A 55519-nucleotide genomic window follows, 5' to 3' on the forward strand; every position below is an offset into this window, starting at 1 on the left:
ATCGTCAGTCCTTCCCGCCAAGCTCACGCTCGGCGTGTCAGACCAAGATCAGATCCACCGTTGTTCTGACAGTCCCCTTGACCACAGAAATCGTGCGTTGGTACCCGCCGTCGGAGCTCAAGACACTCCTAAACCGTAACAGCGTCGGCCCAGACCACCGTTAATCAACGAGGCCGAAGCCGCTTGGAGCTCGTGTCGGCACCCATCGGTCGCAAGTCGCTGGACCGAAACAGCGGTCACGACAAGGTGGACATCGCAAGCAGTTTGGAGCAGCCGCTGTGTGGGACTAAAGGCCGCGGTTGTAGCCCTTTCGGGGGACACATGTGTGTAGACATAGAGCTTCTGTAACGCTCACTGAGTCGCAGATCGCTTAGCCAAGGCCCGGGCACGAGCCCAGCCGGAACTATCAGCCGTTGGCTGGCTACGGCTATCTTTCGGGCTTGCGGAGATGGCGCGGAGAGAAAGTTGATGCGACTTACGTCGCCAAATCAGTTGTACGCTGTACTCCCCGCAACAGGATGTGTCGTGCTGATGATCTTGGCGATGCAGTGATCCCGGTCGAATCCTTGACTCCGACACCACGCCAACGCACCTGCGGAGTCGCCGAACGTAATGCCGGCTACGGTCACCCAGAAGTCCGGCGCGGAGAACGTCGACCAGTCACCCGACCAGAGCAACCGCGCGTCGGGGTACCGCTGCCTGAGCTGTAGGTGCTCCTGCAGCGTCATCGCGTTGTCCCACACGACGCCGTTGTCCACGACACCCGGGCGCTTCGAGCTGAGCTGGGGGACCCAGCGGTCGACAAGGTGCTCGCTGACGAAAGAGCGGTCATCACTGGCGATTTGCCGCAGCTGCTGGAAAGGATCCTGGGGAGCAGACGCCGTTGTCGTCGGCGCCCGAACCGTGTGCGTCACTGAAGGAGGCTCCGTTACGCCTGTGGTAACAGGTTCGGTGTAGGGGACAAGCGACGACGTCGAGGGCTCGGAGTTGGTGGAGTCCCGGTGAGCAAGCAGGCCGATGATGACACCGACGCCGCATACCAGTGCCACCACGACCGCGATGGCGGCCCCTACTAGAAATTGTCGTGTGGCTCCTCGCTTGGAGCCACCCACAGGTGTCGGATCCGTTGTTGGATAAGGGTATTGCGGGTTGAACGGCGGATAGCTGGGCGGCCCACTCGGGTATTGGGGTGCGGGTTGCGGCGCTGCCGGAGCCGACACGGCGGGACTAGCCGAGAGCGCACGCTTTGCGGCAAGTCCCAGAGCTCCGGCACTGGGGTAGCGGTCGGCGGGATTCTTGGCCATGCCGCGAGCGATCACTTCGTCAAAAGCCGTCGGCACTCGCGGGTTCACCGCGCTGGGCCGCGGAGGCGGTGAGTTGACGTGGGCGCCGATGGCCTGCGCCGCGCTGTGAGTGGGAAACGGTTTGTCGCCCGTGAGCGCTTGGTAGAGGACGCATGCCAGCGAGTAGACGTCGACTGCCGCAGTGGCATTGTCGTCGCCGAATCGTTCCGGGGCCATGTAGTCGAAGGTGCCCACCTGATAGCCCGCCAGGGTCAGATGCGTGTCACCGCTGGCTTCGGCGATGCCAAAGTCCACCAGGTACGCGAATTCGCTGGGGGTGACCAAAATGTTTTGCGGTTTTACGTCGCGATGGATCAGTCCTTCGGCGTGAGCGGCGTCCAACGCCGACGCGATCTGCCGAATGATGTCTGTGGCACCCTCCGGATCCAGGGGGCCTTTCTTAAGCATGTCGTGCAGTGTCTGACCATGGACCAATCGCATGTCGATGTACAGGATGCCGTTGATCTGTCCCCAGTCATGGATTGGAATGACATGCGGTTCTTGCAGGATTGCCGCAGCACGGGACTCGCGCATAAATCGCGCACGGAAGATCTCGTCTTGCGCGTACTGGTCCGCGAGCAGTTTCAAGGCGACGACCCTGCCCTTAACAGTGTCGTAGGCCTCATAGACCTCGCCCATGCCGCCTCGTCCGAGCAGCCGCCTGATGGCGTACTTGCCGAATGTCTGGCCCACCCGCGACGTCACTCTTACCTTCCCTTTCGTGGCTGCGGTCAGTATCGGCTGACTACACGCCGTTACGCAGCGGTTTACCCAGGAAAATTTGTATTTATGCCGCGCTCGAGAATGGATCCGTCAAAGGCGCCCGGTGATTCAAGGCGGTCAAAACCGCGTCGGCAAGGAGCGGCGCTGGCCGTCTACCGGTACTGAGCCACGCGGCTACTACGCAACCGCCATCATGTACGCCAGGTCGTTGATCGCCGGATATGTCGTCGCGTAGTACGACGGCGGCAGCGCGCCGAAGTCGACCAGCGCGTCGATGACGCCCTGCTGCGCCCCGAGGACCAGCTGCCCGCCGATGGTAAATGGATTGAAATTCGGCGGGGGAGACGGCGCGTACGTGGGCTGGTCGATGAGGATGTTGTAGGGCGGGGGAACCATCCGCAGCAAATCGTCCACGGGGCTGAAGCCCGGCCACAGCTGCGCTTGGGTGGGGATATTGGCGTAGCCGTTGGGGTTGTAGCCCAGGTTAACCAGCACCCGGAGATCGGGCTGCAGCAGGTCGGCCAGCGGCGTGCCGAACACGGGGATATAGCGCAGCGGCTCGACCAGCGGCAGGTTTTGTTGCGGAATCATGTAGTAGTGCGTCATCCCGCCGTTGGCGTAGTAACCCGGCGACGTCGCCAACGGCACCGCGCCGGCCAGCTGGTCGGGCGTCAGGAACGCATACGTGGGATGTGCAAAGGCGGCGCCGGCGATGGTGTTGAGGTCGGCCACGATGTTGAGCGGGTACTGCGGGAAGTTGGCCAGGCCGTCGTACTGCAGGGTGTAAATGGTTGTCGGGTACGGGGTGTCGGGCGGGGTCGGGCCCGCGGTCGAGATGTCCAGAATCGGAATGTGCACATTGAACCGCGAGAACAGGCCGCCGTTGGGCGTGTCCCCGTTGCCGATCAGCATGAACGACAGGTCGCTGGGGCTCGGCCGCGCGAAGGCGGGCAGGGCATCCAGCGCCCGCATCTCCAGGGTCGCGATCACCGCGCTCTGCGAATAGCCGAACACCAGCATCGGGTTGCCGGGCGGGTTGTTCATGATGGCGTTGTTCAGGATCATCTGCCCCTGGAACACCGACTGGTCCAGCGTCAGCGAGCCGAAGAACGGCGCGACCTGCTCGGGCGTGTACAGGCCGAACGGGTTGAACCCGGCGTACAGCGGGTTGGACTGGATGAACAGGTTGTTGATGGCGGCGACGTAGCCGGGCGTGGGCCCCGGGTTGAACGTCCCGCCCATGATCAGCGCGGTCGCGGCCGCGCTGGTGGGCGCGTTCGCGGCGCCGACGGCCCGCTGCAGCAGGGACGCGCCGGCGGCCTCGGCGCCCGCGTACGACGCCGCGCCGGCCCGAAGCGCCTGAACAAATGCCTCCTGATACGCCGCCGCCTGCGCGCCGAGCGCCTGAAACCGCTGACCGTGCGACGAGAACACAGCCGCGATGGCCGCCGACACCTCGTCCTCGGCCGCGGCCAGAACGCCGGTCGTCGGCGCCGCCGCGGCCGCGTGGGCCACGTTCAGACTCGAGCCGATGCCGGCCACCTCCGTGGCCGCCGTCGCCAGCGCCTCGGAAACCACGCTCACGAACGACATCTCAGGCCTCCTCACCCCTGCATGAGCATGTCCTTCCAGGACGTCGCCCTGGAGGAACGCGCCAGGTCACCCTGCCGAACCAGCCGCCCGTCGGGCGTGACGTACTTGCCGGTCGCCGGGTCGTAGTGGGCGGTGGCGACCGACGGCGCCACGCCGGAACCGTTGCCCCCGAACGCGCTTGGCGCCGTTGGTGGCTGGTTGAGCGAACCCGGCGCCGGCGGCCCCGGCGGTGTTCCGGCGGGCGCCGCACCCGGCGGCAGCGGCGTCCCGTCGACCGGGCCGAAGATCCGCTCGGGAACGGTGACCCGGTCATCGGGCGGGACCCCCTGCGAGAGCAAGTTCGGATCCAGCGGGTACGGCCCCAGCACGTGCTGGCGCTGCGCCAGCGGCTCGTACGGCTCGTCGCTGTTGCAGATTTCGACTGTGGGAGCGCGCTTTCCGGGATGCCCCATGCACGGATTGTTGCGGACACCGCGCACGGCGATGGGGGAGTCCTGCGGAAGCTTGCAATACAAATTGTCGGGGGTGTCGCGCTCCGACGTGTCGGCCGGCGAACGCCACTCCGACGGCGGCAAAAACCCCACCGTGCACGCCGGCGGGTCGGCGATCGTCAGCGTGAAACCGCCCACGGCCAGGCCGGTCGGGTTGTTGATGACCCCGTAGGAGCTGTACGCCGCCACGCTCGGCGGCAGCAGCACCAGCAGCTGCTCCAGCGACGGGTGATACGTCACGCCGATCTGCCCGATGGTGGTCAGGTTGGCCAGCAACACCGGCAGGGTGGGCTTCACCTGGGTCAGCAGCCGCGAAACCTCCTGCGCGAAGCCGGGTCCGGTCTGCAGCAGCTTGCGGATCTGCGGGTCGTCGGCCACCAGCTGGCCGGTGACCCCGGCGAGGCTGCGCGCCCAGCGCCGGGTGGCCTCGGTGGTCTGGGCCTGCGCGTCCAGGAACGGGACCGCGTCGTTCACCAAGGCATTGGTGTGGTCGGCGGTCTCGCGGGCGTCGTGCGAGAGCCGGCCCGACGAGTCGACCAGCGACTGAAAGTCGAAGCCCGCCCCGTTGAACGCCTTGAACGACTCGTCGAGCAGTTGGGAGAGCCGGTCTTTGGGGATGCTGCCGACCAACGCGCTGAGCCGATCCAGCATCGGCCCCACCGGCTGCGGGATGCTGGTGTCGCGCGCGTCGATCACCGACCCGTCGCGCAGATACGGCGGCGACTCCGAGCGCGGCACCAGATCCACGTACTGCTCGCCCACCGCCGACATGCTGCGCACCGCGGCGTGCACGTCGGCCGGGATCTTCGGCGACGTGTCGATCGACAGCGTGGCTTCCGCGCCCGTTGCGGTGGGGCCCACCGCGGTCACCTTGCCGACCTGCACGCCGCGGTAGGTGACGTTGCCGAACCGGTACAGCCCCCCGGTGTCCGGCAGCTCCAATTTCACCGTGACCCGGCCGATCCCGAGCAGCGTCGGCACCTGCATGTACACGAAGAACATGGCCGCCATGCCGATCACCGACGCGATCGCGAACACGGTCAGCTGGATGCGCACGAATCGGGTCAGCATCAGCCGCCGCCGTCCACGGGCGCGATGGCGCTCAGGTCGGGGGCCACCACGGCCGGCGCGGCGGCCGGCGCCGGCGCCGGGGCGGGGCCGGCTGGCGCGGGCGGATTCACGCCCACCCCCAACGGGTCCAGGGTGTGGCCGAGGTACCACGGATCCCCGGGCGCGGGCACCAGCGGCGCGTCGGGATCCCCCCAGCGGGTGCCGGCCAGCAGCGTCCGCTTCAACCGGGGCACGGTCATGTCGACGACGGCGAACACGTTGAAGTAGTCGCCGCGGATGGCCCGGTCGACGAAGTTCTGGGTGAACGGGAACGTCGGGATGTAGCCCAGCAGGATGGGCAGCTCGGGCCCCACGTCGGCCAGCGCCCGGATCGTCGGCTCGAGGTTCTGCAGGTCCTTCACCAGGTCGGCCTGCGCGTCGTTGACGAGCCGGGTCGCGGTGTCGGAGAACACGTGCAGCTTCTCCAGCGCGGCGGTGAGGCGCGGGCGCTCGCGGATCAACACGTCGATCGCGGGCGGGATCTTGCGCAGCGCATCGGCGATCACCTCGTGCTGCGACGCGAACGTGCCGGCCAGCCGGTCCAGCGCGTCGATGGAGGCGACGATCCGGTCCCGCTGATCATCGAGCACCCCGACGAAATCGTCGAGCCGCGACAGCAATTCGCGAACGTCGTTCTCGCGCCCCGACAGCGCCGCGCTGGAGTTGTGGATGATGTCACCGATCTGGCCGAGGCCGCCGGTGTTCAGCAGCACGGACAGCGCCGACAGGGTCTGCTCGGTCGACGGGTACGACGACGAGCGGTCCAGCGGGATGGTGGTCCCGGGCTCGAGGCGGCCCTGCGGCCGCTGGCCCAGCGGGGGATTGAGCTCGACGTGCATCGACCCCAACAGGCTGGTCTGCCCGACGGCGGCCACCGCGTTGGCGGGCACGACGACGTCGGGCTTGACGGAGACCTCGACGTCGGCGTGGTCGCCCTTGACCCGCATCCGGCCGACGCTGCCCACCACGACGTCGGCCATCATCACCGGCGAATTCGATTCCAGCGTGCCGACATTGGCGATCTCGATGTGATAGACGTTGGCGTGCGGGCCGCGGCCCACCGCGCCGGGCAGCGGCAGCGAGTTGACGCCCTGGAACGCGCAGCCCCCGACCGACAGCGCGCACGCGACCACACCCAGCGCCCGGAGCGCGCTCACGGCGGCGGCCCCTGCCCCGGCAGCAGCATGTCGTCCACGGTCCGGGGCGCCGTGTCGGTCAGCCCGGCGTAGGCCGACACCGCGGGCGGGATGTCGGGGGCCTGCGGGCGCGGCCCCTCGCCGCCGGGCGCCAGGCGCGGCTCGGCGTAGATGATCTTCCCGGGCGTGGCGATCTGCTGCAGAATCAGATTCGTCGGGATGGGCAGCTCGTTGAAGTTGGCGGTGCGCAACCCGGGGCCCAGGTACTCGCCGCACAGCTTGCCCGTCTCCGCGGCGGTGACGTTGGCGGCGGCCCCGATCGCGCCGCAGAGGAACTGCGTCGGGTTGGAGAAGTTGTTGATGATGAAGCTGCCCATCGCCCCCGGGGTGTTGGGGTTGTAGATGTTGTAGCCGTTGGCAAAAGCGGTGGGGGCCGCGTGCAGGATGTTCTCCACGTCGAGGCGATGGTCGACCAGCACCTGGGTGACGTCGGCCAGCCGCTGGATCTGCTCGCTGGTCTTGTCCCGCGTCCCGGCGACGAACCGCTGCACCTCGCCGACGGCGACCGACAGGTTCGACAGCGCCGCGTCGAGGTCGGAGCGGCTGTCGTTGATCACGCTGCTCAGCGTCGCCAGCCGGTTTTGGAACTGCACGATCTGCTGGTTGCTGTCGCGCAGCGTGGTGACGAAGTTCTGCAGGTTCTTGATGATGTCGACGATGTTGCCGCTGCCGTGGGCCAGGATCCGGCCGATGCCGGACAGCTGTGCGAGCGTCTGGCGCAGCTTCTCGCCGTTGCCGTCCATCGCGCCCGCGGCGCTGTCGATGAACCGGCTGACCGCCGTCGCCGACATGTCGCCGTTCGGCCCCAGATCCGTTGCCAGCCTGGTCAATTGCTTGGTGACCTCGTCCCATTCGACGGGCACCGCGGTGCGGTCGAGGCCGATGACGGCGCCGTCGCGCATCGTGGGTCCGGTCCTGCGGTAGGCGGGGGTCAGCTGCACGTAGCGCGCGGCGACCAGGTTCTGCGCGACGATGACCGCCTTGGCGTCCGCCGGGATCGGCACGCCGCGGTCGACGCGCAACGTCACCCTGGCGCGGCTGGGCTGCGGCTGCACCGAGCCCACGGTGCCGACCTTCACGCCGGACACCCGGATCTCGTCGCCGGCGTAGATGCCGGTCGCCGACGGGAAATACGCGGTGATGGCCAGCGGGTGAAAGAACGTCTCGCGCACCAGGAACGCGGTGGCGCCGGCGAGCAAAACCACCAGCAGCGCGCCCACCGCCAGGCGACCGCGGCCGCTCACCGCGAGCCCCCCGGGATGCCGTTGTGCGGCCAGGGGAACAGCGCCCGCGGCATGTTCGGGTCACCGCGGCGGAACCCGAAGTAGTAGTCGAAGAACGGCTGGGTCAGCTCGGGCATCGCGAGGTTGGGCACGTAGGCGTTGTAGTAGAAGCCGTTGGCAACGGCCTCGCCCGAGGTGAATTCGTACTTCTTGAGCCCGGGCAGCGCCTTGGCGAGGTTGTCGCGGTTCTTCTCCAGCATCGCGGCCACGGAATTGAGCCGGTCCAGCGTCGGTTCCAGCTCCTTCTCGTTGTCGGCGACCAGCCCGGACAGCTGCTTGCTCACGGCCGACACGTTGGCCAGCAGCTCGCTGATCGCGTCGCGCCGCTTGACCAGCACGTCGAGCAGCACGTTGCCGTCGAGGATCAGCGCGTTGACCTCCTGGCTGCGCGCCGAGAGGATCCCGGTGACGTTGGCGGCGCTCTTGAGCAGCGCGTCCAGCGTTTCCCCGCGGCTGTTGATCGCCCGCGACACCCGGGTCAGGCCCTCGAACGTCGGCCCCAACTGCGGGGCGATCTGGTCGATGGTGGCCGACAGCGCGTTCAGCGATTGGTTGAGGGTGTCGGTGCTCGTGGCGGCGACGTTGGTGGTCAGGTCCGAGACGGCCTCGCTCAGCGAATAGGGCGACGACGTCCTCGACACCGGGATGACGTCCCGAGGGCGCAGGGTGCCGGTTCCGGCCGGCTCCAGGGTCAGCACGCGCGCCCCCAGCAGTGTGCCGGTGCGGATGTGCGCGGTGGTCTGCGACCCCAGCCGCACCTTGGACTTGACCCCGAAGGTGACCAGCGCGTCGCCGTCGCGCAGCGAGACGTCGGAGACGGTGCCGACCTTGACCCCCGACACCAGGACCTTGTTTCCGGTGGCGAGGCCGCCCGCCTCGGAGAACAGCGCCTGGTAGTGGACCGTCGTCGCCCAGGACAGGAGCCGCTCGGGGCTCAGCCCGACGGCGATGACCAGCGCGATGAGCACCGCGCCGATGAAGCCGGCCCGGATTTGGTGGGCGCCACGGTATTTCAGCATCAGGGCTCCGCGCACCTTCCCTCGGTCTGCCGGAACCACGGGTAGACGGCGGTGCGGCCCTGCAGGTCGGTGACGCGGAAGGTCAACCCGCAGATGTAGTAGTTCACGAAGCTGCCGTAGGCGCCGGTGCGCGCGATCTTGCGGTAGTTGCTCGGCGCCCGCTGCAGGGCGTCGTCGAGGAATCCGTTGCCCTTCTCGAGCAGGGGAGCCAACCGGCTGAGCTGGTCGACGGTGCCGGCCAGCGGGGGGCGCGCCGCGCGCAGCAGGTCGGCCATCGACGCCGTGCCGTTGTCGAGCGCGGCGATGGCGTCGCCGATGGGGTCGCGGTCCTGCGACAGGTCGCTGACCAGGCGCTGCAGGCGTTCGATCGCGCCGGAGAACTGATCGCCTTGCCGGGCAAGGGTTTGCACCACCGTGTTGAGGTTGTCGATCAGCCTCTCGACGGCCTCGTTCTTGGCGGCGACGTCGTTGGAAAACGACGACGTCTTGGCCAGCAGCGACTGCAGCGTCTGCCCCTGGCCGTCGAACACCTGCAGCAGCGCGGCGGCCAGGGCGTTGACGTCGCGCGGATTGAGGCCCCGGATAACGGGTTTCAGCCCGCCGAGCAGCAGGTCGAGATCCAGCGACGGCATGGTGCGCTCGACCGGGATGCGCGTCCCCGGGGGCAGCACCCGCGTCGACCCGGGGCCGATGATCAGCTCCAGGTAGCGGTCGCCGACCAGGTTGAGGTAGCGCACGGCGGCCTTGCTGCCGGTGGTGAGCGCCACGTCGTCGTCGGCGTCGAAATCCACCACCACGCTGTTGTTGTCCTGCAGCGACACCGCGCGGACCGTGCCGACCCGAATCCCGGCCACCCGCACCGAATCTCCCGGCTTCAGCTGCGAGGCGTCGACGAAGACCGCGGAATACCTGTGGGTGGGGCCGTTGCGGAACTCACCGAAGACGAAGAACAGGGAGACCGACAGCACCAGCATCACGGCGGCGAAGGTGCCGAACTTGACCAGCGTGCCCGCGATCGGGCGACCCCGCGCGCTCATCCCGGCTGCCCGATCTGCGCGGTGTTGCGCGGCGGCCCGTCGATCGGCCCGAACAGGAACTGCTTGAGCGCGTCGGAGTTCGGCAGGATCCCCTGGGTGCCGTACTGCCAGGGGTTGGCGCCGACGTCGGCGACATCGAACGGCGGAAAGGTGTTGAACGCCACCGGCAGTTCGTGTTCGCACTGGGGCCCGCCGCTGGCGGCGACCTTGGGCAGGTTCTTGGGATACCGGTAGCGCTCGGCGCCCAGCGTGATGCCGCCGAGCACCTCCAGGCCGGGCACCGGGGTGGGGGGCTGGTTGGCCAGCGGCAGCATGCCGCGCAGCGAGCACGTCAGCGCGGGATGGTATGCGTTGGTCAGGTCGGTGGTGGGCACCAGCAGGTGGGTGACGTCGGTGAGCGCCTGGCGGTTGGCGCCCACGACGTCGTTGCCGATGTCGGCCAGCCCGATCGAGCTGATCAGGAACGCATCGAGGTTGCGCTGCTCGTCGACGATGGATTGGCTGACCTTCGTCGTATTGGCCACGGTCGCAACCAGATCGGGCGCCGCGTCGGCGTAGGCGGCCGACACGTCGGCGGTGGCCTCGAGGTCGTGGCTCAGGTTCGGCAGGCTCGCCTCGAACTTGGCGAGAAACGCGTTGAGGTCCTGCAGCGTCTGGCCCAGCTGAGCGCCGCGGCCGTTGAGGGCGGTGGCGATCGCACCCAGCGTCTCGTTGAGCTTGGCGGGGTCGATCTTCGCCAGCACCGAGGTGAGTTGGGCGAAGACCGTGTTGATTTCGACGGTCACCCGCCCCGCGTCCAGCACCTGCCCCGCGCGCAGGCGCTGCGGCGAGGGATCTGCGGGCGGAATCAGCTGGATGAACTTCGCGCCGAAGGCGGTCGTCGCGACGATGTCGACGAGGACGTTGGCCGGGATCAGCCGCAACCGGGACGGATCGAGGGCCAGCCGGATGGCCGCCTGCCCGTTGGGCGTGTCCTCGATGGCCGCGACGGTGCCGACCGGCGCGCCGTGCAGCTTGACCTTGGCGCCGGGGCTCATCATCAGGCCCACCCGATCGGAGAGCACGGTCACCCGCACGGTATCGGTGAAGCCGCCGCGGAACTGCGTCAGCGCCACGGCGACGATCGCAACGGCGACGACGACGGTGACCAGGCCCGCGAGCGGACGTGCGTAGGCGCGCCGATGCGGACCGCGGTAACCGGCGGGCGCCATGGCCGGCGCGCGCTGCTGCGCCGGTCCGGCCCCCAAACTTCCGGTCACCTACGCTCCTTCGCGGCGCAGCTCTTCGGCGCACTACGAGATGCCGTGTGCGACAACAGCTTTGCGCCGCTATTCAAGTCCACCGGCCTGGTGTGATACAAATCTCACAGCAGTGGCGACCAGAACGATACATTCGCCGAGTTCAAAGTACAAGACTGCTCTACGCGAGAGTCTCGTTCTACACTGGCCACTGCCGACACTCCAGCGGAGGAGGGATATGACGGGTATCCGGGTCGCGCGGCGCAGCATCCCGACCGAGGTGGCGCAGCGCTATGCCGACCAGGGATGGTGGACCCCCGACACCCTCGGGGACATGCTGGCCCGCGGCCTCAAGGAGAACCCGCACGCCACGTTTCGGGTCCACTCCGCCCAGCGCCCCTACGCCGGGACGTTCGCCGACGTCGAGCTGGTGGCCCGCCGGCTCGCGGCGGGCCTGCGGGCCCGGGGCGTCGGGCCCGGCGACATCGTCGCCTTCCAGCTGCCCAACTGGATGGAGGCCGCGGCAACCTTTTGGGCGTCAACGTTTCTGGGTGCGGTGATCGTCCCGATCGTCCACTTCTACGGCCCCAAGGAACTGCGTTTCATCCTGACCCACGTCAATCCGCGCGTGTTCATCACCACCGAAAGCTTCGGGCGCATGGCGCATGACCCCGACGTCTGCGCCGGCGTCCCGATCGTCGCGCTGGTGGGACCGGACTTCGACGCGCTGCTGGACGCCGACCCCCTTGACGGCACGCTGGCGGCCGACCCCGCCGACCCGGCGCTGATCGCGTTCACCTCCGGCACCACCAGCGACCCCAAGGGCGTCGTGCACAGCCACCAGACGCTGGGCTTCGAGACCCGCCAGCTGTTGGCCAACTACCCGCCCGACCGCGGCCGGCAACTCACCGCGCTGCCCGTCGGGCACTTCATCGGCATGCTCGGCGCGTTCCTGATCCCGGTAATCGAAGGCGCGCCAATCGATCTGTGCGACGTGTGGGACCCCGACCGGGCGATCGACCTGATGGAGGCCGACGGCGTCTCGCTGGGCGGCGGGCCGCCCTACTTCGTCACCAGCCTGCTCGACCACCCCCGGTTCACCGACGAGCACCTGCGCTACATCAAGCACATCGGCCTCGGCGGGTCCACCGTCCCCGCGGCCGTCACCCGGCGGCTCGCCGACCTCGGCATCCTGGTCACCCGCTCCTACGGCAGCAGCGAACACCCGTCGATCACCGGCTCGCACTACACCGCGCCGGAGGACAAGCGGCTGCTCACCGACGGCAACGCCCGACCCGGCGTCGAGATCAAGCTGGCCGACGACGGCGAAATCCTTTCCCGCGGCCCGGATTTGTTCCTCGGCTACACCGACCCCGCCCTGACCGCCCGGGCGTTCGACGACGACGGCTGGTACCACACCGGCGACATCGGGATCCTCGACGAGGACGGCTACCTGACCATCACCGACCGCAAGTCCGACATCATCATCCGCGGTGGGGAGAACATCAGCGCGCTGGAGGTCGAGGAGGTGCTGCTCGGGCTGCCCGCGGTAGCCGAGGCCGTCGTGGTGGCCGCGCCCGACGCGCGCCTGGGCGAGCACGCCGCCGCCGTGCTGCGCCTCAAGGACGGGTATGAGATGCCGACGCTGGACGAGGTCCGCGAGCACTTCGAGCGGGCCGGGGTGGCCCGGCAGAAATGGCCCGAGAGCCTGCACCGGGTGGACGACTACCCCCGCACCGCCAGCGGCAAGGTCCAGAAATACGTTGTGCGCCAAAATATTAGGGAATCGAGGTAGCGATGCAGAGTCACCCGCTTGCGAGCCGAACGTCACTGCGAAAATCGGGGCGATTTTTCGCAGTGCGGTTCGGCTCGCGGACTGGTGCCCAACGATGACGGGACGGGTCGAGGGCAAGGTCGCCTACATCACCGGCGCGGCGCGCGGCCAGGGCCGCAGCCACGCGGTCCGGCTGGCCCAGGAGGGCGCCGACATCATCGCCGTCGACGCCTGCCGCGACGTCGTCGACTACAGCACGATCCCGCCGTCGACGCCCGAAGACCTCGCCGAAACCGCGGACCTGGTCAAGGCGCTGGACCGGCGCGTCGTGACCGCCGAGGTCGACGTGCGCGACTTCGAGGCGCTCAAGGCCGCCGTCGACGGCGGCGTCGAGCAGCTGGGCCGCCTCGACATCATCGTGGCCAACGCGGGCATCGGCACGTCCGGCGCTCCGCTGCACGAGATGGACGAAACCCGTTGGCAGGACACGATCGACGTCAACCTGAGTGGCGTGTGGAAGTCGGTGAAGGCCGGCGTCCCGCACCTGCAGGCGGGCGGCTCGATCGTGCTGACCGGCTCGGTCGGCGGGCTGAAGGCGTACCCGCGCGTCGGCCACTACGTGGCGGCCAAGCACGGCGTCGTCGGCCTGATGCGCAGCTTCGCCGTCGAACTCGGGCCGCAGTCCATCCGGGTCAACTCGGTCCACCCGACCCACGTCAATTCCCCGATGCTGATGAACGAGTCGGCCTACCACACGTTTCGGCCCGACCTGGAAAACCCGGGGCCCGACGATCTCGCGCCGATCTGCCAGATGTTCCACGTGCTGCCCGTGCCGTGGGTGCAGCCCGAGGACATCAGCAACGCGGTCCTGTTCTTCGCCTCCGACGAGTCGCGCTACATCACTGGGGTCGCGCTGCCGATCGACTGCGGCAGTTGCCTGAAGTAGCCATTGGACGAGAGTTGAACTTTCGGATCGAGGAGAATATCGTTCTACTTCGAACAGCCATTTAGGAGCCATCGGTGCCCATCCTCGCGGAGCAGCGGACGTATGTCGCCGGCCGTTGGGTGACCGGCGACGACGTCGTCGCCGTCGAGAATCCCGCCGACGAAAGCCACGTCGCCGACATCACGGCGACGCCGCTGGAGGAGGCGCACCGCGCGATCGCCGAGGCGCGCCGCAGCTTCGACGACGGGGTGTGGGCCGACGCGGCGCCCCGCGAGCGGGCCCGGGTGCTGCGCGGGTTCATCGAGCACGTCGAGTCCGCGCGCGAGGAGCTGGTTCCCACGCTCGTCGCCGAGGCCGGCCAGTCGGCGCGCTTCGCCGAGATGACACAACTGGGCGCCGGAACCGCCATCGCGCGCCAGACCATCGACCTGTACCTGTCGATGCCGCACGAGGAGCCCAGCCCGGTCCCCGTCGACGACCTGGTGCGCGGGCGGGTCGCTTTGAGCGTGCGGCGCCACGAGCCCGTCGGCGTGGTCACGGCCATCACGCCGTACAACGCGGCGCTGATCATGGGCTTCCAGAAACTCATTCCCGCGCTGATGGCCGGCAATTCGGTGATCCTGCGGCCCAGTCCGCTGACGCCGATCTCGTCGCTGATCTTCGGCGCTGCCGCCGATGCGGCGGGGCTTCCGCCGGGTGTGCTGAGCGTGGTCGTGGAGTCGGGGACCGCGGCCGCCGAACTCCTCACCAGCCACCCGGCGGTGGACATGGTGTCGTTCACCGGCTCGACGCTGGCCGGGCGCAGGATCCTGGCGCAGGCGGCGCCGACCGTCAAACGGGTGTCGCTGGAACTCGGCGGCAAGTCGGCGCAGATCTATTTGCCCGACGCCGTGCACCGCGCCGCCGGGGGAGCGATGGTGGTGGTCGCCAGCACCGCCGGCCAGGCGTGCGTGGCCGCGACGAGAATGCTTGTGCCGCAGGACAAGAAGGCCGAGGTGCTGGACGCGGTCAGCGCCATGTACGCCCAGATCAAGGTGGGCCCGCCCAGCGACGAGTCGTCGATGATGGGGCCGGTCATCAGCGCGGCCCAGCGCGACAAGTGCGAGCGGTACGTCAAGCTGGCCGAGGAACATGGCGGCAAGGTGTTCTGCGGCGGCGGGCGCCCGGCCGGCCTGGACCGCGGCTACTACTTCGAGCCCACCGTGCTCGACCTGCCGAGCAACGCGAACCCCGCTGCGCAGGAAGAGATCTTCGGCCCGATCATCGGCGTGCTGGGCTACCGCGACGTCGACGACGCGGTGGCCATCGCCAACGACAGCATCTACGGGCTGTCCGGTCAGGTGTACGGGACCGACGCGGCCGCGGCGGTCCAGGTGGCGCGCCGGCTGCGCACCGGCGCGGTCAACGTCAACACCACCGTCTTCTCCGCCTACGCGCCGAGCGGCGGATACAAGCAAAGCGGGCTGGGCCGCGAGCGGGGCCCGGACGGCATCCGCGAGTTCCAGGAGGTCAAGCACATGTCGATCGGAGAACTGAAATGAGCGAATACGACCTGAACTGGCTGATCTCGGTCGACGACCACATCCTCGAACCGCCGAACCTGTGGGTCGACCGCGTGGCCGCCAAGGACCGCGACCGCGCCCCGCACATGGAGAAGAACGAGCACGGCGTGGACAACTGGGTCTACGACGGCAAGCGCTACCCGAACTCGGGCCTGAGCGCCGTCGTCGGCAAGTCGAAGGAGGAGTTCAGCCCCGAGCCGCTGTCGTACTCGGAGATGCGGCCGGGCTGCTACGACGCCAAGGCCCGCGTCGAGGACATGGACCGCGCGGGCGTGCTTGCGTCGCTGTGCTTCCCGACGATCACGCGGTTCTGCGGGCAGCTGTTCATGGAGGCCAGCGACCGCGAGTTCGGCTTCGAATGCCTGCAGCACTACAACGACTGGCTGGTCGAGGAATGGTGCGGCGCCGCGCCGGGGCGCTACATCCCGCTGATGCTGATCCCGATGTGGGACCCTCCGCTGGCCGCCAAGGAGATGGAGCGGATGGCGGCCAAGGGCGTGACGACGTTCGCCTTCTCGGAAAACCCGGAGCCCTTGGGGCTGCCCACGATTCACGACCCGAACGGCTACTGGGAGCCCGTCATGGCCGCCGCCAACGAGCTGCACATGGTGGCCAGCATGCACGTCGGCTCCTCGTCGACGCTGCCCAAGATCTGTTCGGACGCGCCGTTCATGGCCAACCTCACCTGGGGGGCGTCGCGCACGTCGGGGACGATGCTGTCCTGGTTGTTCAGCGGGATGTTCCAGCGCTACCCGAACCTGAAGATCGCGCTGTCCGAGGGCGAGGTCGGCTGGATGCCCTACTTTTTGGAGCGCGCCGAACAGGTGCTGGACAAGCAGCGCTACTGGGTGATGCGCGGCGCGAAGTTTGACACGCACGCGGGCGCGGGCAAGGCCATCGACCTCGACAGCCTCGACATCCGCGAGACGTTCCGCAACCACATCTACGGCTGCATCATCGAAGACCGCCACGCGGTCAAGAGTCTCGACGAGATCGGCGAGGACAACATCATGTGCGAGACGGACTACCCGCACTCGGACTCCACCTGGCCCGACTGCATCGGCGTCGCCCGCAACACGATGAAGGACCTGCCGGAGGACGTGCAGTACAAGCTGCTGCGCGGCAACGCCGAAAAGCTCTACCGGTTCACGCCGGCCGAGCCGCCCGTCCTGGCGAGCGCGTAGTGTCCGGGGTGCTGGACGGCAGGAGCGCCATCGTCACCGGCGCCGGCTCGGGCGTGGGGCGGGCGTCTTCGTTGCGGTTTGCCGAGGAGGGCGCCCTGGTGGTCGCGGCCGACATCGACCTCGACCACGCGAAAGAGACCGTGCGCCAGGTCGAGTCGGCCGGCGGCACCGCCATCGCCGTCGCGACCGACGTGTCCGACGAGCCGCAGGTGCAGGCGATGATCGCGGCCGCGGTCGACCAGTACGGCCGGCTGGACATCCTGTTCAACAACGTCGGCATCCCGACGCCGCGGCTCGGCATGAGCTTCGAGGACCACACGCTCGACGACTTCAACCGGCTGGTCGCGGTCAACCTCGGCGGGGTGTTCCTCGGGTGCAAGCACGCGGTGCTGCGCTTCAAGGAGCAGGGGAGCGGCGGGGTTATTCTCAACACCGCCTCGGTGGCCGGCCTGGTGGGGTGGGGCGGCACGGTGTACGGCGCCACCAAGGGCGGGGTCATCCAGCTCACCCGCGGGGTCGCGATCGAGGCGGCCCCCTTCGGGATTCGCGTCAACGCCATCTGCCCTGCCGCCATGCCGCTGACCGGATTCATGGCCGCCGGCGGGTTGAAGGTCGACGCGGAGCAGCAGGCGGCGATCGCCGAGTCCGTCGGCGGGCAGCACCCGCTCGGGCGCGCCATCACCGCGGAGGACTGCGCCGAGGCCGCGCTGTATCTGGTCTCGGACGCGTCGCGCAACGTCACCGGGGTGGCGCTGCCGGTCGACGGCGGGTTCGTGGCGAAATGACCAGTCAGGTTGGGGGGCCCGCCTTAGACCGCGACCGGCTGCGCGAGCTGTTCGACCTGCGCAGCTCCTACAACGCCTGGGCCGGTGGGGCTTACGAGCAGGACCCGTACCCGGTGTGGCACCGGCTGCGCGAGCAGGGGCCGGTGCTCCCCGGCATCCTGCACGAGCTGACCGGCAGCACGGACACGATGTTCTTCCACGGGCTGCCCTACCCCGACAGCCCCCATTTCACGGTGTTCGACTACGACACCTGCATGACGGTCTACCGCAACCCGGAGGTGTTCGCGTCGTCCCCGGATCCGGTCGACCTGGAGAACGGCCCGCTGGGCCTGACCAACAGCATGCTGTCGATGAACGGCGAGCAGCACAAGCGCTACCGCGCCCTGGTCCAGCCGTCGTTCCTGTCGTCGAACGGCAAGTGGTGGATAGACAATTGGATCTCCGACACCGTCGACCTGCTCGTCGACGGGTTCGTGCGCGACGGGCACGCCGAACTCAACGTCGACTTCTGCGCGGCCATCCCCGTGCTTACCATCACCGGCAGTTTCGGCGTGCCGGTCGAGCAGGCCCTCGACATCCGGGAGGCGCTGTCGCGGGATCCGCAAAAGGTGGTCGGCATCCTCAAGCCGGTCGTCGCCGCCCGCCGCGAGGAGCCGCGCGACGACCTGATCAGCATCCTCGTCCAGGCCGAGCTGACCGACGAGAACGGCGTCAAAGACCGGCTCACCGATCGCGAAATCGATTCCTTCGTGCTGCTGTTGCTCGGCGCGGGCTCGGGCACCACCTGGAAGCAGATGGGCACCACGATCACCACGCTGTTGCAGCGTCCCGAGCTCCTCGAGGCGGTGCGCACCGACCGGCAGTTGCTGCGTCCCGCGATCGAGGAGTCGGTGCGGTGGATGCCGACCGACCCGATGTTCTCGCGCTGGGTCATGGCCGACGCCGAACTCGGCGGCGTGGACATCCCCGCGGGCTCCGTCGTGCACCTCGCGCTCGGCGCCGCCAACCGGGATCCCGCCCGATGGGAGCGCCCCGACGAGTACGACATCACCCGAAAGTACCGTCCCTCCTTGGGGTTTGGGCAGGGCCCGCACATCTGCCTGGGCATGCACGTCGCCCGCGCCGAGATGACCATCGCGATCTCGGCGCTGCTCGACCGGCTGCCGAACCTGCGGCTGGATCCCGACGCCGAAGCGCCGCGCTTCGTCGGCATGTACGAACGCGGCGCGACCGCGATCCCGGTGGTGTTCGATGCCTGAGTACACGCCGCCCGACCTCACCCTGCTCGGCGAGGACCACATCCGCGCGTATCGCGACAGCGGCGGCGAGGTCGGCTACATCTGGAACGGCGTTCCCACGCTGCTGCTCACCACGACCGGGCGGCGCACCGGCAAGCAGCGCACCTCTGCGCTGATCTTCGCGCGCGACGGGGGCGACTACCTGGTGGTGGCCTCCAAGGGCGGCGCGCCGAGCCACCCGTCGTGGTATGTGAACCTGCAGGCCAACCCGGAGGCCAGGATTCAGGTTCGCGCCGACGAGTTCGCGGTCGTCGCGCGCACCGCGTCGGCCACCGAAAAGCCGCGGCTGTGGCAGATCGTCACCGGCGTGTGGCCCAACTACGACGCCTACCAGACACGAACCGACCGCGACATTCCCGTCGTGATACTCACGCCCTCATGACGCCCGCTAGCATTTCTTCGGTGTCACGTGCCGAGGAGAGGGCCGCCCAGCGGTCGGCCGCAGTGCAGCGGTCGCGGACCCGCATCGCCAACCAGGTCAGGCTGATGCTCGACGCGGCGCTGCGCCTGATCCGCCAGAAGGGCGACGCGTTCACCACGCAGGAGCTCGTCAAGGAGGCCGGCGTCGCGCTGCAGACGTTCTACCGCTACTTCGCGTCGAAGGACGAGCTGCTGCTGGCGGTGATCGCCGACGCCATGAACGACGCCTGCACGCGGTGGGCGGCCGCCGCCGCGGACCTGCCCGATCCGGTCGCGCGGCTGCGCTTCTACATCACGACGGTCATCGAGGTGCTCGACGCCGAACAGGGCCAGGGCGGCACGGCCAAGTTCATCGTGTCGACGCATTGGCGGCTGCACCGCATCTTCCCCGAGGAACTCGCCGAGGCCGAAAAGCCGTTCGCCGACTTGCTGCTCACCGAGATCAAGGCGGGTGTCGAGGCCGGGCTGCTGGCGCCCGCCGACCCGCAGTGGGCGGCGTGGTTCATCGCCGAACTGGTGCGCTCCGTGTACCACTATCACGCCTACGCCCCGTTGGCGGCCGAGGCGACCGACCGCCTGTGGGAGTTCTGTCTCAGTGCCCTCGGTGGCACGGGAAGGTGACGCCATGCCGCACGCCAAACCCGACGAGTTGCCCAGCGGTGGAGGGGGTCGGTGGCCGGCGGCCGGGGATGGGTTCCGGTCGGTGCAGTGGGGCGACATGGAGGTCGGCTACACCACGACCGGCCCGCTGGACTGCACCGAGCTGTATAAGGCGGGTGGGCTGCCCGGCGGGGTGTGCACGTGTCCGCACTACGGCTACATCTTCGAGGGCTCGATCCGCGCGACCTACCCGAACACCGATTGGCCCGACGAGGTGGCGAGCGCCGGGGAGGTGTATTTCTTTCCGGCGGGCCACATTTTGATCTATCCGGAGCCGACGCGGGCGCTCGAGCTGAACCCGGCGTTCGCGCTGCAGCAGTGCATGGATGCGATGCAGAGGGCGGGGCAGTCGTGAGAACCTCAGTTGCCACACTGGTCACTGGCTGGGAGGTGTGTGACCAATTGCCCGCCTCTGAGCGACAATCCCACCGCGCCCGAGTTGTCGCTGTGAGGCGGGCAATCAGTCATATGCCCCGAACCGGGGGCGGAAGTGATGGATGTTACAGCCGCGACAGCGTGAACGGGTACGTGCGGGTGCCGGCCGGGGCGCCGTCGCAGCCGGCATCGAAAGACGATTCCAGCGAACCGCCCAGCGTGGTCGCGTCCCAGGTGTAGACGTCGTGCGTGGGAATCGTTGGGCCGTAATAGATATCGCCACATCTCAGGCCGTCGGGAACGTCGACCGCCAGGGTGTAGCGCCCGTCGGCGAGCCGCGCGTCGCCCACGTAGTCGAACGCCTTGGCCACCGGCCGCGCGATGGCGTTCACGTGCACGCATTCTCCGGGGCACGAGGTGACCGACCAGACCCACGTGTGAAAGTCGTAGCGGCCGACGATGTTCAGGTCGTAGTTGCCCAACGGCATGCCGGCATGGGCAACCGGTGCGACCGATACGCCGGCGAGGGTCAGCAAGCACGCGAATGGCAGGGTGAGCCGCCGGAGAAAACTCATGATGCAGTCTAGAACACAACTACGGGAGATGCCCACCGGCCCAGGGGTTCCCGAGACCAGCGCCACCCGCCCGCCGTCCGAATTCGACGATGTCCTACCGGAATTCGCGGCCGACTACACCGAGGCCGAGTACCTGCTTGAGGGCACGGCGAACGCCTACGGGGGCCCCGCCACCGGACCCGCCAGAATCGCCACCACCGGTCATCGCTACGTCACCCGAATCCTGGTGCGCCACCCGAAATCAGGCCGATTCAGCGGCCGCGTCGTCGTCGAGCCGTTCAACACCACCTACGGCGTGGACCGCGACGCGTTGTGGCTACACGTCGCCGGTCTGCTGCAGGCGCAGGGCGATGCCTGGGTCGGCGTCAGCGTGCGCGCGTGGTCGGCGGAACAGCTCAAACAGCGCGACCCGCGCCGCTACGGCGAACTCGACATCCCGTCCAACGACCTGGTGTGGGACCTGCTGCGGACGGTCGGCACGCTGGTCAAGGAGAGCGGCGAGGTGCGCCGCGTCTACCTGGGCGGGTATTCGCAAAGCGCCGTCGACGTGGCCACGTTCGCCGCGGCGTTCGGCGCGGTTTACGACGGTTACTTCCCGGCCTCGCACGCGGCGAGCCTGACGCCGCTGGCGGTGGGCGAGGGGCTGCCCCGGTTCGAGTACGCGCCCGTGCCCGCGGTCGGTGTCCCGGTCGTCGAGATCCAACCGCAAAGCGACGTCGAGGGATTCGCCTTCGAGGATTTCGTCAACCCCGGCGGCGCCTCGGTGCGCCGCGACGACAGCGACGCCGCCGGGGACCTGTTCCGCCTCTACGAGATCGCCGGCGCACCCCACGCTGCCAGGATCGCCGGCTGCGACGGCGACGGCTCGAGCTTCCCGATGGCGGCCTTCGTCCGCGCGGCGCTGCGCAACCTCTTTCGTTGGGCCGAGGACGGCATCGCGCCGCCGCGCGCGCCGCGCGTCGCGCTGCGGGTCGACGACACCGTAGCCGAGGCCGCCGTCGACCGGTTCGGCAACGCCGTCGGAGGGGTGCCGTCGCCGTTCCTCGAGGTTCCGCTCGCGCGCTACGAGGCCCATTCGACACCGGGGCCGCTGTGCGCGCTCGTGGGCCGGGAGGCGCCATTGCCGCACGCGGTGCTCGCCGGCCGCTACGGCGACGCGCGGACCTATCTCGCCGAGTTCGCCACCAGCCTCGACGCCGCCATCGAAGCCGGCTTTCTGCTGGGGGACGACCGCGCCGAGATCCTGCAAGCCCAGACCGTCAAAGCCAAGGCCGCGTTCGCATGACGGTGCAGACCGTGCCCGTGCCGGACACCCTCGAACGGGCGCTCTCACCGCGATGGCTCACCGCGGCGCTGCAACCGCGCCTTCCCGGCGTCGACGTCGTCGCGGTGACGCCGGGCCCCGTCGTCGACCGGATCTCCACCAACGCACGGTTTTCCGTCAAGTGCGCGGACGGCACCTCGCACGCGCTGTGCGTCAAGGGCTACTTCAACGATATCGGCCGCGCCGCACCCTACATCGGGGCCCCGGAGGCCGGCTTCTACCGGGACCTCGCCGCCGCGACGGGCGTGCGCACGCTGCGGGCGGTGTACGCCGACATCGACCCGGCGACCCGCCACGGCGTCGTCATCACCGAAGACGTTGTGGCCCAGGGCGCCACGTTCCTGGACGGCAACAGCCCCTACACCGCAGACCAGGCCGTCGACACCCTGGCCCAGCTGGCCCGGCTGCACGCGGCGACGTGGTCACAACCCCGCTGGGCCGGCGTCGAGTGGTTGGCCCCGCGGCTGGGGCGGGTGCTGGACGTGTGGGGCGTGCAGCGCACGCGCGAGATCATCGCCCGCAACCTCGGCAGCGCTAGCGACGCGCACCGGCTGGTCGACGCCTACCGCGGCCTGATGTCGCCGGAGCCGGGCCCGTGGTGCGTCATCCACGGGGATCCGCACGTGGGCAACCTCGTCGTCGACGGCGCCGGGGTCGCGTCGCTGGTCGACTGGCAGCTCGTGCAGCGCGGCGGCTGGTACCTCGACGTCGGCTACCACATCGCCTCGACGCTGACCGTCCCCGAGCGCCGGCGCACCGAGCGAGACCTGTTGCGCCACTACCTCGATGCGCTCGCCGCGCGCGGCGTCACACCGCCGCCGTTCGACGACGCCCGGCGCACCATCGCCCGCGGCATGCTGCACGGCTTCTTTTTGTGGAGCATCACCACCAAACAGCCGCCGGCCGTCATCACCACGCTGCTGCACCGGCTGGGCACCGCGGTGGCCGATCACGACGCGCTGGGGAGGCGATAGATGGACCCGAGGCCCTTCGAGGGACTGCGCGTCGTGGAGCTGGCGCAGTGGGTTTTCGTCCCGGTGGCCGGGGCGCTGCTGGCCGACTGGGGCGCCGACGTCGTCCGCATCGAACGCCTCGAGGGCGACCCCTACCGCGGCCTGGCGACGCAGGGCATCGGCACCGACCGCGACGGCGTCAACCTCTCGATGGCCCTGGCCAATCGCGGCAAGCGGTCGATCGCGCTGAACCTGCGCCACGAGGCCGGCCTGGCCGTGCTGCACGAATTGCTCGGGACCGCCGACGTTTTCCTCACCAGCCTGCGCCCCGGCGCGCTGGGCCGGCTCGGGCTCGACGCGGACGCGCTGCGCGGGCGCTACCCCACGCTGATCTACGCCCGCGGCCACGGCTTCGGGGTGCGCGGCCCGGACGCCAACCAGCCCGGCTACGACAGCTCGGCGTTCTGGGCGCGCGGGGGAGTGGGCCACATCCTCACGCCGCCCGAGCGCGACTACCCGATCAGCCAGCGCGGCGCGATGGGTGACCGAAACGGCGCCATGGCACTGGCTTTCGGCATCGCGGCCGCGCTGCTCCAGCGAACCAAGACCGGGGCGGGTTCGGTGGTCGACGTGTCGCTGCTGGCCACCGCGATGTGGATGCTGTCGTCGGACCTGCTCGCGGTGCTCAACGGCGGGCAGGCCGGGCCGGTGGCCGGGCGCGGCCCGCAGGTCAACCCGCTCACCGGCAACTACCGCACCAAGGACGGGCGCCACATCCAACTGATGTTTCTGCAGGGCGACCGGTACTGGGCGGAGTTCTGCCGGCTGGTCGGGCGCGACGAGCTCGTCGACGACCCCCGCTTCGCCGACATGGCCGCGCGGCGCGCCAACGCCGAGGCGTGCGTGGCCGAGCTGGACGCGGTGTTCGCCCGCCACACCCTCGCCGAATGGCGCGAGCTGCTCGCCAAGCTCGACGCCCCCTGGGCGCCAGTGCAATCCGTGCAGGAGGTCGTCGAGGACCCGCAGGTGGCCGCCAACGGCTACGTGGGCGGCGTCGAGCTGGACGGCGGCCAGGCCTACCGGCTGCCGTCGGTGCCCGTGCAGCTCGACGAGCAGGGGCCGCCCCTGCGCCGCGCGCCCGAGCACGGCGAGCACACCGAGGCGCTGCTGCTGGAGCTCGGTCACGACTGGGACGCGATCGCGAAACTGGCCGAGCGGGGGGTGATCCCGTGACCGCGCGTCCGGTCCCGGTGCCCGACGACGCGTCGGCCCCGTTCTGGGCGGCCGCGGCCGAGCACGTCCTCACCGCCGCGCGCTGCGCCCGGTGCGCCCGGCTCACCATGCCGCCCGACATCGTCTGTCCCCATTGCCATTCCAGCGACCCCGGATTCGAATTCGTCCCGGTGAGCGGGCGCGGCACCGTGCGGTCGTGGACCGTGGTGCGCCAGGCGCTGCTGCCCGGCTTCGACGACGACCTGCCGTTCGTGCTCGTCGACGTCGAACTCGTCGAGCAGGACGACCTGCGGCTGATCGGCCGCCTGCTCGACGGCCCGGACGCCGACCTGGGCGTGGGCGCCGCGGTCACGGCCGGTTTCGAAGACCTCGCCCCCGGCGTCGCCGTCCCCGCGTTCGAGCTCGCATGAGCGGCAGGTTCGCGGCGAGCAACCGGGTCGCCATCGCCGGCTACGCGCAATCGGTGATCCAGCGCCGCGCCGAACGACCGCTCGGCGCGCTGGCCGTCGACACCGCGCGCGAGGCGATCGCCGACACGGGACTGCGCGTGGATCAAATCGACGGGTTCGTCAGCTCCAGCCTGCTGCCCAGCGCCAGGGGGCAGGTCACCGAGGACGGCGTCAGCACCGTCTCGTCGGCGTGGCTGGCCCAACATCTCGGCGTAAACCCCCGCTACGTCGCGGGTTTCGAGGGCATCGGCCAGATCACCGGCTCGGTCGGCATGGCCGTCAACGCGGTCGCCAGCGGCGCCGCCGACTTCGTGCTGCTGCACCGCGCCCTGCACAACCCCGCCGGGCGCTACCACGCCAACCCGATGCGCGAGGCGCGCGGGTCGCAGCAGTGGACGGCACCCCAGGGGTTTTTCGGACCGCTGGCCATGATCGCGCTGCCCTACAACGAGTACCTGCAGCGCTACGGCGCCAAGCGGGAATCGATGGCCGCGGTGGCGGTGGAGGCCCGCAAGAACGGCGCGCGCATCCCGTGGTCGTACTGGCGCGACCGGCCGCTCGGCGCCGACGAATACCTCGCGGCGCCCACGCTTTTCGACCCGGTGTGCCGCTACGACTGCGACATCCCCGCCGACGGCGTCGCCGCGTTCGTGTTCACCTCCGCCGAACGCGCCCGCGACCTGCCGCACCCGCCCGTGTACGTCGCCGGGTACGCCGCCGGCACGCCGGCCAAGCGCCGGCTTCCGCTGCACTGGCCGCTGGACGACATCGTCGAGGGCGGCGCCGAGACCGCCCGGCGGCTGTGGGAGCACGCCGGGATTGGGGTCGGCGACGTCGACCTGCCCCAGGTGTACGACGGCTTTTCGCCGTTCGTGTGGCTGTGGCTGGAGGTGCTCGGCCTGTGCCCGCCCGGCGAGGCGCACCGCTTCGTCGAGGCGGGCGGCATCGACAGCGACCGCCCGGGCGGCATCCCGGCCCTCTCGGGTGGCGGCGCGCTGGGCAACGGGCGCATGCACGGGATCCCGCAGATGCTCGAGTGCTACCTGCAGCTGGCGCGCCGCGCCGGGGACCGGCAGCGCGAGGAAGCGACGATCGGGCTGGCGTGCCATTCCTCGCCCCATTTCGGCGGGGCCGTCGTCTACAGCGCCGAACGGTTTTGAGAGTTGTGCTCTCAAGATCGGTAGAATATCGTTCTACTGTTACTGGCCTTGAGGAGTCGCGGTGACGGTTCCGTCGGAGTCCTGGGTGGAGCGCGCGGTCGATCGGTCCGCCGCGGTGCAGCGGTCGCGCACGCGCATCGCCAACCAGGTGCGGCTGATGCTCGACGCCGCCCAGCGGCTCATCCGCGACAAGGGCGACTTCACCACCCAGGACCTGGTCGCCGAGGCCGCCGTCGCGCTGCAGACCTTCTACCGCTACTTCGCGTCCAAGGACGAGCTGCTGCTGGCGGTGATCGGGGACGCGATGATCGAGGCCTGCGACCGCTGGTCGGAGGCCGCCGCCGGCATCACCGACCCCATGGAGCGGTTGCGGTTCTACATCACCGCGCCGCTGGAGCAGTTCGGTGACAACAACGCCGAAGCCGGCGGCATGCGGTTCATCGTCTCCACACACTGGCACCTGCACCGCATCTTCCCGAAAGAGCTTGCCGAGGCGGGGAAGCCACTCATCGACCTGATGCTCACCGAGGTCAACAGCGCCACCGACAAGGGCCTGCTGCGGCCCCGCAATCCCGAATCGGACGTCTGGTTCATCGTCGAACTGCTCCGCGCGACCTACCACTACTACGCCTATGCGGCCAACCCCGGCTCTCTCGGCTCGGACCTGAACGACGTCAAGGAAAACATCTGGCAGTTCTGCAGGATGGCGCTCGGGGCGCCGCGCGCATGACCGTCGATGGGAAAGGTTGCCAATGAACGACTTTGAGGCCCGCGACTTCTTCACCGACCCCTCGTTCGTTCCCGATCCCCACCCGTATTTCGACTACCTGCGCGAACAGGGTCCGGTGGTCCGGGAGCCGCACCACGGCGTCGTCGCCGTCACCGGCTACGAGGAGGCCATGGCCCTCTACAAGGACGTCGACTCGTATTCCAGCTGCATCGCGGTCGGCGGGCCGTTTCCGCCGTTGCCGTTCGAACCCTCCGGCGACGACATCGGCGCCCTGATCGAGCGGCACCGCACGCGGCTGCCGCTGCACGAGCACATGGTGACGATGGATCCGCCCGAGCACACCCGCGCCCGGTCGGTGCTGAGCCGCCTGCTCACGCCCGCGCGGTTGAAGGAGAATCAGGACTTCCTCTACGGCCTGGCCGATCACCAGCTCGACGAGTTCGTCGCCGACGGCGAATGCGAGTTCCTCGAGGCATATTCGAAGCCGTACGCGCTGCTGGCCGTAGCCAACCTGCTGGGTGTGCCCGAGACCGACCACAAGGAATTCCGGGCCGTGTTCGCGAATTCGCACACGGTGGGCAACTTGGAGCACGATCCCGCGGCGATCAACCCGCTGGACTTCCTCGACGAGAAGTTCAGCTTCTACATCGAGGACCGCCGTCGCGAGCCGCGCGCCGACGTGCTGAGTGAGCTTGCGGCGGCGAAATATCCGGACGGGTCCACGCCGGAGGTCGTCGACGTCGTGCGGACCGCCACCTTCCTGTTCGGGGCTGGCCAGGAAACGACCGCCAAGCTGCTGGGCGCCGCGTTGCGAATCCTTTGCGACCGGCCCGATCTGCAGCAGGCGCTGCGCGACGACCGCAGCCTCATTCCCGCCTTCATCGAGGAATCGTTGCGGATGGAAAGCCCGGTCAAGACCACCTTCCGGCTGGCGAAACGGTCGACCTGCGTGGGGGGCGTCGACATCCCGGCCGGCACCACGGTCATGGTTGCCCCGGGCGCGATCAACCGGGACCCCAGGCGATTCGAGAACCCGCACGAGTTCCGGCTCGACCGCGGCAACGTCCGCGAGCAGATCGCGTTCGCCCGCGGCGTGCACACCTGCCCCGGCGCGCCCCTCGCCCGCATCGAGGGCCGGGTCTCCCTCGAGCGCATCCTCGACCGGATGGCCGACATCCACTTCGACGAGGCCCACCACGGACCGGCGGGCGACCGCCGCTTTACCTACGCCCCGAGCTACATCCTGCGCGGGCTCAACGAACTCCACATCCGGTTCACGCCAAAGCCGTAGGCGGTCAACGATGCTGCGCATGGTGGTGGCGGCGGTCCCGGCGGTGACGCTGGCGCTCGGTGCGGCCCCGGCGGCCGCGTCCGGCGGCGAGTGGGGGCTCAACGGAACCTACGCCGCCACGTCGAACGGCCAGTGGGCGCAGACCAACCAGATCTACCGCGACGAGGCCACCGTCCGCAGCACCTGGACGGTCAGCATGACCTGTAGCACCCCGGTCGAATGCACCGGACGCGTCGACAGCGACCTGGGGTGGAGCGCCGACGTCGCCATCCACGGCAGCGAGTACGTCGTCAGGCGCGACATTCCCAACTGGGAGCCCTGCCCCGACGGTTCGGCCCGCACCGGGCATCAGATCTATCGGTTCTATCCGGTGGACGAAAGGGGTTGGGTCTCACACGGATCGACGGTCCTCGCCGGCTTCGACAAGACCGTCGGCGACAGCGGCGCCTGCGGCATCAACAAGGCGCTGGTGATCACGATGCCGTTCCGGCTGGAAAAGATCGGTTGAACTGGTCGCTTGGGACCCTCGCGCGCGGGGCGCGTCGGCCAGCAAAATACGGTTTCGGCCGAGGGCGCACGCCCACACAATTCGACAGAACGCCTCAGGATTTCCGGCAGCACCCAACATCGGCTAGTCGATTCAGTTGTTCTAAAGCGTCATGAGCTTCCACGTAGGCTGTCGCTGCCATTTCGTTTTGGCATGGCATTTTCCTGAGGATCGCCGCCGCGTTCCCAAGGCGTACCAAGACGTCTCCGACTGCCGCTGGTGGGATATCCACCCTGGCACCTCGATAATTGCTCAAGATGCATTGAATCGCCTTGGGTAGCCGCTTGCCGTCTGGCGTAACGCCATCAGCCAAGAGATAAGGCAGCTTCCAAGTGTGAACGTCATTCGCGGCACCTACGTAAGCGAAGCAGTGGACGGCTAGCTTGTATTTCGGATGCAGGTCGCCGACGTCGGACATGTCCAAACCGGATCCACAATTGCGTTGGAGCAGCGTGCCAAGCTCGACCGCTACGTCTGGGCACCGACGGTAAATTCCGTGGACTGATAACCACCACAGATCGCTTGGCGGTTCCTCGGCGTCGAGGTTCAACCACACCCGAGGGCGCAGGCCGCCGCCGGAGACATCGCCTGCGTACAGCATGTTCGCGTCGCTGACAGCAACGGTCCTGACGCGCTGATCTGCAGCGTAGCGGCGTGCTTGTGCTAGGGCCGCGTCGATGGCGGATCGACGCCCTATGAGTGAGCCCGGTCGTTTGACCTCGAGTACCAGCCACTTGACACCCAAGCTGGCCAGGACGATATCGGCTCGTCCGACTTGCGGTTTGACGTCTGACACTGGCCAGTCAAGGACGGTCGCAAAGAGGTCTTCAAGGATGTTCTCTGCGATCTTCTCGACCGGTGGACCGAAACCGGCTTGCTGCAATCTTTTCCGGCGCTCCACAGCGAATGCGGGCCATGTCGCTCGTATGCGTTCGGCGCACTTCCGGTAGGCGGCCAGTTTCTTGAATGAGTCATCGATAGACGCAGCGCCGCCGGGGGTCCGATTATCCGATGGGTGAGGGCTTACTAGATCGTCGATACCGGACTGCGGTAGGTCCCGGTGCACAGGACCATGATCTTGCTCCTGCATGCGTTGAGCGTACGCAGTGCCATCCGGCGAGCAGGGCGTTTTGACCAACCGAATAGGAGCGAACGGACGCCTCTACCCCTGCCACGGGAACTATCGTCGAAGTCAATCGGACAGAGCGAATGATCAGTAGCCCGTTAACTCGCTGTATGACACCATATGGCAAATGAAGGACGACGATCCCGAAAAGCGGATCCGCGAGTTGGAACAACAGCTCGCCGACGTCAGCCGTAACCCGCAAAGCCAACCGACGTACACGGAGAGCCCGACCTACACGGAGGGCCCGGCGGGCCGGAGCGGGTCGCCGTACGGGTTCGGCTTCCCGCCGCCGCGACGCCGCAAGTCGTACACCTGGCTCCTCCTCGTCGTCGCGCTGGCGTTCCTCGGGCCGATCATCATCAGCCTCATAACGCATTTCGTCAGGCCCACCCCCCACAGGTTCGTCGGTCCCCGCACGACGACGACGTCCGCCGGTCCCACCGCGGTGCCGCAAGGGGGCGAGCTGCGCGTGGGCGGCAACATGGGCAGCCGAACGATCGCGTGCAACGACGGCAACCTCACCCTGTACGGCTACGGCACCACGTACACGGTCACCGGCCACTGCGCCGGACTCACGGTGGGCGGCTACAACAACATCGTCACCGTCGACAGCGCCGACGCCCTGGAGTCCACCGGCTACGGCAACACCGTCACCGACAAGGCCTGTGACAATGCGACCCTGAAGCTGTCCAGCTACGGGATCACGTTCAACATCACCGGTCACTGCGCCAGCCTGGCGATCACCAGCTATGACAACAAGGTCACCGTCGACAGCGTCGACGCCATCACCGTCTCCGGCTACAACAACGACGTCGCGTATCACTCGGGCACGCCCAAGGTCACCGATTCGGGCTATTCCAACAACATTCGCCAGGGCTGACGGGGCGCCTCACGCCGCCAAGGCGAGGCACAAGGCCAACAGGGCCGCGCCCTGCAGGGCGGCGCGGACATTGATGACGCGGTCCCAGTCCGACTGCAGCGCACGGGCATTCGCCGGCACGGTGTTCGCCTCGGCGGCGGCCGTCAGTTGCCGGTTGATCGGCGCGCTCACCCGCAGGTAGAGCCCGAGCCAGACCAGCAGCAGCGTGACCGCCGTGCCCGCCAGGGCCGCCGCGATCCATCGGCCCGCCGCGGCCGCGGCCAGCGCGCCCGCCGCCGCGGCGACGATCCCGAGCGCGCCCGGCAGCGGCATGCGCCGGTCGCCGTAACGGTGCACGCTGCCCATCACCGCGACGAGCGAGCGATCGTCGATGCGCGCCAACGCCGGTCGCTGCACCATCGCGCAGAACACGTCGGTGCCGAACACCACCGCGGTGCCCAGCGCGGCGACCAGCGCGGCCACCCGGGCCAACTCGGTCACGCCGCCCCCAGCTGCTGAAAGAGCTCCAGGGTGTTGAGCTCGTCCCAATGCTCGACGAACATGCCGCCGGCGACGCGCCAGATGTCGATGGAGCGCATCTCGATGGGTCGCCCGGTGGCCGGGATTCCCATGAAGTCGCCGCGGTGGCTGCCGCGGTAGACGAAGCGGCCGACCACCCGATCGCCGGAGACGACGAGGTCCTCCATGGTCGCCGCCAGGTCGGGGAACGCGGCGAAGAACGCCGCCCAGAACCGCCGGTTGGCCTCCCGCCCGTCGCCGACGAACGCGTTGTGATTGCGGTAGTCGGTGGCGACGAAGCCGTCGACGAGGTCCGCGTCATGGTCGTTGAGCATCTGCACGAAGGCCTCGGCGAGGCGCTGGCCGGTGTCATTCATGCTAGCAACGCTAACCCTGGGCCACGACGGTGTCAATAGCATTGCTAGAGTTTCTAGCGGTGCTATTATCGAGGCATGCCTGCCGAAGACCGGCGCGCGCGGGAGCGAGCCGCGCGCCGCGAGCTGATCGTCGACACCGCCCGGCGCATCGCCGAGACCGAGGGATGGGACGCCGTGACCACCCGCCGGCTCTCGACCGAGATCGAGTACAGCCAGCCCGTCCTCTACAAACACTTCACGAGCATGGACGAGATCGCCGCCGCCGTCGCCCTCGACGGGTTCGCCGAGCTGGCCGCCCGGCAGCGCGCCGCCCGCACCGCCGGCCGCACGCCCGGCGAGGCGCTGACCCGGGTCGCCCACGCCTATCTCGACTTCGCCCGCGACTACCCCGCCGTCTACGACGCGATGTTCACCAGCAGCACCATCCTTCGCTTCGCGAAGGAAGACACCCCGCCCCCGTTGGTCGCCGCCTTCGACGAGCTGCGCCAAGCGATTTCCCCGATGACCGACGACGCCGACACCCTCACCGAGGTGTTCTGGGCGGCGCTGCACGGCCTGACCTCGCTGAGCCGCGGCGGCCGGCTGCGGCCGGACCACGACAGCGAGAGGATCGACGCGTTGATCGGCCGGTTCTGCCCGGCCGATGCCTCGCCGTAACCTGGCACGGTGACCCCGAGCACCCGGCTGTCGGTCGAGGACTGGCTGCAGGCGGGCTACGCCGTGCTCGCCGAGGAGGGCGTGCGCGCCCTCAAGGTCGAACGCCTCTGTAAGCAGGCGGGCGTCACCCGGGGCAGCTTCTACTGGCACTTCCGCGACATGGACGCCTACCGCGCCGCGCTGGTCGAATCGTGGAACACGTTTTTGGAACGCGACCGGCAATCGCTGGCCGAACTGGACACGCTGGCCCCGCGGGAACGGTTGTCCGCCATGATGATTGCGCTGGTCAGCCCGCGGCACTGGATGCTCGAGCGCGCGATGCGCGAGTGGGCGCGCACCGACCCGGCCGCCGCCGCCAGCATCCACGCCGCCGACCGGCGGCTCCTGCGCGCCGTCGCTAAGGCCTACAGCGACTACGGTTTCGCCCCGGCCGACGCCAGGCTGCGCGCGGAGCTGACCTTCGCGGCCGGGATCGGGCTGCTGCACCTGGCCGGCTCGGCGGCCGAGGCGCAGCGGGCGGCGCAACGCGAGCGGCTGCTGGACCTGATGCTGGCCGACCCGCGCTAGACCGTCAGACCATCGCGATCGGGGAGATCTTCGCGCCGATGGCCAACGCGCCGGCCAACTCCCGGCCCATGTCGTAGTCGAACACGACGTGCCCGGACGCGATGTCCACGTCCCGCTTGAAACGCTGCAGCGGGCTCGACAGGAACTGCGCGCTGGCGCCGGACGCCTCCAGCAGGTCGGCGATGATCGCGCGGCTCTCGTGCACGGTGTGGGCGGCCGCCAGCCGCGCGTCGGCCCGCACCGGCCGGCCCACCCGCTCGCCGCCGGCGACCAGGCGCTCGATGCCGTCGGCCGTGTCGGCGATCAGCGCCCGCAGCGCGCGCAGCCGCACCCGCGCGTCGGCGAGCCGGATCTGGGCTGCGGGCTGATCCTTTTGCGCCACACCGCTATACGCCAGGACCCGCTCGCCCAGCCGCTCGGCGAACAGGTCGGTCACCCGCTCGGCCGCGCCCAGCACCGGCATCGACGCCGTCAGCGCCAGCGCCGGCACCAGCGGCCACCTGTAGGTCGGCGCGTCGTGGAAGCGCGCGCCGGGTGCGGTTCCGCCGTAGATGTCGGCCACCGCGACGATGCGGTGCTCGGGGACCAGCACGTCGGTGACGACCACGTCGTGGGATCCGGTGCCGCGCATGCCCGCGGTGTGCCAGGTGTCGACGACCTCGGCCTGCTCGGCGGGCAGCACGGCGAGCGCCGGGTCGATCCGGTCCGGCCGCTCGATGAGCGCCCCGACGATCATCCAGTCCGCGTCCATCGCCCCGGTCGCCCACGCCCACCGGCCGCTCAGGCGCACCCCGCCCTCGGTCGGGGCGGCGCGCCCGGTCGGGGCCAGGGGAGCGGGCGCGAGCACCGGGCCCGCGGCGAACACCTCCTCCTGCGCCTTCGGGTCGAAAAGCGACAGCATCCAATTGTGCAGCGCGTAGAACCCCAGCGTCCACGCGCTGGAGGGGCACCCGTGCGCCATGCGCCGAATCGGTTGCAGCAGTTCGGGAAACGGGGCCTGGATGCCGCCGAATCGGGCGGGGAGCAGCAGCCGGAACAGCTCGGTCCGCCGGAACTCGCCGACGGTCGGCGCGGGCAGCCGGCGCAGCCGCTCGGCCTCCTCGGCGCGTTCGGCCAGCCGCGCGACGAATTCGGCGGTGATCCCGTGCACCGGGCGACCGTAACATACCAAAGAGTACGGTAATAAAAGAGCATATGCTCTGTTATTATGTCCGGGTGCCCCGCCCACGCCTCTACGACCAGGATCAGATCCTGGATGCCGTGGAGCGGCTGGCGGTGCAGTCCGGGCCCGCCGCCGTCACCATCCGCGCGATCGGCGATGCGATCGGCGTGTCCAACGGCGCCGTCTATCACACGTTCGGTTCCCGCGCCGGCCTCGTGGGTCGCGCGTGGTTGCGCGCGGGGCACCGGTTCCTGGCCGCGCAAGGCGCATTGATCGACTCCGCGCCCGCCGGCGATGGCGCGGCGGCGGTGGTGGCGGCGGCAGAGGCGCCCACGGTGTTCGCGGAACAGCACCCGCACTCCTCTCAGCTGCTGCTGACGGTGCGCCGCGAGGAGCTGCTGGGGCCCGAGACGCCGCCCGAGGTCGCCACCCAGCTGCGCGACCTCGACCGGCTGCTGGTGGGCACCATGATTCGGCTGGCACGCGCCCTGTGGGATCGCAAGGATGCCGCGGCCGTCGACGTCATCACCGCCTGCGTCGTCGACCTGCCGACCGCGATCCTGTTGCGCCGCAACAGGATCGACGATCCCGATGCGCGCGAACGGCTGCGCGCCGCGGTACGCGCCGTCCTGGCCGTCGGCGCACCGCCGCCGCGAAAAGCCAAGTGAGAAGGAAGGAACCCCATGGCACCGACCCTGACCTGGGACGACAAGATCGCCGTCGTCGACCTCGGCGAGGACGAGAACCGGTTCTCCCCGGAATTCCTCGACGCCGTCGGCGCCCACCTCGACGAGATCGAGCGAGCCGGGGTGCAGGGCCTGGTCACCACCGGGCGCGGCAAGTTCTATTCGAACGGGCTTGACCTGGACTGGCTCGCCGCCCACCCCGAGCAAACCCAGTCCTACATCGCGAAGGTGCAGGCCCTGTTGGCGCGCGTGCTGACGTTTCCGGCGCCGACCGCCGCGGCGGTCACCGGGCACGCCTTCGGCGCCGGCGCCATGCTCGCCATCGCCCACGACGTGCGGGTGATGCGCGCCGACCGGGGCTACTTCTGCTTTCCCGAGGTCGACATCCGGATCCCGTTCAGCGACGGCATGGCCGCGCTGATCCAGGCCAAACTCACCCCGCGCGCCGCGGTGGCCTCGATGACCACGGGCCGGCGGTTCGGCGGGGTGGAGGCGGCCGGGTTCGGCATCGTCGACGCCACCGCCGGCGAGGGCGCGGTGACCGCGGCGGCCGTCGACGCGCTGCGCCCGCTGGGGGGCAAGGACCCCGGCACGCTCGGCGCGATCAAGCAGACCATGTTTCGCGCCGCGGCGCGGGCGCTGACCGACGGCTGAGCCGCGCTACTCGCCGGAGAATCGCTCCCACGCCGACTGGCGGGTGATGCCCAGGGTCTGGCCGATCTTCGACCAGGTGACCCCGCGCCGGCGCAGCTCGCGCACCCAGGAGCGCAGGTCGGTCTCGACCTGCTGGGCCACCACGGCCATGCGGGGGATGTGGTCGAGCATCTGCTCGTCGCTCATCGTCTCCCAGATCGGCAGGCGAAGCTCGTTGGGCCTGTCCCGGTACTCCTCGATGATGGCCTGGGACACCTCGATGCATTCGTTGCAGATCTGCACGCCCGGCCCGGCTACCAGCTTGTCGACCTCGGTGTTGGACTTGCCGCAGAACGAACACCAGATCTGCGCGGTCTCGTTGGCCGTGGGACTCATCGGCACCCCCCGTTGTCAGGCTGATCCTGACAAACGTACGGCGTCAGGCTCGCCCTGACAAGGAGGCGGCCGCCGGTCAAAAGGTGTCGGTGGGCGTGCGTAGCTTTCGGACATGGGTAGGTCCAGGGAAAGCTCGGGCGGCGGGTTCGGCGCGTTGTTCGCGCTGGTGCTGATCGCCTGGGTCATCGTCAAGCTGATCTGGTTGATCGTCGGCGCGGCGGCATTGGTCGGCCTGTTCTTCGTGGTCCGGGCCGTGGTGCGGGATAACCGCAGGCGCGCGGCGCTGCGTGCGGCCTACTGGGCCGCGCTCGCCGCCCGCGCCGATCAGCAGCACCACTGGGTCTTGCAAGGCGACGACCGCGGGATCTACGGCGTCGCGGGCGCCGAACTGATGCATTACCTGTATCCGGCGCGACGGCACGTGCGGCGACTACGATCACGCGGGTGAACGTGACGCGGCGCGACGCCCTGCGCTACGCCGCCGTCGCGCCGGCGCTGCTCGGCGTGGGCGGAGCGGTCGCGGCCCCGCGGGCGGGCGCCGGCATCGCGGGCATGGGCGTCTTCCTCGACCCGGGTCACAACGCGGTGAACGACGCCTCGAACAACCGGCAGGTCACCAATGGCCGGGGCGGCACCAAGCCGTGCAACGCGTCGGGCGCGGCCACCGACGGCGGATACCCGGAGCACGCGTTCACCTGGGCGGTCGTCGGGCTGATCAGCGGCGCGCTCAACCAGATGGGGGTCCGCACGCAGCTGTCGCGGGACAACGACGGCTCGGCCGGCCCCTGCGTGGACGAACGCGCGGCCCTGGGCAACGCGATGCGCCCCGACGCGATCGTGAGCATCCACGCCGATGGGGGACCGGCGTCGGGGTCGGGATTTCACGTCAACTACTCCAGCCCGCCGCTGAACGCCGTACAGTCCGGCCCCGCCATCCAGCTCGCACACGTGATGCGGGACGCGTTGGCGCAGGCCGGTTTTCATCCCGCCACCTACATCGGTTCGGACGGCCTCTACGGGCGCGCCGACCTGGCCGGGCTGAACCTGGCCGAGTACCCGGCGGTCCTCGTCGAGCTGGGCAACATGAAGAACGCCGACGACGCCGCGCGCATGGAAAGCGCCGACGGCCGGGCCGCCTACGCATCGGCGGTCACCCAGGGGATCGTCGCGTACCTGAACGCCAAGGCCGGCTAGCGCCGCCGTGGATCCTGCCGCCGACCGGGTGGTCGACCTCTATCAGCGCCACGCCGTGGCCTGGTCGCGTGACCGGGGCGATCATTTGCTCGAAAGGGACTGGCTGGAACGGCTTCTCGGCATTGCCCCGAGCGACCCCGCGGTGCTGGACATGGGCTGCGGCAGCGGTGTGCCGATGGCCCGGCACCTCATAGAACACGGCTGCCGGGTGACCGGGGTGGACGCATCGAGCGCCATGATCGCGATGTGCGCGGGCCGGTTCCCCGGCCACGAATGGCGCGTCGCCGACATGCGAACGCTGCGGCTGGGCCGCGCGTTCGACGCAATCATGGCCTGGGACAGCTTCTTTCACCTGACGCAGGCCGATCAGCGCCGGATGTTCCCGATCTTCGCACGCCACGGCGCCGCCGGCGCCGCGCTGATGTTCACCAGCGGGCCCGCGGCCGGCGAACGAGTGGGCAGCTATCGGGGCGAGCCGCTCTACCACGCGAGCCTCGATGCCGACGAGTATCGCCGCCTGCTGCGCGCCAACGGTTTCGAGGTCGTGGCGCACGTCGTCGAGGACCCCGCCTGCGGCGGGCGCACGGTGTGGCTCGCGCGGCGGGGCGGCGCGTGATCAGGGCGCTGCTGTTCGACGTGCAGGGCACGGCGACGGATTTCCATTCGACCGTCTGCGACGAGGCCACGCGGGTCAGCGCCGGGCGGCATCCCGGCGCCGGTTGGCCCGAGCTGGTGCGCCGCTGGCGCGCGGGCTATTTCGCCGCGCTGCGGGCTCCGCGGGGCGGCGGCTGGGTCTCCGTGCACTCGGTGTATCGCCGCGCCCTCGACGCCGCGCTGGACGATTGCGGCATCACGGGATTGTCGGGCGCCGATCGGGACGAGCTCACGCTGGCCTGGCGGCGGCTGCGGCCGTGGCCGGACGTGGTGCCGGGGCTGACCCGGCTGAAGGGCGCCTACACGCTGGCCACGCTGTCGAACGCCGACGTCTCGGCGGTGGTCGACATCTCCAAGCGCGCGGGCCTGCCCTGGGATGCGATCTTCGCCGCGGAGATGGCCGGGGTCTTCAAGCCCGACGCCGCCGCCTACCGGATGGCCGCGACCTACCTTGGCCTGCGGCCCGCCGAGATCATGATGGTGGCCAGCCACAAGTACGACCTCCGCGCCGCCGGTGGCCTCGGCTTTGCGACGGCCTTCGTCGCGCGCCCGCTGGAATTCGGGGCCGGCGGCGAGGCCGACGTCGCCTACTCCGACGAGTTCGACGTCAACGCGTCCGACTTCCTCGACCTCGCAGCGCAACTCGGCTGCTAGTGCCGCGCGGATCCGGTCAGGGGTTGGCCGTCGCGGAAGTCAGCGCCGGGTCGGGCTTTTCCGACGACATCGACAGGAAGCCGCGCACGCAGCGCGCGGCCAGCAGCCAGTTCTTGGGTTTCTTCATGTCCAGCCCGCCCAGCAGCTGCTTGATCATGGTCAGTGTGTCGAAGTAAATGCGTTCGCAGACAAGCGTTTCCGTGTCGTCGAACACGAAGTAGGCCGTCATGCGGACCCGGAAACGGCTGCCGGTGGGCGGAACCTTGCCGAGATCGCCGCGATGGGTGCCCATCAGCCAGAACTCGACGATCACCGCGTCGGCGCTGTGCCGCAGCGCGATGATCTCGTGGTCCTGGTCGGGAAACGCGGTCCGCGTGTAGACGTAGTAGCCGCGCACCGCCTCGTCGCCGTCGTGGACGACCATCTGGGGGATCAGCTCGTAGCGCGGGTGCGGGAACGTCGCCAGCACGTCGTCCCAGGCGTGGCGGACCTCGTCGTGAAAGTGGTCGAGGACGAGCTTTTCGCGCGCGGCAAGCACCTCGGGAGCGGGAAACACGGGAATTGCGGGAGTGCTCACGTGGTCAGCGTGTGGTGGCGCGGGGCGTCAGGAGGGCGGGGTCCAGGCGACCGGCAGCCGCTTGATGCCGTGGATGAACTGCGAGAGCAGGCGCGCCGGTTCCTCGACGGCGATGATATCGGGGATCTCGCGGCGCAATTCGTCGAACACGACCCTGATCTCGCGCCGCGCCAGATTGGCGCCCAGGCAGAAATGTGCGCCGCCGCCGCCGAAGCCCAGATGCGGGTTGGGGTCGCGGGTCACGTCGAAGGTCCACGGATTGGCGAACTTTGACTCGTCGCGGTTGGCCGAGTTGTACCACAGCGCGGCCTTGTCGCCCGCGGCCATCTTGACCCCGCTCAGCTCGAAATCGCGGGTCAGGGTGCGCCGCATGTAGACCACCGGCGACGCCCACCGCACGATCTCCTCGACCGCGGTGGGCGCGATGGCCTCGTAGTCGGACCACCACTTCTCGCGCTGCTCGGGGTAGCGGGACAGGGCCAGCACGCCGTGGCTGATCGCGTTGCGCGTCGTCTCGTTGCCGGCCACCACCAGCAGGATGAAGAACGACGCGATCTCCTGGGACGTCAGCCGGTCGCCGTCCACCTCGGCCTCCACCAGGCTGGTGGTCAGGTCGTCGTGGTGGTTGGACCGCCGATCCTCGGCGAGCGCGCTGGCGTAGGCGCCGATGTCCATCGACACCTGCATGAACTCCTCGAAGTCCAGCGTCAGGTCGGGGTCGCCGAACCCGAGAATCACGTTGGTCCAATGGAATACCCGCTGGTGGTCCTCCTCGGGGATGCCCATCATGTCGCAGATGATCTGCAGCGGCAGCGGCCCGGCGAGCTCGCTGACCAGATCGGCCTCGCCGTCGGGGTGATCGGCGATCAACGAGGTGACCAGCCGGTGGGCGCGCTCGCGGACCGACGCCTCGATGCGGGCCACCACCTTCGGCGTGAACGCCCGGCTCACGATCGAGCGCAGCCGCTGATGGCGCGGATCGTCGAGCACGATCATCGAGCCGAAATACTCGGCCAGTTCGGGGGTTTGGTCGTTGATGGTGATCCCGCTCGCGGAGCTGAAGATGTCCGGATGGCGGCTGGCGAAATGCACGTCGTCGTGCTTGGTCAGCGACCAATACCCGGTGCCCGACTCGAACCCTTCCAGCTCGATCGCGGGCGAGAACGAGATCGGGGCCTCGCGGCGCAGGGTGGCGAACGCGCCGTCGCGGACGTCGTCGTCGAGCGCCCAGAAGTCGAGGGACTCGAGATGGATGTCGGCGAGCGAGATCTCGGGCGGTGGCGCCCCGTTGACTCGAGTCGCGACTCCGGTGTTGACGCTCACCTGGTGGCCTCCCGCCGTCAGTGGGTACACACGGTCCTGGCGGGCGTGCCCACCGTCGCCGTCGCGTCGCTCACGACATTGCCGTCGAGCAGGATCTTGCACGTGATGGGGCCCGGCCCCTGGGCGCTTACCACGAACACCTGGCCGCCGAAGCCGGTGAACTGCGTCGACCACGGCAGTTTCGCGTTCACCGCACGCTGCTGCCCGGTGTCGGTCTGATACGAGATGAACTCGGCGACGCCCGGGCCGCTCACCTCGTAGCGGACGTGCGGGTTTTCGGGCGGCGCCGCGTACGCGGCACCGCATGCGTTCGCGAGCCCGATGCCGATCGCGGCCGCGAGCGCGGGCCGGCTCAGATGACTGGTCATGGTTTCACATCGTGTCACCACGGAGGTCGCCCGGTCTAGGGTGAAGCGGGGGCCGGCGAGCAGGAAGGTGAGTATGTCCGCAAGTGGCTCAAAGCGTGTGGTGGTTTGGGGCACCGGTTTCGTCGGCAGGATGGTGATCGCCGAGATCGTCAAGCATCCGCTGTTCGAGTTGGTGGGCGTCGGCGTCAGCAACCCCGACAAGGTCGGCCGCGACGTCGGCGAGATCTGCGGGCTGCCAGAACCGGTGGGCATCACCGCGACCGACGACGTCGACGCGCTGATCGCGCTCAAGCCCGACGCGCTGGTGCACTACGGCCCCACGGCGATGCACGCCAAGGACAACATCAAGCTGATCACCCGGTTTTTGCGGGCCGGCATCGACGTGTGCTCGACCGCGATGACGCCGTGGGTCTGGCCGACGATGCACCTCAACCCACCCAACTGGATCGCGCCGATCACCGAGGCCTGCGAGCTGGGCGAGTCGTCCTGCTTCACCACCGGCATCGACCCCGGCTTCGCCAACGACCTGTTCCCGATGACGCTGATGGGCCTGTGCTCCGAGATCCGGCGAGTGCGGGCGTCGGAGCTGCTGGACTACACCAACTACGAGGGCGACTACGAAGTCGAGATGGGCATCGGCCGAGAGCCCGAATACAGCCCGATGCTCGAAGACTCCAACATGCTGATCTTCGCGTGGGGCGCCACCGTCCCGATGATCGCCCACGCGGCCGGCATCATGCTCGACGAGATCACCACCACCTGGGACAAGTGGGTGACCCCGACGGAGCGCGCCACCGCCAAGGGCGTCATCAAACCCGGCCACGTCGCCGCGGTCCGGTTCACCATCAACGGGATCTACCAGGGCGAGACGCGCATCCAGCTCGAACACGTCAACCGCATCGGGCTCGACGCGGCGCCCGACTGGCCGAGGGGACACGACAACGACGTCTACCGGGTCGAGATCGAGGGGACCCCGAGCATCTTCCAGGAGACCGCGTTCCGGTTCACCGACGGCTCGGGACGAGACGCGGCCACGGCGGGCTGCCTGGCGACCGGAATGCGCGCGCTCAACGCCGTGCCGGCCGTCAACGACCTGCGGCCGGGCTGGGTCACCCCGCTGGACCTGCCGCTGATCGCCGGGGAGGGCGCGATCCGCTGACCGGTCGTTATACAGCTGGCGCATAGCTCACGCTTTGATGGGCTCCAGCTTTTAGCGGCACAATTGGGTCGGTATTGCCTCGGGCGCCGCCAACACGGGGGATGAATAGATGGCCGACAGAGCCAGGACCGGGTTGGGCTTGTCGATCGGCGCCACCAACCTCGCGGCGGTGACCGCCGACGTCGCGATCACCCGCAAGCCCGTCCTCACGCTCTACCGCCAGCGCCCGCCCGAGGTCGGCGTGCCCTCGGAAAACCCGAGGCTCGACGAACCGGGACTGGTGGTAAGCGATTTCGTGAACCGGGTCGGAGACCCGGCGGGAACCGTGGCCGCCGACGGCTCGACACACCGCAGCGAGGCCCTGGTCGCCGACGGGCTGCGCGCGCTGGCCTACGCGGCCACCGGCGGGCGCCCCCTGCCCGAGGCCGTCGCGGTGACTTACCCCGCGCACTGGCCCGGTGAGTCGGTCGACGCCATGGGCGCCGCGCTGGGCCGGGTGTCCGAGTGGTCGAACCGCGCCCGGCCGCTGTTGCTGATCCCCGACGCCGCCGCGACGTTGGCCGCGGTGCGGGCCAACCCGGGCCTGCCAGGCCGGGGCACCGTGGCCGTGTGCGATTTCGGGGGGAGCGGGTCCAGCATCACGCTGATGGACGCCGCCTGCCGGCCCGTGGCACCGACGGTGCGGCATCGCGACTTCTCCGGCGACATGATCGACCAGGTCCTGTTGACCGCCGTCATGGACAGCCTGTCGAGCACGGGTTCGGTGGGCTCGCTGAGCCGGCTGCGCGGCGGGTGCCGGGGCGCCAAGGCGCAGCTCTCCTCGAACACGGCGGCCACCATCGCCGACGAACTGCGCGGCGACATCCCAGTCACCCGGAACGAACTCGACAACGCGATCCGCGGACCGCTGGCCGCCTTTGCGGATCTGCTCGATGACGCGTTGCGGCGCAATGGGATTCGCGATCTGGTCGCGGTCGTCGCGGCGGGCGGTGGCGCGAACATCCCGGCGGTCACCACGACGCTGTCGGCGCGCCTGCGCGTCCCGGTGGTCACGATGCCGCGCCCGCATCTGGCCGCCGCGACCGGCGCCAGCCTGCGCGCGGCGCGGGCCGAGGTGGATGACAGCCCCACCGCGCTGATCCCCGCCGCACCGGCGACGGCTCCCGCGCCGCGCGTCGCCGCGGAGACGTCGACGGCCGTGCTGCCCTGGCCGCAGACCGGCCGCACCGCGGCGCGCCCGGCGGCCAAGACAGAGGAGCCGGATCTCCCGGCCGAGGAGCCCGCGGATTCGCGGCGGCGCCGACTGCCCGCCGCGCTGATCGTGGGCGGCGCCGTGGCGCTGCTGCTGGCCGCGGGTGCCGCGGCGGCGATCGCGCTGGGCACCGGCGACCAGCCGGCGACCCGGCCCACCCGGCCCACGCCGAGCGTGAGCACCACCGCGCCCGCGCCCGCGACACCACCGCCGCCCCCGCCGTCGAGCACCGACACCAGCCCGCCGGCCACGACGGAATCGCCCGCGCCACCGGAGGCTCAGCAGCAAACGGTTGCCCCGGCGCCACCGGCCGCGCCGGTCGCTCCGGCCGCGCCGGCCGCAAGACCGCCCCTCCGGATCCCCTCGATCCCGCGCATCCCCGAACTGCCGCCCCTGCCGCCGATTCCCGGGATCAACGAGCCGATCCCCGGCCTGCCCGAGATCCCGACGCTGTTAAGCGAGCTTGGCCCTGGCTGAGCGAATCGCCCTTCGGCTCAGCTCTTTTCGCCCTTGTTCTCGGCTTGTGATGCTTCCCGCAGCTGCTCGTTGAGGGCCTTGTCCTTTTCGATCTGCTCCCGCATGGCTTCCTGATCTCGGTCCTCGTCGGCCTGGACGTCCATGCCCTCGGGCGCCTCGTGCTTCGGGTTGCCGTCCTCGTCCAGCCAGTCGTTGACCGCCGTGCCCGTGACCATCGCGGCGGAGCCCGGCAGCACCAGGGTCGGCCGGTCCTCGTAGGCCGTCATCATCTCGGCGGCCTTCTGCTTGGCCTCCTCGTCCGGCTCCGGCTTTTCCGTCAGCTGCCGGTCGTCGGCCTCGTCGGCTGCCCGCTGATCGCCTTCGTGACCTCTGTCATCCTGCACGCTCATCCGCCTGCCCCCTTCCGAGTCGCAGTCCGCCCGTTTCCCGGGGTTACCCGCTGGGGTGTTGTGCCGAAACTCTCGTCAGCGGCCGCGCTTGACCAGGACCACCGAGGCGAGCGGGATCCGCATCGGCTCCGGCGCCCCGGCCAGGCGCCCGGCGACGGCGGCCTCGAGTCGCTCGACGAACTCGGCCGCCCGCGGGTCGCCGGCGCCGCCGTCCAGCCCGCCCGCCAGCGCCGGGAAGAGCGCCGCGCGCGCGAACGCCGCCCATTGCGCGCCGAAAGCCTCTGCGTCGTCGTCGGTTTGGAGCCGAGCCCAGAATCGGTCCTCGGCGTTGAACATCTCGAGGTGCTCGATCGTCAGGCCCTCGAACCGCCCGCTGGGGGCGAACGGGGCGCGAAAGTCCTTCTCGCCGCGGGCAAATGTGGGGATGGCCATGCGACGCAGCTCGTCGTCGCTGAGCAGGCCGTCGCGCGCCTGGTCGGCCAGCGTGGCGACGATCGCGTCGAGCAGCGGCCGGAAGCCGGGCGTGCCGTCCTCGTCGACGGCCAGCGTCAGCACCACCAGCCGGCCCTCGGGGGCCAACTCGCGGCCCCGGAACGCCACGAAGTCGTGCCAGTCGAGGGCGGCTTGGTGGGCATACGCCGCGCGGGCCGCATCGTCGCCGCTGTAGGCGACGTGCACGTGATCGTGGAGTTCACAGGGGATTCGGCTCACCCACTGGGTCGCCCAGGACGTCCAGCCGAGGTTGACCGTGTTGGACGGCACGATCTGGCCGTAGAACGACCGGCCGATCGCCGAGGCGAAACTCTTTGCGTCCGTGTGTAAATAGCTGTCCGGGTCGTCGGCCAGGGTCTTGAACAGCGCGGTGAAATCGTTGTCCGGCACGTCGGTGTGCGTCACCAGGATCGCGTGGTCGTGGCGGGTGCGCCGGCGCAGCACCGCGATGCCCGCCGACAGCGGCTTCAGCGAGTTGTGCCCGTTGGCGGCGCCGTAGTCGGCGACGACGATCGGCTGCGGGGCCGCGGGCAGCCGCACCGCCTCCGCGGCCCGTTCGAACAGCGCGATGGCCCGCGCCAGGCCGGCGGCCTGCAGCCGCGACGACTGGGTGTAGGTCGCGCTGTCCGGCGGCTCGGGCCGCACCACGATGCTCGATTCGGGCAGGCGAGGTTCCGGCCGCATGGACGAAACGATAGTCAGTCGGGCTTCGGGTAGCTGACACCGGTGAGCCGCTCGGACAGTTCCCACAGTCGCCGGCAGTCGTCCTCGTTGCGGGCGCGCGCGGGCACCTTGGCCGGCTTGACGCCGCCGCCGGCGAGCTCGTAGGGGCCGCGGGGCCCGTAGAACGCACCGCCCTCGGCGTGCGGGGTGGCGGCCGCGTACAGCGCCGGCAGGATCCCCTCGTCGATCTCCTGCCACAAGAACGGCGTGAACCGCCAGGAGGCCTTGTACAGCCGCTCCATGAGGGCGGGCCGTTCGCGGCCGTGCGAGGGCCCGCTGATCTGCAGGTTGGTCTTGGTCAGGCCCGGGTGCGCGGCGTTGGACACGATGTCCCAGCCGGCCGCGCGGCTGCGCCGGTCCAGCTCGAGGGCGAACATCAGCACCGCCAGCTTCGACTGCCCGTAGGCCGACATCGCGGCGTAGGACTTCTCGAATTGCGGGTCGTCGAAGTGGATCTTGCCGCTTTGCCGGGCCGCAAGGCTGCTCAGCGAGACGACGCGGGCGCCCCGGGCGGCGCGCAACAGCGGCAGCACGTGGCCGGTCAGCGCGAAGTGGCCGAGATGATTGCTGCCGAACTGCAATTCGAAGCCGTCGGCGGTGGTGTCGCGTTCCGGTGGCGTCATCACGCCGGCGTTGTTGATCAGGATGTCGATCGGGCGGCCCTCGGCGTTGAGCTGCTCGCCCAGCGCGGCGACGGAGGCCAGCGACGACAGGTCGAGGGACTTGATGCTCAGCTTGGCGTCGGGGACCGATCGGCGGATTTCCTCGATCGCCGCCTCGCCCTTGGCGCGGTTGCGGATCGCCATGACCACATCGGCGCCGGCGGCCGACAGCCGTCGCGCGAGCCCGAGCCCCAGCCCGCTGTTGGCCCCGGTGACGATTGCCAGCTTGCCCGACAGGTCGGGAACCGTGGCGACGAGATCGTTGGCCATGCGTATCACTCCTTAGTCGGTGTTGCGCCCCGTCCCAGTGTGCCCCTTTCCGTGCCGCCGGCGAACCCTTGGATTTGCGCTGTTTCGCTGCCACACTGCGTGGGTGAGCAGCAGGCGGCTGGCGAAGGTTTCGCTGGTCGCCGCCGTCGTGCTGATGGTTTTGTCGGTGGGCGGATTCATCACCGCGCTGGTGCTCAACGCCTTCGTCCTGGACAAATACAACGCCTACGGCGAGGTGCCGATCCCCGGGTCCGGCAACCTGTACCTGCCCGCCGGCGAGGTCACCGTCAGCCTGCACACCGTCGTGATCGGCGGCGGGAGCGGCGGGCTGCCGGTGCCGCCGCTCGGGGTCACGATCGCCCCGCCGGAGGGCGTGGCGCAGCCCGCGGTCACCGAAAACATCGGCAGCACAACGACGGTCAACAACGACGCGCGCGTGCGGGTGTGGGTGGCCCAGATCCCGGTCAGCGGCACCTACACCGTCACCACCGACGGCCAGGTCAACGGCTACATCAACCCGCGACTGGCGTTCGGCCACAAGAGTTCCTACGGCTATCTGGTGTGGGTGTTCGTCGGCCTGTTCGTGGTGGGGCTGGTCGATGCGATCCTGTCTGGGCTGTGGCTGGCGCGGACCCGGCGCCGGGCGGTGGTGGCGGCCACCCCGTACCGGGTGCCCGCCGCGCCGCCGGTGGTGCCCGTCGCGGCGGCGCACGAACCCGGGGACGAGGGGGTGCGGCTCGAGCGGCTCAAGACGCTGGCGGGGCTGCGCGATTCCGGGGCGCTGACCCAGGAGGAGTTCGAGGCCGAGAAGCGCCGGATCCTCGAGGGGTACTGAGGTTTCGGACCGCCGATACGAAATCCCAACAGTCACTTGCGTCTCCGGAGCGGGAGGCATTGCCTTTGCCCGCCTCACAGCGACAACGCGGCGTCGGCGCACGCCGCGTTGTCGCTGTGAGGCGGGCAAAGAGGGTGTCGCCTCGCCGGCGGTGGCTGCTGTGGCGGATGTGACCCGACCCGGATTGGCCTAGTGCCCCCGGGCGACCCATTCCTCGTAGTGGACGATCTCGTCGCCGACGGTGGTGCTCTCGCCGTGCCCGGTGTGCACCACGGTCTCGCCGGGCAGCTTGCCCAGCCGCTCCGAAATCGACGCCAGGATCGTCGGGAAGTCCGAGTAGGAGCGGCCCGTCGCGCCCGGACCGCCGGCGAACAGCGTGTCCCCGCTGAACACGACGCCCAGCTCCGGGGCGTACCAGCAGACCGATCCGGGCGAGTGGCCCGGGGTGTGCAGCGCCTGCAGATTGGCGCCGCCCACGCACAGCGTCTCGCCGTCGGATACCGAGCGGAACTCCTTGTCCGGGTGTGTCATTCGCCACAGCACCTCGTCGGCGGGATGCAGCAGCACCGGCGCGTCGAGCGTCTGGCCCAGTTCGGGGGCGACGGTGACGTGGTCGTTGTGGCCGTGCGTGCACACCACCGCGACCACGTGGCGGCCGGCGACGGCCTCCACGATGGGCGCCGCGTCGTGGGCGGCGTCGAACACCACGACGTTGGAGTTGTCGCCGACGAGCCAGATGTTGTTGTCGACTTCCCAACTGCCGCCGTCGAGTTCGAACGTCCCGTGGGTCACCACCCGATCGATGTTCACCATCAGAGCATCACCACCGAGCGCAGCACCGTGCCGTCGTGCATCTTGTGAAAGGCCTCCTCGATGTCGCCGAGGCCGATGCGTTCCGAGACGAACTTGTCCAGCGGGAGCCGCCCCTGCAGGTACAAATCGATGAGGGTGGGGAAGTCACGTTCGGGCAGGCAGTCGCCGTACCACGACGACTTCAGCGACCCGCCGTGACTGAAGAAGTCCACCAGCGGCATGTCCAGGCGCATGTCGGGGGTCGGAACACCAACCAGCACAACGGTTCCGGCGAGGTCGCGCGCGTAGAAGGCCTGCTTCCACGTTTCCGGCCTGCCGACCGCGTCGATCGCCACGTTGACACCGAAGCCCTCGGTGAGGTCCTGGATGGTTGTCACGACATCGGAGTCGCGTGCGTTGATCGTGTGGGTGGCGCCGAACTTTCGCGCCCAGTCCAGCTTCGTGTCGTCGGTATCGACGGCGATGATCTGCCGGGCCCCGACCAGCGCCGCCCCGGCGATGGCGGCGTCGCCCACGCCGCCGCAGCCGATCACCGCGACGGTGTCGTCGCGGGTCACCGCACCGGTGTTGATGGCGGCGCCCAGCCCGGCCATCACACCGCAGCCCAGCAGCCCGGCGACCGCCGGGTCGGCGGCGCGGTCGACCTTGGTGCACTGGCCGGCCGCCACCAGCGTCTTGTCGGCGAACGCCCCGATGCCCAGCGCCGGTGTCAGCTCGGTGCCGTCGGTCAGCGTCATCTTCTGTTCGGCGTTGAACGTGTCGAAACACAGGTGCGGCCGGCCGCGCTTGCAGGCCCGGCACTGCCCGCACACGGCGCGCCAGTTCAGGATCACGAAGTCGCCCGGCTCGACCGCGGTCACGCCCGGCCCGACCGCCTCGACCGTGCCGGCGGCCTCGTGGCCGAGCAGGAACGGATACTCGTCGTTGATGCCGCCCTCGCGGTAGGTCAGGTCGGTGTGGCACACCCCGCAGGCGATGACGTCGACCACGGCCTCGCCCGGCCCCGGGTCCGGGACGACGATGTCGACCAGCTCGACGGGCTCGCCCTTCTTGCGTGAAATCACGCCGCGCACTGTCTGACTCATGGCGTCCAACCTACGGTGTAGCGTCTGCAGAGCGTGACGGCACCTGAAACCACTGAGGATTTCGCCGGGCGGATGGTCGCGGCCGTCGACGGCGCGAGCCTCACCATCCTGCTGAGCATCGGACACCAGACCGGCCTGCTGGACACGATGGCCAAGCTTTCGCCCGCCACCAGCGCGCGGATCGCCGAGGCCGCCGGCCTCGACGAACGCTACGTACGGGAATGGCTGGCGGGCATGACCACCGGGCACGTCGTCGACTACGACCCGCACACCGCCACCTACTCGCTGCCCGCGCACCGCGCGGCCGTCCTGACGCGCACGGCCGGGCCGGACAATCTCGCCTTGGTCGCGATGTTCCTGCCGCAGCTCGGTGAGGTCGAGCAGAAGATCATCGGCTGCTTCCGGGCGGGCGGCGGGCTGCCGTACAGCGAGTTCCCCCGCTTCCACGCGCTGATGGCCGAGCAGAGCGCCGCGGTGTTCGACATCGCGCTCGTCGACGTGGTGTTGCCGTTGGTCGACGGCCTGCCCGACCGGCTGCGCGCCGGCGCCGACGTCGCCGACTTCGGGTGCGGCAGCGGCCACGCGATCAACGTGATGGCCAAGGCGTTCCCCGCGAGCCGGTTCACCGGCATCGACTTCTCCGACGAGGCCATCGCGGCCGGCGTCGACGAGGCGGCCCGCCTCGGCCTGTCCAACGCGGGCTTCGAAAGCCACGACCTGACGCGGCTGGACAAGCGCGAGGCCTACGACGTCATCACCGTGTTCGACGCCATCCACGACCAGGCGCAGCCGGCGCGGGTGCTGGAGAACATCTACCGGGCGCTGCGGCCCGGCGGGGTGTTCCTGATGGCCGACATCAAGGCGTCGAGCCGGCTCGAGGAGAACGTCGACGTGCCGATGAGCACCTACCTCTACACGGTGTCGCTGATGCACTGCATGACGGTGTCGCTGGCGCTGGACGGCGCCGGGCTGGGCACCGCCTGGGGCACGCAGCTGGCCACCTCGATGCTCGCCGAGGCCGGGTTCGACGACGTCGCGGTGGCCGAGATCGAGTCCGACCCGATCAACAACTACTACATCGCCAGGAAGTGATGGCCGCATCAGCGGGGCCGACCGCCCTGGCGGCGCTCGCCGACTGGCCGGTCCCGAACGCCGCCGCGGCGGTCGTCGGGCCCGGCGGCGTGCTGGCCAGCCACGGCGACACCGGGCGCGTGTTCGAGCTGGCGTCGGTCACCAAGCCGCTGGTGGCCCGCGCCGTGCAGGTCGCCGTCGAGGAGGGGGTCGTCGAGCTGGACACCCCGGCCGGGCCGCCCGGCGCCACCATCCGCCACCTGCTGGCCCACGCGTCGGGCCTGGCGATGCACTCCGATCGCGTGCTGGCCAGGCCCGGCACCCGGCGGATGTACTCCAACTACGGCTTCACCGTGCTGGCCCGGACCGTGGAGGCCGAATCCGGCATCGAATTCGGCCGCTACCTGGCCGAGGCGGTGTGCGAGCCGCTGGGCCTGACGGCGACCCGGCTGGATGGCGGCGCGGCGGCGGCGGGGTTCGGCATGACGTCCACGGTCGCCGACCTGGCGGTCTTCGCCGCTGACCTGCTGCGGCCGGCGACGGTCTCGGCGCGGCTGCACGCCGAGGCCACGACGGTGCAGTTCCCCGGCCTCGACGGCGTGCTGCCGGGCTACGGCGTGCAGCGGCCCAACGATTGGGGCCTGGGTTTCGAGATCAAAGACGCCAAATCGCCGCACTGGACGGGCGCGGGCAACTCGCCCCGCACGTACGGCCATTTCGGCCAGGCGGGGGGCTTCATCTGGGCCGATCCCGAGGCCGACCTGGCGCTGGTGGCCCTGACCGACCGCGAATTCGGGGAGTGGGCGCTGGGGCTGTGGCCTGCGGTTTCCGACGCGGTGCTGGGCCTGGGCAGCTGAAAACGGCCTGTCGGGGAATGCACACTAGCGCAACACGGGTATCACAGGGCACAATAGACACGCGAGACACACAAAATAGTTAGCGCATCCTGCCCGTCAGGTCCACCAGGTCGTTGGGGAAGACGTCCCTCGTGGAACCGAAGGAGCAGGAGATGCGTGCGTCGAACCAATTCGCCGACGTGACGACGGGTGTGGTGTACGTCCACGCCTCGCCCGCGGCGGTCTGCCCGCATGTCGAGTGGGCGCTCTCGTCGACCCTGCAGGCCAAGGCCAACCTGGTGTGGACCCCGCAGCCGGCCATGCCCGGGCAACTGCGCGCGGTCACCAACTGGGTCGGGCCGGTGGGCACCGGCGCCCGGCTGGCCAACGCGCTGCGCTCGTGGTCGGTGCTGCGGTTCGAGGTCACCGAGGACCCCAGCCCGGGGGTCGACGGCCAGCGGTTCAGCCACACCCCGCAGCTCGGGCTGTGGAGCGGGTCGATGAGCGCCAACGGCGACGTCATGGTCGGCGAGATGCGGCTGCGCGCGCTGATGGCGCAGGGCGCCGACACGCTGGCGGCCGAGCTGGACTCGGTGTTGGGGACGGCGTGGGACGACGCACTCGAGGTGTACCGCGACGGCGGCGACGCCGGCGAGGTGACCTGGCTCAGCCGCGGCGTGGGCTAACCGGGAGCCGCGGGCACCTGAAGGCTATGCGGGCCGGTCTTCGGCGGGGGAGTCGTCGTCAGCCAGGTGGCGTAGCACGCGTACGTTGAGGGCGGCGAGCATGTCGAGCTCGAGGTCGTCGTCGACATCAGCAACCCCTTCAATTCCACCGCCGACGGGCTGGCGATCCCCGATGACACCTCGATCGCGCAGGAAGTTGCCGAGGCGGGCGGTCAGGCGGGGGCTGCAGGACGAGCTCACCGACCACTTGTGGTCGGTCGCGCGCCGTGCGGCGCAGGACGCCGGCCGCGATCCGGATGCGCTGAAGACGGCCATGCGGATCAACCTCGAAGCGGGCACGTCGGTTGACTCCGTTGCCGACGGGCTCGAGCGCCTCGCCGGTTCGGGTGCCGATGGGGCGATCGTGGATGCCTTCGGAATGTTTCCCCGCCTTGACGAGTTGCTTGACTTCGCCAGCCAGGTAATCGATCGATGGGGTGGAATGGGAAAGCTTGACGGCAAGGTAGCGGTGATCACGGGTGGATCAAGTGGCTTGGCGCTGGCAGGTGCCAAGTTATTCGTCGAAGAAGGAGCGCACGTCTTCATCTCGGGGCGGCGGCAGGAAGCTCTGGATGAAGCCGTCACACTGATCGGCCCGAATGTGACCGGCGTGCAAGCTGATTCGGCCAACCTCGACGATCTGGACCTTTTGTTCGACACCGTCAGGCGGGAAAAAGGCGTCGTCGACGTGTTGTGGACGAGTGCCGGGACGGGGGAGGAGCGCAAGCTCGGCGAGATCACGGAGCAGCACTTCGATGCCACTTTCGGGCTGAACGCGCGCGGCACGCTCTTCACGGTGCAGAAGGCGTTGCCACTGTTGTGCGACGGCGGCTCGATCTTCATGACCGGGTCGATCGCATCGGTTAAGGGCTTTCCATTTTGGAGTGTGTATGCGGCGAGCAAGGCTGTGCTGCACGCCTACGCCCGCGGGTGGTTGTCCGAGTTGAAGGACAGGCGGATTCGGGTCAACGTGCTGACCCCCGGCCAGGTCGCCACGCCGATACAGGAGCAGTTGTTCGACGAGGAGACGAAGGCGCAGTTCGAGGCATTGATCCCCCGGGGAAAGATGGGCCGTCCTGAGGAGATTGCGAAGGTCGCGCTGTTCCTCGCCTCGGACGACTCAAGCTATGTCAATGGTATGGAGTTGATCGTGGACGGCGGCACCACGGCAGTCTGAGCTACGGCCGGGCGGGATGGAGGATCCGCAGCGCGGCCGGGGCCACCGAGATCTCGGCCGGCAGCGGGCAGGCGAAGTCGCCGTCGGCGTACACGTTGATACCGGGACACTCGACGTGCACCGTTGCGGCGCGCGCCGTGGTCACCTCGTCGAGCTCGACGTGCGTGCCCTTCATGACGGTGGGGAACAGGCGGACCAGCTTGGTCCGCGACGCCGTGTGCGCCATGGTGATGTCGAGCAGGCCGTCGGTGGGGTCGGCGTGCGGACAGATCAGCATCCCACCGCCGTAGCTGCGGGTGTTGCCGAAGGCCACCAGCGTGATGTCGGCGTCGATCTCCTTCGTCCCGTCGAGCACCATCCGGAACGGCAGCAGCCGCAGCTGCGAGAGCTCGGCGAGCATCGCGAGGTAGTAGCGCGCCCGCCCGTGGGGCCAGCGCATCCGGTTGGCGCGGTCGGTGACCAGCGAGTCGAACCCGGTGGCGGCGACGGTGCCGAAATACTTGGCGGCGCCGGCGCCGTCGGTGATGCGGCCCAGGTCGATGGTTTCCGTCCACCCGCTCGCGACGATGTCGGCGGCGGCCTCGGGATCCTTTGTGGGAATGTGAAATTCGCGTGCGTGATCGTTGCCCGTACCGGCCGGGATGATGCCCAGCGGGACATCGGTGCCCGCCAGCACCTGCAGCGCGTTGGAGACCACGCCGTCCCCGCCGGTGACCATGAGCGCGTCGGTGCCCTTGTCGACGGCCGCGGCGGCGAGATAGCGCGCGTCCTGCGCGTCGTCGCCGATGATCTCGACGACCTCGATGCCCTTGTGTCGCAGGCGGGCGATCGCGAGTTGCGCCGCGCGTATCGCGGCGCCGTGACCCGACACGGGATTGGTGAGCGCGGTCACTCGGGCAATGCCGCGCCGCTGTTGCCGCGCGGCGATCACGGAATCAGCTTGCCGGGGTTGAGGATTCCGGCTGGGTCGAGCGTCGCCTTGACCGCGCGCAACACCTGCACGCCCAGGTCCCCGACCTCGTCGCGCATCCAGGGCCGGTGGTCGGCGCCGACCGCGTGGTGATGCGTGATCGTCCCGCCGTGGGCGACGATCGCGTCCGAGGCGGCCTTCTTGGCGGCCTGCCACTGCTCGATCGGGTCGCCGCGCTGCCCGGCGACGACGGTGAAGTACAACGACGCGCCGGTGGGGTAGACGTGCGAGATGTGGCACATCACCAGCGCCGGGGTGCCCGTCTGCGCCAGCGCACCGGTAAGCGCGTCGGTGACAGCGGATTTCAGCCTGGGCACGTTCGACCAGTCGGTGGCGGTCTCGAGCGTCTCGCACAGCGCTCCCGCCGACAGCAGCGCGTCGCGCAGGTACGGCGCGCCGAACCGGCCGCGCTCCCAGGCCCGCGCCGCCTCTTCGCCCAGCGACGTGCCGCCGTTGGACGCCAGCAGCGCGCTGGTCTCGGCGTGGCGGCTCTCGACGTGGGCCTCGGTGCCCTCGAACACGGTGATGCCCAGGCAGCCACCGGTGATCTTGCTCTCGCCGATCGCCTCGGTGGTGGCGAGGTTGACCCCGGTCTCGGTCTCGTCGGAGAGCCGGATGACGGTGGGGCCGGTGGCGGTCTGGGTGACGGCGCGCAGGGCCGCGGCGCCGGTCTCGAAGTCGGGGAACGACCACGCCTCGTAGCGCACGGCCTCGGGGACGCGGTGCACGCGCAGCCGCACCTGGGTGATGACGCCGAACGTCCCCTCCGAGCCGAGCATCAGCTGGCGCAGGTCGGGGCCTGCGGCCGATTCCGGGGCGCGGCCCAGGTCCAGCACGCCCACGGGCGTGACCACCCGCAGCCCGCGCACCATGTCGTTGAACCGGCCGTAGCCCGCCGAGTCCTGACCGGAAGACCGCGTCGCGGCGAAGCCGCCGATCGTGGCGTACTCGAAGCTCTGCGGGAAGTGGCCGAGTGAGAACCCGCGCTCGCCGAGCAGGCGTTCGGCGGCCGGGCCGGTGACGCCCGCCCCGAACACGGCCTGACCGGAGATTTCGTCGAGGTCGACGAGCCGGTCGAGGCGGCGCAGGTCCAGCGACACCACGGCGCCGAACTCGCCGCGGGTGGGGTCGAGCCCGCCGACCACGCTGGTGCCGCCGCCGAACGGGACCACGGCGATGCGGTGCTCGGAGCAATAGCGCAGGATCGCGTGTACGGCGTCTTCGCCGTCGGGCAGCAGCACGGCGTCGGGCGCGTCCTGGACCCCCGTGTCTTTGCGCCGCAGCAGGTCGAGGGTGGACTTGCCGCCGGCGTGCAACAGCCGGTCGCGGTCGGAGGTGCGGCAGTCCTCGGCGCCGACGATGCGGGCCAGCGCCCCGGCGTCGGCCTCGGTCAGCGCCGACGGCCTCAGCCGCACCTGGTCGGCGTCGAGCTCCTGCGTGCCCGAATCCCCCAGGCCCACCGCCTGTTTCAGCAACTCGCGGATGCCCTCGGACAGCGGCTTGGCCTCGGCGGGATCCCCCCACGCGTTCCATTTCATCGGCGGGAGGAGTTGCTCGGGGTACGTCATGCGTTACAGTATTACACATGCTGTCAATCAGTAACGCACGGTCGGATGCCGGGGAGCGGATCCTGGCGGCCGCGGCCAGCTGCGTCGTCGACTTCGGGGTGGACCGGGTGACCCTGGCCGAGATCGCCCGCCGGGCGGGCGTCAGCCGGCCGACCGTCTACCGCCGCTGGCCGGACACCAAGTCGATCGTGGCGGCGCTGCTGACCCGGCACATCACCGGCGTCATGCGCGACGCGCCCTTGCTCGGCGACGACCGGGAATCCCTTGTGCGACAGATTGTTACGGTCGCCGACCTGCTGCGCCGCGACGATCTGGTGATGTCGGTGCTGCACTCGGAGCTGGCGCCCATCTACATCACCGAACGCCTCGGGGCGAGCCAGCAGATGCTGATCGACGCCCTGGCCGAGCGGCTCAGGGTGGCCCAGCGCCACGGCAGCGTCCGCGCCGGCGACCCGCTGCAGATGGCGACCATGGTGTTGCTCATCGCGCAGTCGACGATCCAGTCCGAGCGGATCGTGCGGCCGATCCTGGACGCCGAGGCGCTGGCCGCCGAGCTCGCCTACTCGCTGAACGGATACCTGTCGTGACGGTCGACCCGTCCGCGCTGAACGCGGCGCGCCGCGCCGCCGACCTGGCCGCGCTGGCCGACGGCGAGCCGGTGGACGCGATCGTGATCGGCGGCGGCATCACCGGCGCCGGGATCGCGTTGGACGCCGCGTCGCGGGGCCTGCGGGTGGCGCTGGTGGAAAAGCACGACCTGGCCTTCGGCACCAGCCGCTGGAGCTCCAAGCTGGTGCACGGCGGCCTGCGCTACCTGGCGACCGGCAACGTCGGCATCGCCCGGCGCAGCGCCATCGAGCGGGGAATCCTGATGTCGCGCAACGCCCCTCACCTCGTTCACGCCATGCCCCAGCTGGTGCCGCTGCTGCCGTCGATGAGTCGGGGCTCGCGGGCGCTGGTGCGC

60 protein-coding genes (1 of these 60 cut by a window edge) are annotated in these 55519 nt (G+C 69.6%); 35 read left to right on the forward strand and 25 right to left on the reverse strand.

Features of this window, described 5'->3' with window-relative positions; translation table 11 throughout:
• Positions 1-488 precede the first annotated feature (488 nt).
• The 8 genes from BST11_RS08420 to BST11_RS08455 form a co-directional block, all read right to left on the reverse strand.
• A complete protein-coding gene (locus BST11_RS08420; RefSeq protein WP_083137472.1) occupies positions 489-2048 on the reverse strand; it encodes a serine/threonine-protein kinase in 1560 nt (519 codons plus the stop codon).
• Positions 2049-2243: 195 nt separating this feature from the next.
• Positions 2244-3659 (reverse strand): PE family protein, encoded by a 1416-nt coding sequence (locus tag BST11_RS08425; protein WP_083137473.1) that lies wholly within the window; start codon positions 3657-3659, stop codon positions 2244-2246.
• 11 nt (positions 3660-3670) lie between these two features.
• Positions 3671-5221, reverse strand: a complete 1551-nt coding sequence (locus tag BST11_RS08430) for an MCE family protein (protein ID WP_083137474.1) — start codon at positions 5219-5221, stop codon at positions 3671-3673.
• Positions 5221-6417 carry an MCE family protein gene (locus BST11_RS08435; RefSeq protein ID WP_083137475.1) on the reverse strand — a complete coding sequence of 399 codons (1197 nt, stop codon included), beginning with the start codon at positions 6415-6417 and terminating at the stop codon, positions 5221-5223. Before BST11_RS08435 ends, BST11_RS08430 begins: the two co-directional genes overlap by 1 nt.
• The gene (locus tag BST11_RS08440) at positions 6414-7700 is read right to left on the reverse strand and encodes an MCE family protein (RefSeq protein WP_083137476.1); all 1287 of its coding nucleotides are present in this window, start codon (positions 7698-7700) and stop codon (positions 6414-6416) included. The genes BST11_RS08435 and BST11_RS08440 overlap by 4 nt, the downstream gene beginning before the upstream one ends.
• Positions 7697-8758, reverse strand: coding sequence for an MCE family protein (locus tag BST11_RS08445; RefSeq protein ID WP_083137568.1), 1062 nt, complete (start codon positions 8756-8758; stop codon positions 7697-7699). The genes BST11_RS08440 and BST11_RS08445 overlap by 4 nt, the downstream gene beginning before the upstream one ends.
• A complete protein-coding gene (locus BST11_RS08450) occupies positions 8758-9795 on the reverse strand; it encodes an MCE family protein (RefSeq protein ID WP_083137477.1) in 1038 nt (345 codons plus the stop codon). The genes BST11_RS08445 and BST11_RS08450 overlap by 1 nt, the downstream gene beginning before the upstream one ends.
• Positions 9792-11006, reverse strand: coding sequence for an MCE family protein (locus BST11_RS08455; protein WP_169834893.1), 1215 nt, complete (start codon positions 11004-11006; stop codon positions 9792-9794). The genes BST11_RS08450 and BST11_RS08455 overlap by 4 nt, the downstream gene beginning before the upstream one ends.
• 265 nt (positions 11007-11271) lie before the next feature.
• Here BST11_RS08455 and BST11_RS08460 point away from each other — a divergent pair, with 265 nt between their 5' ends.
• The 9 genes from BST11_RS08460 (at position 11272) to BST11_RS08500 (ending at position 20017) form a co-directional block, all read left to right on the forward strand.
• A complete protein-coding gene (locus BST11_RS08460; protein WP_083137479.1) occupies positions 11272-12828 on the forward strand; it encodes an AMP-binding protein in 1557 nt (518 codons plus the stop codon).
• 94 nt (positions 12829-12922) lie between these two features.
• Complete coding sequence (locus tag BST11_RS08465; protein ID WP_083137480.1) at positions 12923-13753, forward strand: mycofactocin-coupled SDR family oxidoreductase; 831 nt, start codon at positions 12923-12925, stop codon at positions 13751-13753.
• Between the two features lie 74 nt (positions 13754-13827).
• Entirely contained in the window at positions 13828-15294 is a 1467-nt protein-coding gene (locus tag BST11_RS08470; RefSeq protein ID WP_083137481.1) for an aldehyde dehydrogenase family protein, read from the forward strand.
• A complete protein-coding gene (locus BST11_RS08475) occupies positions 15291-16499 on the forward strand; it encodes an amidohydrolase family protein (protein ID WP_083137482.1) in 1209 nt (402 codons plus the stop codon). The genes BST11_RS08470 and BST11_RS08475 overlap by 4 nt, the downstream gene beginning before the upstream one ends.
• Complete coding sequence (locus BST11_RS08480; RefSeq protein WP_083137483.1) at positions 16499-17284, forward strand: SDR family NAD(P)-dependent oxidoreductase; 786 nt, start codon at positions 16499-16501, stop codon at positions 17282-17284. Before BST11_RS08475 ends, BST11_RS08480 begins: the two co-directional genes overlap by 1 nt.
• On the forward strand, positions 17281-18543 hold the full coding sequence (locus BST11_RS08485) for a cytochrome P450 (protein ID WP_083137484.1): 1263 nt from the start codon (positions 17281-17283) through the stop codon (positions 18541-18543). The genes BST11_RS08480 and BST11_RS08485 overlap by 4 nt, the downstream gene beginning before the upstream one ends.
• Complete coding sequence (locus BST11_RS08490) at positions 18536-18964, forward strand: nitroreductase family deazaflavin-dependent oxidoreductase (protein WP_083137485.1); 429 nt, start codon at positions 18536-18538, stop codon at positions 18962-18964. Before BST11_RS08485 ends, BST11_RS08490 begins: the two co-directional genes overlap by 8 nt.
• Positions 18965-19026: 62 nt before the next feature.
• Entirely contained in the window at positions 19027-19623 is a 597-nt protein-coding gene (locus tag BST11_RS08495; RefSeq protein ID WP_083137486.1) for a TetR/AcrR family transcriptional regulator, read from the forward strand.
• Positions 19624-19720: 97 nt separating this feature from the next.
• Positions 19721-20017, forward strand: a complete 297-nt coding sequence (locus BST11_RS08500) for a cupin domain-containing protein (protein ID WP_083137487.1) — start codon at positions 19721-19723, stop codon at positions 20015-20017.
• Between the two features lie 145 nt (positions 20018-20162).
• On the opposite strand, the gene BST11_RS08505 is transcribed toward BST11_RS08500, so the two are convergent.
• The gene (locus tag BST11_RS08505; RefSeq protein ID WP_083137488.1) at positions 20163-20525 is read right to left on the reverse strand and encodes a hypothetical protein; all 363 of its coding nucleotides are present in this window, start codon (positions 20523-20525) and stop codon (positions 20163-20165) included.
• A gap of 115 nt (positions 20526-20640) precedes the next feature.
• On the opposite strand from BST11_RS08505, the gene BST11_RS08510 reads away from it, so the two are divergent.
• The 8 genes from BST11_RS08510 (at position 20641) to BST11_RS08545 (ending at position 28260) form a co-directional block, all read left to right on the forward strand.
• On the forward strand, positions 20641-21897 hold the full coding sequence (locus tag BST11_RS08510) for an alpha/beta hydrolase domain-containing protein (RefSeq protein WP_244897574.1): 1257 nt from the start codon (positions 20641-20643) through the stop codon (positions 21895-21897).
• Positions 21894-22910 carry a phosphotransferase family protein gene (locus BST11_RS08515; RefSeq protein WP_083137490.1) on the forward strand — a complete coding sequence of 339 codons (1017 nt, stop codon included), beginning with the start codon at positions 21894-21896 and terminating at the stop codon, positions 22908-22910. Before BST11_RS08510 ends, BST11_RS08515 begins: the two co-directional genes overlap by 4 nt.
• On the forward strand, positions 22911-24122 hold the full coding sequence (locus BST11_RS08520) for a CaiB/BaiF CoA transferase family protein (protein ID WP_083137491.1): 1212 nt from the start codon (positions 22911-22913) through the stop codon (positions 24120-24122).
• The gene (locus tag BST11_RS08525) at positions 24119-24532 is read left to right on the forward strand and encodes a Zn-ribbon domain-containing OB-fold protein (protein ID WP_083137492.1); all 414 of its coding nucleotides are present in this window, start codon (positions 24119-24121) and stop codon (positions 24530-24532) included. The genes BST11_RS08520 and BST11_RS08525 overlap by 4 nt, the downstream gene beginning before the upstream one ends.
• A complete protein-coding gene (locus BST11_RS08530; protein ID WP_083137493.1) occupies positions 24529-25731 on the forward strand; it encodes a thiolase family protein in 1203 nt (400 codons plus the stop codon). The genes BST11_RS08525 and BST11_RS08530 overlap by 4 nt, the downstream gene beginning before the upstream one ends.
• Positions 25732-25846: 115 nt before the next feature.
• Entirely contained in the window at positions 25847-26461 is a 615-nt protein-coding gene (locus tag BST11_RS08535) for a TetR/AcrR family transcriptional regulator (RefSeq protein WP_083137569.1), read from the forward strand.
• 22 nt (positions 26462-26483) lie between these two features.
• Entirely contained in the window at positions 26484-27752 is a 1269-nt protein-coding gene (locus BST11_RS08540; protein ID WP_083137494.1) for a cytochrome P450, read from the forward strand.
• A 10-nt stretch (positions 27753-27762) separates the two neighbouring features.
• On the forward strand, positions 27763-28260 hold the full coding sequence (locus BST11_RS08545) for an Rv2253/PknI dimerization domain-containing protein (protein ID WP_142276247.1): 498 nt from the start codon (positions 27763-27765) through the stop codon (positions 28258-28260).
• Positions 28261-28354: 94 nt separating this feature from the next.
• On the opposite strand, the gene BST11_RS27045 is transcribed toward BST11_RS08545, so the two are convergent.
• Positions 28355-29389 carry a hypothetical protein gene (locus BST11_RS27045; protein WP_142276248.1) on the reverse strand — a complete coding sequence of 345 codons (1035 nt, stop codon included), beginning with the start codon at positions 29387-29389 and terminating at the stop codon, positions 28355-28357.
• 163 nt (positions 29390-29552) lie between these two features.
• Between BST11_RS27045 and BST11_RS08550 the strand changes: the two genes are divergently transcribed.
• Complete coding sequence (locus BST11_RS08550) at positions 29553-30305, forward strand: DUF3060 domain-containing protein (RefSeq protein ID WP_083137495.1); 753 nt, start codon at positions 29553-29555, stop codon at positions 30303-30305.
• A gap of 9 nt (positions 30306-30314) precedes the next feature.
• On the opposite strand, the gene BST11_RS08555 is transcribed toward BST11_RS08550, so the two are convergent.
• Together BST11_RS08555 and BST11_RS08560 are read right to left on the reverse strand one after the other, a co-directional pair.
• Positions 30315-30785 (reverse strand): DUF1772 domain-containing protein, encoded by a 471-nt coding sequence (locus tag BST11_RS08555; protein ID WP_244897575.1) that lies wholly within the window; start codon positions 30783-30785, stop codon positions 30315-30317.
• Complete coding sequence (locus BST11_RS08560) at positions 30782-31180, reverse strand: ester cyclase (protein ID WP_083137496.1); 399 nt, start codon at positions 31178-31180, stop codon at positions 30782-30784. Before BST11_RS08560 ends, BST11_RS08555 begins: the two co-directional genes overlap by 4 nt.
• 75 nt (positions 31181-31255) lie before the next feature.
• Here BST11_RS08560 and BST11_RS08565 point away from each other — a divergent pair, with 75 nt between their 5' ends.
• Both BST11_RS08565 and BST11_RS08570 read left to right on the forward strand, forming a co-directional pair.
• On the forward strand, positions 31256-31837 hold the full coding sequence (locus BST11_RS08565) for a TetR/AcrR family transcriptional regulator (RefSeq protein ID WP_083137497.1): 582 nt from the start codon (positions 31256-31258) through the stop codon (positions 31835-31837).
• Positions 31838-31846: 9 nt separating this feature from the next.
• Positions 31847-32404 carry a TetR/AcrR family transcriptional regulator gene (locus BST11_RS08570; RefSeq protein WP_083137498.1) on the forward strand — a complete coding sequence of 186 codons (558 nt, stop codon included), beginning with the start codon at positions 31847-31849 and terminating at the stop codon, positions 32402-32404.
• Positions 32405-32408: 4 nt separating this feature from the next.
• Here BST11_RS08570 and BST11_RS08575 read toward each other — a convergent pair whose 3' ends face one another.
• On the reverse strand, positions 32409-33575 hold the full coding sequence (locus BST11_RS08575; RefSeq protein WP_083137499.1) for an acyl-CoA dehydrogenase family protein: 1167 nt from the start codon (positions 33573-33575) through the stop codon (positions 32409-32411).
• Between the two features lie 44 nt (positions 33576-33619).
• Here BST11_RS08575 and BST11_RS08580 point away from each other — a divergent pair, with 44 nt between their 5' ends.
• Complete coding sequence (locus BST11_RS08580) at positions 33620-34234, forward strand: TetR family transcriptional regulator (RefSeq protein WP_083137500.1); 615 nt, start codon at positions 33620-33622, stop codon at positions 34232-34234.
• A 15-nt stretch (positions 34235-34249) separates the two neighbouring features.
• Positions 34250-34906 (forward strand): enoyl-CoA hydratase-related protein, encoded by a 657-nt coding sequence (locus BST11_RS08585; RefSeq protein WP_083137501.1) that lies wholly within the window; start codon positions 34250-34252, stop codon positions 34904-34906.
• A gap of 6 nt (positions 34907-34912) precedes the next feature.
• Here BST11_RS08585 and BST11_RS29235 read toward each other — a convergent pair whose 3' ends face one another.
• Positions 34913-35281, reverse strand: coding sequence for a ClpX C4-type zinc finger protein (locus BST11_RS29235; RefSeq protein ID WP_083137502.1), 369 nt, complete (start codon positions 35279-35281; stop codon positions 34913-34915).
• A gap of 112 nt (positions 35282-35393) precedes the next feature.
• Here BST11_RS29235 and BST11_RS08595 point away from each other — a divergent pair, with 112 nt between their 5' ends.
• Genes BST11_RS08595 through BST11_RS08610 form a run of 4 tightly spaced genes read left to right on the forward strand, consistent with a single transcriptional unit; the run spans position 35394 to position 37783 of the window.
• Positions 35394-35729, forward strand: a complete 336-nt coding sequence (locus BST11_RS08595; RefSeq protein ID WP_211284678.1) for a hypothetical protein — start codon at positions 35394-35396, stop codon at positions 35727-35729.
• Positions 35730-35731: 2 nt separating this feature from the next.
• The gene (locus tag BST11_RS08600) at positions 35732-36475 is read left to right on the forward strand and encodes an Rv3717 family N-acetylmuramoyl-L-alanine amidase (RefSeq protein ID WP_083137573.1); all 744 of its coding nucleotides are present in this window, start codon (positions 35732-35734) and stop codon (positions 36473-36475) included.
• 7 nt (positions 36476-36482) lie between these two features.
• Positions 36483-37091 (forward strand): class I SAM-dependent DNA methyltransferase, encoded by a 609-nt coding sequence (locus BST11_RS08605; RefSeq protein ID WP_083137503.1) that lies wholly within the window; start codon positions 36483-36485, stop codon positions 37089-37091.
• Complete coding sequence (locus BST11_RS08610; protein WP_083137574.1) at positions 37088-37783, forward strand: haloacid dehalogenase type II; 696 nt, start codon at positions 37088-37090, stop codon at positions 37781-37783. The genes BST11_RS08605 and BST11_RS08610 overlap by 4 nt, the downstream gene beginning before the upstream one ends.
• Positions 37784-37799: 16 nt before the next feature.
• On the opposite strand, the gene BST11_RS08615 is transcribed toward BST11_RS08610, so the two are convergent.
• The 3 genes from BST11_RS08615 to BST11_RS08625 are packed head-to-tail and all read right to left on the reverse strand — an operon-like array spanning position 37800 to position 40051.
• The gene (locus BST11_RS08615) at positions 37800-38360 is read right to left on the reverse strand and encodes an ester cyclase (RefSeq protein WP_244897576.1); all 561 of its coding nucleotides are present in this window, start codon (positions 38358-38360) and stop codon (positions 37800-37802) included.
• Between the two features lie 27 nt (positions 38361-38387).
• Positions 38388-39683 carry a cytochrome P450 gene (locus BST11_RS08620; protein WP_083137504.1) on the reverse strand — a complete coding sequence of 432 codons (1296 nt, stop codon included), beginning with the start codon at positions 39681-39683 and terminating at the stop codon, positions 38388-38390.
• Positions 39684-39700: 17 nt separating this feature from the next.
• Positions 39701-40051: an MmpS family transport accessory protein gene (locus BST11_RS08625; protein ID WP_083137505.1), complete on the reverse strand. Its 351-nt coding sequence runs from the start codon at positions 40049-40051 to the stop codon at positions 39701-39703.
• Between the two features lie 73 nt (positions 40052-40124).
• On the opposite strand from BST11_RS08625, the gene BST11_RS08630 reads away from it, so the two are divergent.
• Together BST11_RS08630 and BST11_RS08635 are read left to right on the forward strand one after the other, a co-directional pair.
• Positions 40125-41210, forward strand: coding sequence for an NAD(P)H-dependent amine dehydrogenase family protein (locus BST11_RS08630; protein ID WP_083137506.1), 1086 nt, complete (start codon positions 40125-40127; stop codon positions 41208-41210).
• 109 nt (positions 41211-41319) lie between these two features.
• Complete coding sequence (locus BST11_RS08635; protein ID WP_083137507.1) at positions 41320-42939, forward strand: Hsp70 family protein; 1620 nt, start codon at positions 41320-41322, stop codon at positions 42937-42939.
• 17 nt (positions 42940-42956) lie between these two features.
• On the opposite strand, the gene BST11_RS08640 is transcribed toward BST11_RS08635, so the two are convergent.
• The 3 genes from BST11_RS08640 to BST11_RS08650 form a co-directional block, all read right to left on the reverse strand.
• A complete protein-coding gene (locus BST11_RS08640; RefSeq protein ID WP_083137508.1) occupies positions 42957-43328 on the reverse strand; it encodes a hypothetical protein in 372 nt (123 codons plus the stop codon).
• Between the two features lie 75 nt (positions 43329-43403).
• On the reverse strand, positions 43404-44504 hold the full coding sequence (locus BST11_RS08645; RefSeq protein ID WP_083137509.1) for a class I SAM-dependent methyltransferase: 1101 nt from the start codon (positions 44502-44504) through the stop codon (positions 43404-43406).
• 14 nt (positions 44505-44518) lie between these two features.
• Positions 44519-45475 carry an SDR family oxidoreductase gene (locus BST11_RS08650; protein WP_083137510.1) on the reverse strand — a complete coding sequence of 319 codons (957 nt, stop codon included), beginning with the start codon at positions 45473-45475 and terminating at the stop codon, positions 44519-44521.
• Positions 45476-45578: 103 nt separating this feature from the next.
• On the opposite strand from BST11_RS08650, the gene BST11_RS08655 reads away from it, so the two are divergent.
• On the forward strand, positions 45579-46310 hold the full coding sequence (locus tag BST11_RS08655; protein WP_083137511.1) for an SHOCT domain-containing protein: 732 nt from the start codon (positions 45579-45581) through the stop codon (positions 46308-46310).
• 189 nt (positions 46311-46499) lie between these two features.
• On the opposite strand, the gene BST11_RS08660 is transcribed toward BST11_RS08655, so the two are convergent.
• Together BST11_RS08660 and BST11_RS08665 are read right to left on the reverse strand one after the other, a co-directional pair.
• Positions 46500-47123, reverse strand: a complete 624-nt coding sequence (locus tag BST11_RS08660) for an MBL fold metallo-hydrolase (protein ID WP_083137512.1) — start codon at positions 47121-47123, stop codon at positions 46500-46502.
• A complete protein-coding gene (locus tag BST11_RS08665; RefSeq protein WP_083137513.1) occupies positions 47123-48208 on the reverse strand; it encodes an S-(hydroxymethyl)mycothiol dehydrogenase in 1086 nt (361 codons plus the stop codon). Before BST11_RS08665 ends, BST11_RS08660 begins: the two co-directional genes overlap by 1 nt.
• 72 nt (positions 48209-48280) lie before the next feature.
• Here BST11_RS08665 and BST11_RS08670 point away from each other — a divergent pair, with 72 nt between their 5' ends.
• From BST11_RS08670 to BST11_RS08680, 3 genes are all read left to right on the forward strand, one after another.
• Positions 48281-49300 carry a class I SAM-dependent methyltransferase gene (locus tag BST11_RS08670; RefSeq protein ID WP_142276253.1) on the forward strand — a complete coding sequence of 340 codons (1020 nt, stop codon included), beginning with the start codon at positions 48281-48283 and terminating at the stop codon, positions 49298-49300.
• Positions 49300-50136: a serine hydrolase domain-containing protein gene (locus tag BST11_RS08675; protein ID WP_083137515.1), complete on the forward strand. Its 837-nt coding sequence runs from the start codon at positions 49300-49302 to the stop codon at positions 50134-50136. Before BST11_RS08670 ends, BST11_RS08675 begins: the two co-directional genes overlap by 1 nt.
• A 152-nt stretch (positions 50137-50288) precedes the next feature.
• A complete protein-coding gene (locus tag BST11_RS08680) occupies positions 50289-50801 on the forward strand; it encodes a DUF3145 domain-containing protein (RefSeq protein WP_067316250.1) in 513 nt (170 codons plus the stop codon).
• A 24-nt stretch (positions 50802-50825) separates the two neighbouring features.
• Here BST11_RS08680 and BST11_RS28440 read toward each other — a convergent pair whose 3' ends face one another.
• Positions 50826-51116, reverse strand: coding sequence for a hypothetical protein (locus tag BST11_RS28440; protein ID WP_244897577.1), 291 nt, complete (start codon positions 51114-51116; stop codon positions 50826-50828).
• Positions 51117-51282: 166 nt separating this feature from the next.
• On the opposite strand from BST11_RS28440, the gene BST11_RS08690 reads away from it, so the two are divergent.
• Positions 51283-52017 (forward strand): SDR family NAD(P)-dependent oxidoreductase, encoded by a 735-nt coding sequence (locus BST11_RS08690; protein ID WP_083137576.1) that lies wholly within the window; start codon positions 51283-51285, stop codon positions 52015-52017.
• Between the two features lies 1 nt (position 52018).
• Here the strand turns inward: BST11_RS08690 and BST11_RS08695 are convergent, their stop codons facing one another.
• Both BST11_RS08695 and BST11_RS08700 read right to left on the reverse strand, forming a co-directional pair.
• Entirely contained in the window at positions 52019-52948 is a 930-nt protein-coding gene (locus BST11_RS08695; protein WP_083137517.1) for a diacylglycerol kinase, read from the reverse strand.
• On the reverse strand, positions 52945-54525 hold the full coding sequence (locus BST11_RS08700) for an FAD-linked oxidase C-terminal domain-containing protein (RefSeq protein ID WP_142276254.1): 1581 nt from the start codon (positions 54523-54525) through the stop codon (positions 52945-52947). The genes BST11_RS08695 and BST11_RS08700 overlap by 4 nt, the downstream gene beginning before the upstream one ends.
• A gap of 47 nt (positions 54526-54572) precedes the next feature.
• Between BST11_RS08700 and BST11_RS08705 the strand changes: the two genes are divergently transcribed.
• Both BST11_RS08705 and BST11_RS08710 read left to right on the forward strand, forming a co-directional pair.
• Positions 54573-55142, forward strand: coding sequence for a TetR/AcrR family transcriptional regulator (locus BST11_RS08705; RefSeq protein ID WP_083137519.1), 570 nt, complete (start codon positions 54573-54575; stop codon positions 55140-55142).
• On the forward strand, positions 55139-55519 hold the start of the coding sequence (locus BST11_RS08710; protein WP_083137520.1) for a glycerol-3-phosphate dehydrogenase/oxidase. Its footprint extends 1167 nt past the window's final position; only the first 381 of its 1548 coding nucleotides appear in the window; the start codon lies at positions 55139-55141; its stop codon lies off the right edge, out of view. Before BST11_RS08705 ends, BST11_RS08710 begins: the two co-directional genes overlap by 4 nt.

Source organism: Mycobacterium alsense (assembly GCF_002086635.1).
GTDB lineage: Bacteria > Actinomycetota > Actinomycetes > Mycobacteriales > Mycobacteriaceae > Mycobacterium > Mycobacterium alsense.

Excerpts from the sequence above, each read along its gene's own strand:
- BST11_RS08645 (WP_083137509.1), bottom strand. The coding sequence starts at position 44,504 with ATGCGGCCGGAACCTCGCCTGCCCGAATCGAGCATCGTGGTGCGGCCC.
- BST11_RS08505 (WP_083137488.1), bottom strand. The coding sequence starts at position 20,525 with ATGCCGTTGGGCAACTACGACCTGAACATCGTCGGCCGCTACGACTTT.
- BST11_RS08485 (WP_083137484.1), top strand. The coding sequence starts at position 17,281 with ATGACCAGTCAGGTTGGGGGGCCCGCCTTAGACCGCGACCGGCTGCGC.
- BST11_RS08510 (WP_244897574.1), top strand. The coding sequence starts at position 20,641 with ATGCCCACCGGCCCAGGGGTTCCCGAGACCAGCGCCACCCGCCCGCCG.
- BST11_RS08540 (WP_083137494.1), top strand. The coding sequence starts at position 26,484 with ATGAACGACTTTGAGGCCCGCGACTTCTTCACCGACCCCTCGTTCGTT.
- BST11_RS08670 (WP_142276253.1), top strand. The coding sequence starts at position 48,281 with ATGGTCGCGGCCGTCGACGGCGCGAGCCTCACCATCCTGCTGAGCATC.
- BST11_RS08635 (WP_083137507.1), top strand. The coding sequence starts at position 41,320 with ATGGCCGACAGAGCCAGGACCGGGTTGGGCTTGTCGATCGGCGCCACC.
- BST11_RS28440 (WP_244897577.1), bottom strand. The coding sequence starts at position 51,116 with ATGGCCGTCTTCAGCGCATCCGGATCGCGGCCGGCGTCCTGCGCCGCA.
- BST11_RS08625 (WP_083137505.1), bottom strand. The coding sequence starts at position 40,051 with ATGACCAGTCATCTGAGCCGGCCCGCGCTCGCGGCCGCGATCGGCATC.
- BST11_RS08445 (WP_083137568.1), bottom strand. The coding sequence starts at position 8,758 with ATGCTGAAATACCGTGGCGCCCACCAAATCCGGGCCGGCTTCATCGGC.
- BST11_RS08630 (WP_083137506.1), top strand. The coding sequence starts at position 40,125 with ATGTCCGCAAGTGGCTCAAAGCGTGTGGTGGTTTGGGGCACCGGTTTC.
- BST11_RS08585 (WP_083137501.1), top strand. The coding sequence starts at position 34,250 with ATGGCACCGACCCTGACCTGGGACGACAAGATCGCCGTCGTCGACCTC.
- BST11_RS08660 (WP_083137512.1), bottom strand. The coding sequence starts at position 47,123 with ATGGTGAACATCGATCGGGTGGTGACCCACGGGACGTTCGAACTCGAC.
- BST11_RS08500 (WP_083137487.1), top strand. The coding sequence starts at position 19,721 with ATGGAGGTCGGCTACACCACGACCGGCCCGCTGGACTGCACCGAGCTG.
- BST11_RS08430 (WP_083137474.1), bottom strand. The coding sequence starts at position 5,221 with ATGCTGACCCGATTCGTGCGCATCCAGCTGACCGTGTTCGCGATCGCG.
- BST11_RS08490 (WP_083137485.1), top strand. The coding sequence starts at position 18,536 with ATGCCTGAGTACACGCCGCCCGACCTCACCCTGCTCGGCGAGGACCAC.
- BST11_RS08705 (WP_083137519.1), top strand. The coding sequence starts at position 54,573 with ATGCTGTCAATCAGTAACGCACGGTCGGATGCCGGGGAGCGGATCCTG.
- BST11_RS08665 (WP_083137513.1), bottom strand. The coding sequence starts at position 48,208 with ATGAGTCAGACAGTGCGCGGCGTGATTTCACGCAAGAAGGGCGAGCCC.
- BST11_RS08595 (WP_211284678.1), top strand. The coding sequence starts at position 35,394 with ATGGGTAGGTCCAGGGAAAGCTCGGGCGGCGGGTTCGGCGCGTTGTTC.
- BST11_RS08550 (WP_083137495.1), top strand. The coding sequence starts at position 29,553 with ATGAAGGACGACGATCCCGAAAAGCGGATCCGCGAGTTGGAACAACAG.
- BST11_RS29235 (WP_083137502.1), bottom strand. The coding sequence starts at position 35,281 with ATGAGTCCCACGGCCAACGAGACCGCGCAGATCTGGTGTTCGTTCTGC.
- BST11_RS08425 (WP_083137473.1), bottom strand. The coding sequence starts at position 3,659 with ATGTCGTTCGTGAGCGTGGTTTCCGAGGCGCTGGCGACGGCGGCCACG.
- BST11_RS08560 (WP_083137496.1), bottom strand. The coding sequence starts at position 31,180 with ATGAATGACACCGGCCAGCGCCTCGCCGAGGCCTTCGTGCAGATGCTC.
- BST11_RS08565 (WP_083137497.1), top strand. The coding sequence starts at position 31,256 with ATGCCTGCCGAAGACCGGCGCGCGCGGGAGCGAGCCGCGCGCCGCGAG.
- BST11_RS08690 (WP_083137576.1), top strand. The coding sequence starts at position 51,283 with ATGGGAAAGCTTGACGGCAAGGTAGCGGTGATCACGGGTGGATCAAGT.
- BST11_RS08520 (WP_083137491.1), top strand. The coding sequence starts at position 22,911 with ATGGACCCGAGGCCCTTCGAGGGACTGCGCGTCGTGGAGCTGGCGCAG.
- BST11_RS08640 (WP_083137508.1), bottom strand. The coding sequence starts at position 43,328 with ATGAGCGTGCAGGATGACAGAGGTCACGAAGGCGATCAGCGGGCAGCC.
- BST11_RS08680 (WP_067316250.1), top strand. The coding sequence starts at position 50,289 with ATGCGTGCGTCGAACCAATTCGCCGACGTGACGACGGGTGTGGTGTAC.
- BST11_RS08675 (WP_083137515.1), top strand. The coding sequence starts at position 49,300 with ATGGCCGCATCAGCGGGGCCGACCGCCCTGGCGGCGCTCGCCGACTGG.
- BST11_RS08450 (WP_083137477.1), bottom strand. The coding sequence starts at position 9,795 with ATGAGCGCGCGGGGTCGCCCGATCGCGGGCACGCTGGTCAAGTTCGGC.
- BST11_RS08545 (WP_142276247.1), top strand. The coding sequence starts at position 27,763 with ATGCTGCGCATGGTGGTGGCGGCGGTCCCGGCGGTGACGCTGGCGCTC.
- BST11_RS08530 (WP_083137493.1), top strand. The coding sequence starts at position 24,529 with ATGAGCGGCAGGTTCGCGGCGAGCAACCGGGTCGCCATCGCCGGCTAC.
- BST11_RS08465 (WP_083137480.1), top strand. The coding sequence starts at position 12,923 with ATGACGGGACGGGTCGAGGGCAAGGTCGCCTACATCACCGGCGCGGCG.
- BST11_RS08455 (WP_169834893.1), bottom strand. The coding sequence starts at position 11,006 with ATGGCGCCCGCCGGTTACCGCGGTCCGCATCGGCGCGCCTACGCACGT.
- BST11_RS27045 (WP_142276248.1), bottom strand. The coding sequence starts at position 29,389 with ATGCAGGAGCAAGATCATGGTCCTGTGCACCGGGACCTACCGCAGTCC.
- BST11_RS08460 (WP_083137479.1), top strand. The coding sequence starts at position 11,272 with ATGACGGGTATCCGGGTCGCGCGGCGCAGCATCCCGACCGAGGTGGCG.
- BST11_RS08700 (WP_142276254.1), bottom strand. The coding sequence starts at position 54,525 with ATGAAATGGAACGCGTGGGGGGATCCCGCCGAGGCCAAGCCGCTGTCC.
- BST11_RS08475 (WP_083137482.1), top strand. The coding sequence starts at position 15,291 with ATGAGCGAATACGACCTGAACTGGCTGATCTCGGTCGACGACCACATC.
- BST11_RS08515 (WP_083137490.1), top strand. The coding sequence starts at position 21,894 with ATGACGGTGCAGACCGTGCCCGTGCCGGACACCCTCGAACGGGCGCTC.
- BST11_RS08650 (WP_083137510.1), bottom strand. The coding sequence starts at position 45,475 with ATGGCCAACGATCTCGTCGCCACGGTTCCCGACCTGTCGGGCAAGCTG.